The organism is Streptomyces sp. NPDC088246 (genome assembly GCF_044741025.1).
Lineage (GTDB): Bacteria > Actinomycetota > Actinomycetes > Streptomycetales > Streptomycetaceae > Streptomyces.
The window spans coordinates 84,502-133,315 of the sequence record NZ_JBIURV010000020.1; the positions used below are offsets into that span (position 1 = coordinate 84,502).

Genomic DNA, 48,814 nt, shown 5'->3' on the forward strand with positions numbered 1-48,814 from the left:
GGGCGGTCCGGGTGCGCCGCAGCCTCCGGGTCCGCCGGGAGTCCCTGGGGCCCCGCGGCCGCCCGGCCCTCCCGGGCCCCCGGCGCCCCCCGGTCCTCCCGCTCCTCCTGGTTCGACGCCGCCGCCCGGTGGCGGAGTGCACCACGCCGCGACGATGCTCGCGAGTCCCGGCCAGGTCGGGCCGTCCGCGCCGCAGCCTCCCGGTCCGCCCGGTCCGCCGGGAATACCGCAGGGCGGCGCCCCCGGCCCCGTACCGCCGAATTCGCACACCCCGCCGCCCCCGGCGTACGGATATCCGCAGGCGCCGACCGGTCAGCCGACCGTCGGCCCCGGCTACCAGGCCGTGCTGCGCTACCGCGCGCCCGACGGCAGTGAGCAGCAGCTGATCCGCCGCTCGGCGCCGGGCACCCCGCACCCCGAGTGGCAGATGCTGCACGAGCTGCGGGCCATGAACGTGCCGCCGCAGCAGGTCATCGAGCTGCACACCGAGCTGGAGTCGTGCGAGCTGCCCGGTGGCTACTGCGCGCGGATGATCCGTGAGACCTGGCCGCAGGTGCGGATCACCAGCGTCGCCCCGTACGGCACCGATCACGCCAGCCGTCAGCAGGGCATGCAGCATCTGCTCACCCATCAGGGGGAGCTGCACCAGGTCGCGGACGGGCCGGCTCGTCCCGCACCGGTCCGGGCTCCGCTGCCGCAGATGCCGCCCGCGCCGCCGGTGCCGCCGGAGGCCATCGCCCAGGAGATGGTGCAGACCTTCGGGCCGCAGGGCATCCTCCGCTTCGATCAGCGCGCGGTGTCCCGCCAGGGTGTGCCCGAGGCCGTGGCGCAGACGCTGGTGTGGGCGGGGCTGCCCGCCGACTTCGGGCCGTTCTTCTGGGCGCAGCCGGGCCTGCCGGTGGTGCCGACGCTGGCCGAGCTGGCCGCACAGCGACAGGTGCAGGCAGCCCCCGACGCGGGGTCGTACCTCGTCATGGGGTCCGACTTCGGGCGGGCGATCTGTGTCCAGTACGGCACCGCGAACATCGTGGCGGTGCCGGTCGAGGCAGGTTCCTCCGCGGGCGGGCACGGTCAGTCGGTGGCGCCGCAGTTCGTGAACACCGGGCTGCCGGAGTTCCAGCGCTCGATGGCGCTGCTCGGCCGGATGTGGCGGCTGCGTTTCGGGCTCAACCCGGAGCAGGCGGGCCGCTGGACGGTCGACTTCCAGGCCCAGCTGGTGGCGCTGGACGCGGCGGCACTGGCGTCGCCGGAGAGCTGGTGGTCGGTACTCCTTGAGCAGATGTGGGACGGGCTGATCTGACCCGGCAGGCTCTGCGGACGGCGCCCGGCTCCCCGAGAGGGAGGCCGGGCGCCGCGCCATGTGCGGCCTGTGATGCCGGTCGCTTCCGTCCGAAAAGTCGCGACACGATTCCGACTTCTGTGTCAATTGCCGCATCCTTAGACGTACTGCAGGTGGTCGGAGAGTCGGAAAGAGGCTTCAGGGATGAGTTCTGCACCGGTGTCCGCGCATGGCTTCGTCGGCGTACGAGGACGTGGCTACCGTCCGGAGCAGGTGGACCGCGCCGTGGCCGGGCTGTCGGCCGAGCGGGACGAGGCGTGGGAGCAGGTGTCCCGGCTGACCGCGCTGGTGGAGGAGCTTTCGGCCGAGTCGGTCCGGCTGAGCGAGGTCGTCGCCAGGCTCGCCCCGCAGAACTACGAATCGCTCGGTGAGCGCGCCCGGCAGATCCTGGCGCTCGCCGAGAGCGAGGCCCGGGACGTACGGGGCGCCGCCCAGGAGGAGGCGCAGGCGCTGCGGGACGCGGCGGACGAGGCGGGCCGCGGGCTCCGCGAGTCGGCGCGCGCGGACTCCGAGGCGATGCGGGCAGCGGCCGAGAAGTACGCCGACGGGACGCTGATCACGGCCGGGGGCACCGCCGAGGAGACCGCCGCCGAGGCCCGCAAGGAGGCCGCGGAGGTGCGGGAGCAGGCGGAGTCCGCGATGGCCGAGACGCGCCGCCGTACCGCGAGCGTCCTCGCGCACCAGGAGCAGGAGCACTCCGAGCGGTGGAAGACGGCCGAACGCGAGCTGGCGGAGGCCGAGGCCGCGCAGGCCGCGCACCACGACGAGCTGACCGAGCAGGCGGAGGCCCGCCTGGCCGAGGCACGGCGGGCGCTGGCTCGGACCGAGGAGGCCGCACGGCACGGCCGGGAGGATGCGGAGGCGCAGGGTGCGGAGCTGATCGCGGCGGCCAGGGTCCGTGAGGAGCGGGTGGTCCGGGAGACGGAGCGGATCCTGCGGGAGCACGAGGAGGGCCGCGAGGAGGTCCAGGCGCACATGGCGCACGTGCGGAACTCACTCGCGGCGCTCACCGGGCGGGTGGCCCCGGCGGAGGACTGAGAGCCTGTCGGGTGACGTCCGACCGGGCGGCCACGTCCTGGCAGGCACGCTTCCCGTGTTGTCGTCAGTCACCGACTCCCCCATAGCTGAAGGTATGGGGGGACCCCCTTCGCGTCGACTCCCTCCTCCGCCTTGGAATCGCACGCACCAGACCGCGTCCGCCACCCGATCGGAGGTCACCCGACAGGCTCTGAGACCGACCGCCGGGACCTTCGCCTTCCGGCACGGGGTTCCTCAGGGGCGGGCCGCCGTATTTTGCGGTGTGCCCGCCAGGATTCGTGGTTCCTCGGCCTCGTACCGTCGGAGTTCTTCGGCCGCTGTGCGCCGTTCGAGCACCGTTCCCAGCCATCCCGCCAGGAAACCGGCCGGGATGGAGACGAGCCCGGTCGTGGTGAATGGGAACCAGTTGAAGTCGTACTCGGGGAAGACCGAAGACGGTGAGCCCGAGACGAGATTGGTGCCGGTGATCAGCACCATGACGGTGACGGTGCCGACGATCAGGGTGCTGAGCAGTCCGGTACGGGTGAAGCGCCGCCAGAACACGCTGTAGACGAGCGCCGGGGCCAGCGCCGACGCGCCGACACAGAACGAGAGCGTCGCCAGCGCCTGTACGTTCCAGTGCCTGGCCACGACGGCGAGTGTGGTGGCGAGCAGCCCGACGACGATCGCTGCGGCCTGTGCCGTACGCATTTCGGACAGGCCCGGCAGCGGCTTCCTGTCCGGGTCGCGCACCCCGTGCAGGCCGTGGGCGAAGAGGTCGTGCGCGAGGGAGTTCGCGCAGGCCAGGATCATTCCGGCGACCGAGGCGAGCAGAGTCAGGAAGATCGCCGTCGTCATCGTCGTGACGACCAGCGCGCCCAGCCGGCCACCGCCCGCCACCACACCGCTGATCTGGAGGATCGAGCTGTTTCCGGACGCCCCGGCTGCGGTGATGCGGTCGTGGCCGACGAGCGCCCCCGCGCCGAAACCGATGACGACGAGCAGGAGACAGAGCCCGGCGACCACGGCGACCGCCCAGGACAGCGAGCGGCGGACGGCCTGCGTGGAGCGAGCGCTCGCCATGCGCATGGTGACGTGTGGCAGACAGGCGGCGCCGAGCACCACGGTCAGTTCGGAGCTGACCATGTCGAGTCCGCTGCCGTCGAACTGGAGCCCCGAGCGCAGATACGCGGCCCCCTCGCCGCTGCCTGCCCGGGCGGCCGAGAGCAGGGCGCCGGTGTCCCAGTCGAAGCGGTTCATGATCAGTACGGAGATGGTGAACGCGGCGACGAAAAGGACCACGGTCTTCACGATCTGGATCAGCGCGGTGCCCTTCATGCCGCCGATCGCCGCGTAACCGATCATCAGGATGCCGAGCCCGATGATGGCGCCGGTGCGGAACCCGGAGCTGTCGAACCCCAGGATGAAGGAGAGCAGATCGCCGCTGCTCGCGAGCTGGACGACCATCATCGGAACGAGCGCGGCGATGGTGGCCGCGCAGGCGGTGATACGGACCGCGCGGCCGGGGGCGCGGCGCACGAGCAGGTCGCCCATGGTGAACCCGCCCGCGTTGCGCAGCGGTTCGGCCAGCAGGAACATCAGCAGGACCAGCGAGAGGGTGATGCTCAGGGCGAGGATCATCCCGTCGTATCCGGTGAGGGCGATGATGCCGGTGGTGCCGAGAACCGTGGCCGCGGAGAGATAGTCGCCCGCGAGTGCGAGGCCGTTCTGCAGGGGCGAGAGCGAGCGGGGGCCGGTGTAGAACTCGTCGAGGTCGTCGCGGTCCGGGCCGGTCATCACGCAGAGCAGCAGCGCCACGGTGGCCACGGCGAGGAAGGCCACCAGGGACATCGACTGCGCGGAATTGTCGAATCCGTTCACTGGGCCGCTCCTGTCCTTCGGAGCCGTGCGGCGAGCGGATCGACCGTGCTCCGGGCGGTCCGTTCGTAGAGGACGATGGCGAGCAGTGTCACGGGGAGCTGGCAGAGCCCCAGCGCCAGGCCGATGTTGAGACCGCCGAACAGGGGGCGGTCCATCAGGTCCTTGGCGAATCCGGAGAGCAGCAGGAAGACGACGAAGTAGCCGAGTGCGGTCAGGGTCGTGATGCGCCGCAGCAGCCGGTACGCGGTGCGCAGCCGGCGCAGATCGCCGTGACGGCCCGGAACGGGCACGGGCGCGGTGGGTGCGCTCGGACGTTCCGGGGGCGGTGAGGGCTCCGGACTCTGCCAGGGCAGCAGGTGTTCGGGGTCATGCGCAGGCGGGGGCTGATGCCGCCGGGACGGCTTCGGCAGCCGTCCGGGCCAGGAGGAGTACGGGGACGGGGGCGGGCTTCCGTACGACATCTGGGTGCTGCTCCTTGCATGGCTCGGGTCCTGGGCTGGACGGCAAGGCAGGAGTGCGGTTGTGCTGTCGGAAGCGCGAACATTACTCGCGGGTATGGCGGTTGGGGAGAGGTTGGCCTGAACTACCCACGGTAATGGCTCAGTTGCATGAGGTCTGCCGAATGGAGTCTCCTTGTCCCGCAACGCGATGCGGACGTCTACGGCGCCGGGGCGTCGTTCCCGGACTCCTCGGTGAGGACCGGGAAACGGCGCGGGGCCACGAAGACCAGCACCAGCAGGGCGAGCGCCGCGGCCCCGGCGGCACCCAGGTAGACGTGGTCGACGGCGGCGTCGACGGCCCGCCGCAGATAGTCCGTCGCCGCGGCCGAGAGTCTGCCCGGGTCGTCCAGGGCGTGCGAGATCGCGTCCAGGTCGCCCGGCAGTCCGGGAACCGGGGCGGCGGCCAGCCGGGAGGCGAGGACCCCGTTGGCGACGGCCCCGAAGAGCGCGGCGCCGACGCTCTGGCCGACCTGGCGGCAGAAGAGCACGGAGGCGGTCGTCGTGCCGCGCTCGGCCCAGCCGACCGTCGACTGGACCCCGACGATCAGCGGCAGCTGGAACAGCCCGAGCGCCGCACCGAGCAGCAGCATGATCAGGGCGGGCTGCCAGGGCTCGCCCGGATACGGCAGCAACGGGAAGGCGAGCAGTATCAGCAGGGCGCAGCTCATGCCGGTGATCGCGGTGCGGCGGAAGCCGATGCGGTTGTAGACGCGGTTGGAGAAGGCCGCCGACACCGGCCAGCTCAGGGTCATCACGGACAGCACGAAACCTGCGGCGATCGGACCGAGACCCAGCACGGACTGGGCGTACGTCGGCAGGAAGACCGTGGGGGCGACCATCAGCAGCCCCATCGCGCCCAGCGCCAGATTGACCGAGGCGATGGTCCGCCGCCGCCAGACCCAGCCGGGAATGATCGGCTCGGCGGCCCGCCGCTCGATGACGACGGTCAGCGCGCCGAGCACGACGCTGCCGGCCAGCAGCCCGAGGGACGGGACGGAGAACCAGGGCCAGGCGACTCCGCCCTGGACGAGCGCGGTCAGCAGCAGGGTGCCGGTGGCGAAGACGGCGAGGGCGCCCGCCCAGTCGATGCGGGGGCGGGGCGTGCCGGCCGCCCGGCTGGTGCGGGACGGCTCGTGGAGGTGGCGTACGACGAGCCAGAGCGCGAGGGCCCCGACCGGCAGATTGATCAGGAAGATCCAGCGCCAGTCGGCGTACACCGCGAACAGCCCGCCGATCACCGGCCCCGCGACCGCCGACGTGGCCCATACGGTCGACAGCTTGGCCTGGATCTTCGGGCGTTCCTTGAGCGGGTACAGGTCCGCGGCGATGGTCTGCACGGTGCCTTGCAGGGCGCCGCCGCCCAGGCCCTGGACGACCCGGAAGGCGATCAGCGCGGCCATGTTCCAGGCGGCGGCGCAGAGCACCGAGCCGAACAGGAAGAGGGCGATGCCGACGATCAGGACCGGCTTGCGGCCGAAGGTGTCGGAGAGCTTCCCGTACACCGGCAGGGAGACCGTCACTGCCAGCAGGTAGCCGGAGAACAGCCACGAGAAGACGGAGAAGCCGCCGAGGTCGCCGACGATCTGCGGAACGGCGGTCGAGACGATGGTGCCGTCGATGGCCGACAGGGCCATCCCGAGCATCAGGGCGGCGACCACCGGGCCGCGTCCGCGCGGCGTCCCGGGAGAGGAGGCCGGGCCGATCCCGGCCCCGGACATCGCTTCGGTATCGCCGCCCGCATTGCCGCCCGCGCCGCTCACCAAGATTCCTTCCCCCTGCACGTATTTTCTCGGGACACTGTCTCACCCGCGGATCCCGGCGGGGAGGGTGCCGCTGTCGGGGATGTGTCCGAAGACCTCTGCGGACCCCGGTGAGTGCACCCAAGGGTCCAGTCCCTGAGGCCGGTCTCCGCCCGGGGGCCGAGACCCCTAGGGGACGCTCCTCAGTTTTGTCCAGGGGTGGTTCCTCCCGGCGGAGGACGTGACGGCGGGGGCCCGTTCCTTAGCGTGTTCCTACACCGCAGAAAGCGGCTGATTCCCACCGCGGATGCGGCTGACCGCAGGGGGGGGGGCGGGGTGGGGAAAACCCCACCCGAAGACTGCGCTGTGCACCAGGGCGCCGCACCCCCTCGGAACACCAGACTTCACAGGTACACCCGCGACATCCCGAAGCTGACTGAAAAATGCTGATCGACATAGGAGAAAAACCGTGACAACGGCTGTAACCATTCCCAGGCACGGGGGCACTGGAGGGCGTACGGCCGTCGCTGCGCGAGCACGGCAGGTCGTCAAGGCGTACGGGGCGGGGGAGACCCGGGTCGTCGCGCTCGATCATGTCGATGTGGACATCGCCCGCGGGCAGTTCACGGCGATCATGGGACCGTCCGGCTCCGGCAAGTCGACCCTGATGCACTGCCTGGCCGGCCTGGACACCGTGACCTCGGGTCAGATCCACCTCGACGAGACCGAGATCACCGGGCTCAAGGACAAGAAGCTCACCCAGCTCCGCCGGGACCGGATCGGCTTCATCTTCCAGGCGTTCAACCTGCTCCCGACGCTGAACGCCCTGGAGAACATCACGCTGCCGATGGACATCGCGGGCCGCAAGCCCGACGAGGCCTGGCTGCGGCAGGTCGTGGAGACGGTCGGTCTCGCCGAGCGGCTGAAGCACCGGCCCACCGAGCTCTCCGGCGGCCAGCAGCAGCGCGTCGCGGTGGCCAGGGCGCTGGCCGCCCGGCCGGAGATCATCTTCGGTGACGAGCCCACCGGAAACCTGGACTCGCGGGCCGGCGCCGAGGTGCTGAGCTTCCTGCGCAGGTCGGTCGACGAGCTGGGCCAGACCATCGTCATGGTCACCCACGACCCCGTCGCCGCCTCCTACGCGGACCGGGTGCTGTACCTCGCCGACGGACGCATCGTCGACGAGATGCACAACCCGACGGCCGACCAGGTACTCGACCGGATGAAGGACTTCGACTCGCGCGGGCGGACGTCATGACCGTCTGGAAGACATCGAGGCGCAACTTCTTCGCGCACAAGGGACGAATGGCGCTCTCCGCCGTCGCGGTCCTGCTGTCGGTGGCGTTCGTGTGCGGCACGCTCGTCTTCACCGACACCATGAACACCACGTTCGACAAGCTCTTCGCCGCGACGTCGGCCGATGTCACCGTCAGCCCCAGGAGTCCCGAGGACAGCGACCGGCTCCCGGGGAACGGCAAGCCCGTCACGCTCCCCGCTTCCGCCGTCGAGCAGGTAGGCAAGGCCACCGGTGTGAAGGACGCCGAGGGCGCGGTCAGCAGCATGTCCGTCACCGTCGTCGACAGCCACGACAAGAACGTGGGCCCGACGACGGGACCCCCGACGATCGCGGGCAACTGGACGAAGAACGACCTGCGTTCCATGGAGATCACCTCCGGCCACGCACCGCGTGGGCCGACCGAGGTGATGGTCGACGCCGACACCGCGGACAAGCACGACCTGAAGATCGGTGACGAGCTGCGCACCATCGCCGCCACCGGCGACATCAACGCGAAGATCAGCGGCATCGCGACCTTCAAGGTCACCAACCCCGGTGCGGCGGTCCTCTACTTCGACACCGTCACCGCGCAGACGAAGCTGCTCGGCCGGCCCGGCGTCTTCAGCCACATCTCCGTCACCGCCGAATCCGGCGTCACCGGCACACAGCTGAAGCGGAACATCGCCACGGCGCTCGGCGACACCTCCGCGTACGAGCTCAAGACACAGAAGGAGGCCGCGGACGCCAACAAGGACTCGATGGCCTCCGGCCTCGACGTGATGAAGTACGCGATGCTCGGCTTCGCCGGGATCGCCTTCCTCGTCGGTATCTTCCTGATCGTCAACACCTTCTCGATGCTGGTCGCCCAGCGCACCCGCGAGATCGGCCTGATGCGGGCCATCGGCTCCAGCCGCAAGCAGGTCAACCGGTCCGTGCTGATCGAGGCAGTGTTCCTGGGCATCGTCGGTTCCGTCCTCGGGGTCGGAGCCGGAATCGGTCTCGCCGTCGGCCTGATGAAGCTCATGGACGCCACGGGGATGAAGCTGTCCACCGGAGATCTCACCGTTGCCTGGACGACCCCGGTGGCCGGCCTCGCCCTCGGCATCATCGTCACCGTCGTCGCCGCGTACATTCCGGCCCGCCGCGCCGGGAAGATCTCCCCGATGGCCGCCCTGCGCGACGCCGGCACCCCGGCGGACGGCCGCGCGGGCCGGGTCCGGGCCGCGATCGGGCTGGCCCTCACCCTCGCCGGTGGCGCCGCGCTTCTCGCCGCGACCCGGGCCGACAAGTCGAGCGAAGGTTCACTCTTCCTCGGTGTGGGCGTGGTTCTCACCCTGATCGGCTTCATCGTGATCGGCCCGCTGCTGGCCGGCTTCGTGGTCCGGGTGCTGAGCGCGGTCATGCTGCGGATGTTCGGCCCCGTCGGACGGCTCGCGGAGCGCAACGCCCTGCGCAACCCGCGCCGCACCGGAGCGACCGGCGCCGCCCTGATGATCGGCCTCGCCCTGGTCGCCTGCCTCTCGGTCGTCGGCTCCTCCATGGTCGCCTCGGCCACCGAGGAACTCGACAAGTCGGTCGGCGCCGACTTCATCGTCCAGCCGTCCGGCGGCAACCCGACGCCCCTCGTGGACCAGGCGGTGAAGTCCCTGGAGTCCGTGCCGGACATCGAGCACCTCACCGGCTACAAGGTCGTCGGCGCCGGGATCACGGCCCCCGACGGCACCACCGAGAACAAGGCCCTGGCCGCCGTCGATCCCACGTACCGGCAGGACGTCCGGCGCGAGACGGTCGCCGGGAAGCTGGCCGACGCGTACGGCAAGGACGCCATGTCCGTCGGCGACACGTACGCCACCAAGCACCACCTCAAGGTCGGCGACCGGCTCACCGTCGCGTTCAAGGGCGGCGAGACCGCGAAGCTGAGGCTTGCCGCGATCACCTCGGACGACGTGAACATCGACAAGAACGCGATGTACACGAACGTCGCGACCGCCGCGCGGTACGTCCCCGCCGACAGCCTGCCGAAGAACATGATGATGTTCGCGAAGGCCGAGGACGGCAAGGAGAAGGAGGCGTACGCCGCGCTCAAGGCCGCCCTCGCCAAGTACCCGCAGTACGAGGTGAAGAACCAGGCCGACTTCAAGCAGCAGCTGAAGGACCAGATCGGCCAGCTGCTGAACATCGTCTACGGCCTGCTGGCGCTCGCGATCATCGTCGCGGTGCTCGGTGTGGTGAACACCCTGGCCCTGTCGGTGGTCGAGCGGACCCGTGAGATCGGCCTGATGCGCGCCATCGGCCTCTCCCGCCGCCAGCTGCGCCGGATGATCCGCCTGGAGTCGGTGGTCATCGCGGTCTTCGGTGCCCTGCTCGGGCTCGGCCTCGGCATGGGCTGGGGCACGGCGGCCCAGAAGCTGCTGGCTCTGGAGGGCCTCGGCGTCCTGGAGATCCCGTGGCCGACGATCCTCATGGTCTTCGTCGCCTCGGCCTTCGTCGGCCTGTTCGCGGCCCTGGTCCCGGCGTTCCGGGCGGGCAGGATGAACGTCCTGAACGCGATCGCCACGGAATAGCGAGGGTGACGACCGACGTAGGATGACTGATCCGGCCCCGGGGTGTTCCTCCAAACACTCCGGGGCCGATCCGTGTCCGTACGGCCCGGGGCGCGGACCGTGGGCGCGCGGGGCAGGGCTGCGGTCCCGGCGTGTGCCCGGCGCACGGACCGGGCCGGATCCGACCCGCGGAGCCGGATTGCGGGCGCGGCTGTCACAGCGGAGTCGTACGCTGGGAACCCCCGGCCCGTGAGACGTGTCGGGTCCTTCGTGTTGCCCTTCGCGTTGCCCCCTGGCAGCAGCCGGCTGCCAGACCTCGCCCTCGTTACCCGGACGGAAGCCCTTCATGAGCCTGCACGGCCTGCTGGATGTCGTCGTACGTGATCCGGCACTCTCCGAAGCGGTGAAGGCCGCCACCGACGGCCACCGGATGCACGTCGACCTCGTCGGTCCGCCCGCCGCCCGCCCCTTCGCCGTGGCCGCGCTGGCCCGTGAGGCCGGACGGACCGTGCTCGCCGTCACCGCGACCGGCCGGGAGGCCGAGGACCTGGCGGCCGCGCTGCGCACCCTGCTGCCGCCGGACACGATCGCCGAGTTCCCGTCCTGGGAGACCCTGCCGCACGAGCGGCTCTCGCCCCGCTCCGACACCGTGGGCCGCCGCCTCGCCGTGCTGCGGCGCCTGGCGCACCCGCGCAAGGACGACCCGGAGACCGGCCCGGTCAAGGTCGTCGTCGCGCCGGTCCGCTCCGTGCTCCAGCCGCAGGTCAAGGGGCTCGGCGACCTGGAACCCGTAGCGCTGCGCATCGGACAGAGCGCCGACCTCGGCAAGACGGTCGACGCGCTCGCGGCGGCCGCGTACTCCAGGGTCGAACTGGTCGAGAAGCGCGGCGAGTTCGCCGTGCGCGGTGGCATCCTGGACGTCTTCCCGCCGACCGAGGAGCACCCCCTTCGAGTGGAGTTCTGGGGTGACGACGTCGAGGAGATCCGCTACTTCAAGATCGCCGACCAGCGGTCGCTGGAGATCGCCCAGCACGGGCTGTGGGCGCCGCCCTGCCGCGAGCTGCTGCTGACCGACGAGGTGCGCGAGCGGGCCGCCGCCCTCGCCGAACTCCATCCGGAGCTGAGTGAACTGCTCGGCAAGATCGCCGAGGGGATCGCGGTGGAGGGCATGGAGTCCCTCGCCCCGGTTCTCGTCGACGACATGGAGCTGCTGCTCGACGTGCTGCCCAAGGGCTCCATGGCGCTGGTCTGCGACCCGGAGCGGGTCCGGACCAGGGCGGCAGACCTGGTCGCCACCAGCCAGGAGTTCCTCCAGGCGTCCTGGGCGGCCACCGCGGGCGGCGGCGAGGCCCCGATCGACGTCGGCGCGGCATCGTTGTGGGGCATCGCGGATGTCCGTGACCGGGCCCGCGAGCTGGAGATGATGTGGTGGTCGGTCTCCCCGTTCGCCGCGGACGACGAGCTCGACGAGGACACCCTCAAGCTCACGATGCACGCCCCGGAGTCGTACCGTGGCGACACCGCCCGCGCGCTCGCCGACACCAAGGGCTGGATCGCCGACGGCTGGCGCACGGTGTACGTCACCGAGGGCCAGGGGCTCGCCTCCCGTACCGTCGAGGTGCTGAGCGGCGAGGGCATCGCGGCCCGCCTGGACCCCGACCTGGCGGAGATCTCCCCGTCGCTGGTCCACGTCTCCTGCGGCGCGATCGACCAAGGCTTCGTCGACCCGGCGCTCAGACTCGCCGTCCTCACCGAGACGGATCTGACCGGCCAGCGCACCGCCACCAAGGACCTGGGCCGGATGCCGGCCCGCCGCCGCAAGACGATCGATCCGCTGACGCTGGAGACCGGCGACTACATCGTCCACGAACAGCACGGTGTGGGCCGCTACATCGAAATGGTGCAGCGCACCGTGCAGGGCGCCACCCGCGAGTACCTCCTCGTCGAGTACGCCCCCGCCAAGCGCGGCCAGCCCGGCGACCGCCTCTACATCCCGACCGATCAGCTGGAGCAGGTCACCAAGTACGTCGGCGGCGAGGCGCCCACCCTGCACCGGCTCGGCGGCGCCGACTGGACCAAGACCAAGGCGCGCGCCAAGAAGGCCGTCAAGGAGATCGCCGCCGACCTGATCAAGCTCTACTCGGCGCGGATGGCGGCCCCCGGCCATGTCTTCGGCCCCGACACCCCGTGGCAGCGCGAACTGGAGGACGCCTTCCCGTACGCGGAGACGCCCGACCAGCTCACCACCATTGCCGAGGTCAAGGAGGACATGGAGAAGTCCGTCCCGATGGACCGGCTGATCTGCGGCGACGTCGGCTACGGCAAGACGGAGATCGCGGTACGGGCGGCCTTCAAGGCGGTCCAGGACGGCAAGCAGGTCGCCGTCCTCGTACCCACGACCCTCCTGGTCCAGCAGCACCACGGAACGTTCACCGAGCGCTACTCCCAATTCCCGGTCAATGTAAGGGCGCTGAGCCGCTTCCAGTCCGAATCCGAGTCCAAGTCGACCCTGGAAGGGCTCCGCGAGGGCTCCGTCGACCTGGTCATCGGCACCCACCGCCTCTTCTCCTCCGAGACGAAGTTCAAGGACCTGGGCCTGGTCATCGTCGACGAGGAGCAGCGCTTCGGCGTCGAGCACAAGGAGCAGCTGAAGAAGCTCCGCGCCAACGTGGACGTCCTCACCATGTCCGCGACGCCCATCCCCCGTACGCTCGAAATGGCCGTGACGGGCATCCGCGAGATGTCGACGATCACCACGCCCCCGGAGGAGCGCCACCCGGTCCTCACCTTCGTCGGCCCGTACGAGGAGAAGCAGATCGGTGCGGCGATCCGCCGTGAACTGCTCCGCGAGGGCCAGGCGTTCTACATCCACAACCGCGTCGAGTCGATCGACCGCGCCGCCGCGCGCCTGCGCGAGATCGTCCCCGAGGCGAGGATCGCGACCGCCCACGGCCAGATGTCCGAACAGTCTCTGGAGCAGGTGGTGGTGGACTTCTGGGAGAAGAAGTTCGACGTCCTGGTCTCCACGACGATTGTCGAGTCCGGCATCGACATCTCCAACGCCAACACCCTGATCGTGGAGCGCGGCGACAACTTCGGCCTCTCCCAGCTCCACCAGCTGCGCGGCCGCGTGGGCCGTGGCAGGGAACGCGGCTACGCCTACTTCCTCTACCCCCCGGAGAAGCCGCTCACCGAAACGGCCCACGAGCGCCTGGCCACGATCGCCCAGCACACCGAGATGGGCGCGGGCATGTACGTCGCGATGAAGGACCTCGAAATCCGGGGCGCCGGCAACCTCCTGGGCGGCGAACAGTCCGGCCACATCGCGGGCGTCGGCTTCGACCTGTACGTACGCATGGTCGGCGAGGCGGTGGCCGACTACCGCGCCTCCCTCGAAGGCGGTGTGGAGGAGGAGCCGCCCCTGGAGGTCAAGATCGAGCTCCCGGTCGACGCACACGTCCCCCACGACTACGCCCCCGGAGAGCGGCTGCGCCTCCAGGCGTACCGCGCCATCGCCTCCGCCAACACGGAGGACGACATCAGGGCGGTCCGCGAGGAACTCACCGACCGCTACGGCAAGCTCCCCGAGCCGGTCGAGAACCTGCTCCTGGTCGCGGGCCTGCGCATGCTGGCCCGCGCCTGCGGTGTCGGCGAGATCGTGCTCCAGGGCTCGAACATCCGGTTCGCCCCGGTCGAGCTGCGCGAATCGCAGGAGCTGCGCCTGAAGCGCCTCTACCCGAAGACGATCATCAAGCCGGCCGTCCACCAGATCCTGGTCCCGCGCCCCACCACCGGCAGGATCGGGGGCAAGCCGGTCGTCGGCCGTGAACTGCTGGCGTGGACGGGGGAGTTCCTCACTACGATTCTGGGGTCTTGAGGGGCGCCGGATCCGGCGCGGATGAGATCTTGAAGACCAGCCACACGGTTTTGCCGACGACGTGATCATCGACCCCGAAGTCGTCGGCAAGCTCGCTCACCAGGTGTAATCCGCGCCCCGAACAGGCCTCGTCGTCGGGGCGCTGGACCGCCGGCTGACCGGGGCCGCTGTCACGGACCTCCAGCCGCACCAACTCTCTGGGAATCTAGTCAGTGACAAGATGCGTGACGCTGCGGAGGGCGGAGACATGTCCGAGGAGCTGGGCCGTGTACGGCAGATGTGGCACCTGCTGGAACCCCTGCACGCTGTTCTGTACTACGCGCCGGAGTCCTTCGAGGAGGCCGCAGCGCTCGGCTACCGCACCGATGAGCGCTGGCCGAGCTACTTCGCCTGGCGCGCCGCGCCGCTCGGGGAAGTCGGTACCGGCCGGGTGGTCGACACCTTCTACAGCTTCAGCCCGGCCATGGTGCGTGAGTACGTCCCCGCCGCCTGGTCCGTCGCCTCTTCCGGCGCGGTGCTCGCCGCCCGGACGCGGGCGGTCGACCGTGCGTACCGGGGGTTGCTGGGGGAGCAGGTCGCCGGTCCGGAGCTTGCCGAGGCCGCCGCGCTCGTACGACGCGTCGCGGAGGCTGCCGACACGGTCGGCCGTCCGCTCGCCGCGGCCAACGCCGCCCTGTTCTGGCCGGAAGAACCGCATCTGATGCTCTGGCAGGCGGCGACGATCCTGCGGGAGCATCGCGGGGACGGGCATGTTGCCGCGCTTGCCGGGGCCGGGCTCGATCCGGTCGAGTCGCTGGTCTCCTTCGCCGCCATCGGTGCGGCGCGCCCGGAGGTGTTCGCAAGCCGGGGGTGGGGTGACGAGGAGTGGCAGGCGGCTCGTCAACGACTTGTGAAGCGCGGACTGTTGACACAGGACGGCACGGCGACCGACGCGGGGCGGGCGTTGCGTACCGAGGTCGAGCGGCGTACGGACGAAGCGGCTGCCGCCCCGTGGCGGGGGCTCGGTGAGGAGGAGCGGGAGCGGCTGGTCGAGTTGCTGGGGCCGCTGTGGGTGGCGGCGATCGGCTCCGGGCTGCTGCCGTCCGGAACAACGCTGGGCATCGGGAAGGTGTGAGAGGGCAGGCGGTGTGATTCCGGCCGCATCCTGACGGGGGCACGCTCATGAATGCCCGTCAGCGGGGAAGGCATCCGTAGGATTCCCGGGTTCGGCTTTCTCCCCGTCAGGACGGCTCCGAGTGATATCTCCCCGCACGTACCGAGTGATGCTGCCCGCCCTCAGCGCGGCGGCGGTGCTGGCCCTGGGCGGCTGTGACCCCGAGCAGACGTCCTCCGGGGCCGGGCAGCAGGGCGGTGGACAGGATGCCGTCACCGGGTTCGGGGCGAGTCCGCTCGACAATGCCGACGGTACGAAGCCGGGGCTCGCACCGCTCACCTCCGAGGCGGACCGGGCAGCCGGCCGCAAGATCATCGAGAAGGTGGCGACGAAGGGGCGGGGGCCGAAGACCGGGTACGCGCGCGACAAGTTCGGCTACGCGTGGAAGGACTCGGTCGACGGGATACCGCTTGCCAGGAACGGCTGCGACACCCGGAACGACCTCCTCGCCAGGGACGGCAAGGACGTGAAGTTCCGTTCCGGTTCGGACTGTGTGGTCGTGTCGATGACCCTCAAGGACCCGTACACCGGCTCGACCATCGACTGGCGCAAGCAGCAGGCCACCAAGGTCCAGATCGACCACGTCATGCCCCTCTCGTACGACTGGCAGATGGGTGCCGCCCGCTGGAACGAGACCAAGCGGCAGCAGATCGCCAATGACCCGCTCAACCTCCTTCCGGTGGACGGCCCGGCCAACAACGCCAAGCGCGACTCGGGGCCGGCGTCCTGGCTGCCGCCGTACAAGCCGGTCCGCTGCTCGTACGCGGTGCGGTTCGCGCAGGTGTCGCTGAAGTACGAACTGCCGGTCACCGCCGCCGACAAGCAGGCCATGCTGGAGCAGTGCGGGGGATGACCAGCGGGCGGCCCGCTCCGAGGCCGCTCTCGTCCAAGGCTGTGACCTGCTGAAAAACAGTTTGGCGCCGGGAGCGCCGCTGCCTATCGTGGGGCGGGTGAAGCTGACAATTACCACTCTTGCCGCCCGCCCAGAGCTCGGCGGGGCGATAGGACAGATGCCGGACAGCTGGCCGGAGTTCGTCCTTGAGGACCTGGTGGGCTGGGCGAACTATCCCAGGATCGCCGTCGATTTCCCGGAGTACGTGCTCGTCGCGACGGACCCGGACGGTGCCGTTGCCGCACGGGCGTACAGCGTGCCGTTCGCGCTGCATGCCCCGGGGCGGGCGGAGCTGCCCGAGGGCGGCTGGGACCAGGTGCTGCTGTGGGCGTTCTCGGACCTGCGGCACGGGCGTACGCCGGACACCGTCAGTGCGATCGAGATCGCGGTCGCCAACGGGCACCAGGGCAAGGGAATTTCGGCGCAGATGGTCGCGGCGATGCGGGAGAACGCCGGAAGGCTGGGGTTCGCGGATCTTGTCGCCCCGGTGCGGCCGAGTGCCAAACACCTGGACGCCTCGGCCCCGATGGAGGAGTACGCCCGCCGGACCCGGGTGGAAGACGGACTTCCCTACGATCCGTGGCTGCGCGTCCATGTGCGGGCCGGTGGGGTGATCGAGGCGGTGGCGCCGGTGTCGATGGTGGTGTCCGGTTCCCTCGCACGGTGGCGGGCCTGGACCGGGCTGCCGTTCGACGAGGAGGGCCCGGTGGAGGTGCCGGGAGCGTTGGTGCCGGTGCAGTGCTCGGCGGCTCATGGGTACGCGGTGTATGTGGAGCCCAACGTATGGGTGCGACACCGCGTGTAGACGCCGGGTTGTGGATGCCGGTTGTGGACGCCAGGCCCGGACGCCAGGCGGGCGACCGCCCATGACGGAGCGCAGCCCTCCTGGCGTCCGGACGTGCGGGTGGGGGTCAGCCGGCCGGCTTGTCCGGGTCGACGATGTCCTTGGCGGCCGGCTCCTTCACCACGACGGGCTTGTTGAAGTCGGAGAGCGTCATCGTCATCGGCTCCTTGCCGCCCTTGGAGTCGACCTTGAGCATGTACGGGTCGCCTTCGGTGGCCACCAGCATCGTGTAGGTGCCTTCGCTGTCCTTCTCGGTGAGGCGCAGGGCGCGCTGACCGTCGACGGTGGTCTCACCGTCCTTGCGGGCCGCGTTGTCGTTCGTCTCGAAGTCCTTCAGCAGGGAGCCCAGGTCGCAGAATCCGAGCATGTCCTTGGTGTCGGGGTCCGACGCCTTCGACTTCATCCAGTGGCCGACGAGCAGGTCGACCGCGGCGTCGACGTCCGCGGCGGGCTCGCCCTTGGACTGCTCGCGCAGCATCGCCTCGTCGAACTTCGTGTAGATGGTGTCGCCGGTCCTGAGTATCTCCATGGTGCCTGCCGGGCCGATGGAGACGGTCCCGGTGCAGTTGCCGGAGGTGCTCATGGCGATATGGGCGGAGACCGGTCCGTCGGTCGTCTTCATGTCGACGGCGATCTTCATGGACTTCGCCTTCTTCGTGGTCTTGAGGGCCTTGTTGGCGACTTCGGGGCCCGACATGTCCGCGAAGGGGCCGACGGACTTGGAGGGGCCGGTGGTCTTGGTGGGCGATGTGTCGGTGCCGCAGGCGGCCAGGCCGAGCACGGTGAGTGCGCAGAGGGTGTTGGCGGCGGTACGGGCGAGCAGGCGCATGGGAGGGCTCCGGGAGGAAGGCGGGGCGGGAGACGGGGAAAGCGGTGTGCGGGCCAGGGCGGGTGTGGTGGGTGTGGCGGTGTGTCAGTGGAGGGCGGGGCGCGGATCGGCGGGGCGGTACGAAGCAGTGGCGGGTGGCGCCGCGGCGTCGTTCGCGGTCTTGCTCACGAGCACCGCGCCGACCACCGACAGGGTCAGCGAGACCAGGCCCAGCACGGCTCCGAAGGTGGTCGCGCCGCGGTTGGTGGCCTCGCCGCGGGCGGCCCGGCCCCGGCCGGCCAGGCCCAGGGCGAGAGCGAGCAGACCCAGTGCCCCCGCGAGCCAGAAGAGCGTCCAGACCAGGCCGACGACGCTGCCGGTGATCCCGAGGACGAGTGCCGTGGTGCCCAGTCCGTTGTGCGCCGGACGCTCACCCGGCGGGCGCGCGGGGGTGTACGCCCGCTGCGGCGGCGGTTCGGAGTACCCGGACATGGCTGGGCCTTTCGGTGTTCGATGAAATCGAGGACAGGCGTGAGGAGTTGCACGCATCCGTGGGGATGTGGCGACGGGCCAATAACAGCAGAGCTTGTGAACCGAGTCAACATCGTTCACGCTTGAGGGGATCGGATGTGCTGTGAACCGATGCGGTCGACCGGGGACCGGTATGCTCGCCGCCACAGCACGGACGGACCAGGGAGACAGTCAGTGCCGGAGAACTCGACAGAGGTGACCGCGGCCGGGATCGCCCGGCTCGCGGGCGTGGGGCGGGCCGCCGTCAGCAACTGGCGCCGCCGCCACGCCGACTTCCCCAAGCCCGTCGGCGGCACCGAGACGAGCCCGTCCTTCGCCCTGCCCGAGGTTGAGCAGTGGCTGCGTGACCAGGGGAAACTCGCCGAGGTCCCCCTCCGTGAACGGGTCTGGCAGCAGCTCGCCGGACACCCGGCCGGCGCGGTCTGCGCCCTGGTCCACACGGGCTGCGCCCTGCTGCTCCGGCGGAACAGCCCCACCGCCTGGCGGGAGATCACCGCTGTGTCGGACGAGGCGATGGCCGGTGTGCTGTCCCTCGCCCTCAACGACATGCTCGCCGACCGCTTCGGGCCCGCCACGGTAGCCGGACGGGCTGTTCACACTCCCGGCCGCGCCGAACTGCTTCCGTCCGTTCCGCTGCTCCGCGGCGCCGCGGAGCTCGCCGCGGAGACCGGGGCCCGGGAGACCTTCGAGTTCCTGCTCGGCCGCCAACTGGACGCCAACCCACGCCAGTACACACTCACGCCGCCCGGACTCGCCGAACTCATGGCCGCACTGGTGGAGACCGGGAAGCAGCCCGCCCGCACCGTCCTCGACCCCGCCGCGGGCACCGGCGCCCTGCTGCGCGCCGTCGGCCGCCCGACCGCCCTGTACGCGCAGGAGGCCGACCCCGACCTCGCCGCGCTCACCGTACTGCGGCTCGCCCTGCACACCGACCCCGACAACAGCTGCGCCCTCGGGGCGCGGGCCGGCGACACCCTGCGCGCCGACGCCTTCCCGCAGCTCGCCGCCGACGCCGTGCTCTGCCACCCGCCGTTCAACGAACGCAACTGGGGCCACGACGAGCTCGCCTACGACCCGCGCTGGGAGTACGGCTTCCCGGCCCGTACGGAGTCCGAACTCGCCTGGGTCCAGCACGCCCTGGCCCATCTGCGCGAGGGCGGCACCGCCGTGCTCCTGATGCCCCCGGCCGCCGCTTCGCGCCGCTCCGGCCGCCGGATCCGCGCGGATCTGCTGCGCCGCGGCGCCCTGCGCGCCGTCATCGCGCTCCCCGCCGGTGCCGCACCCCCGTATGGCATCCCGCTCCACCTCTGGGTGCTGCGCAAGCCGGGCAGCGGCCTGCATCCCTCGCCCGAACTGCTGCTCGTCGACACCGCCGGGCCCGCCGAATCCCCCTCGGCCGGCCCGGCGGCCGCCGCTCCGTCCGCTGGGCGCGACCGGCTCGACTGGCAGGCGGTGCGCAGCGCCGTGCTCGACGCCTGGCGGTGGTTCGAGGGCGAGCGCGAGGACGTGGCCAAGGGTGTAGGCGCGAGCGCCGTCCCCGTCATCGAACTCCTCGACGACGACGTGGACCTGGCCCCCGCCCGCCATCTGCCGCCCCCGGCAGCCGCGGGCGGACCGGCCGAACTGATCCGCGTACGGGAACGGCTCACCGAGACGCTCGGACTCACCGGCACTCTCACCCCGCCGGCCGTGACCCCCTCCGAGCCGGCCCGCTGGCCGCTCACCACCGTCGGCGAACTCGCCCGCGCCGGCGCACTCCAGCTCCGCACCGGCGGCTCCGGCACCGGCCCGGTCCCCGTCCTCACGGAACACGACGTCCTCGGCTCCACCGCCCCTTCGGGAAGCCTCCCCGTCGACGGGCCCCCCGAGGAGCCCGTCCTCGTCGAACCGGGCGATGTCGTCGTCCCCGTGCTCGGCGGCGGCTCCGTCACCCGCGTCATCGACGAGTCCACCGCGGGTGCCGCGCTGGGCCGCAACCTCCAGCTGCTGCGCCCCGATCCGGCCGCCCTCGACCCCTGGTTCCTCGCCGGCTTCCTGCGCGGCACCGCCAACAACCGCCAGGCCAGCAGCTACGCCTCCACCGCCACCCGGCTGGACGCCCGCCGCCTCCAACTGCCCCGGTTGCCGCTCGCGGAACAGCGGAGGTACGGGGAACGGTTCCGCGCCCTGGCCGCGTTCGAGGACGCGCTCCGGCTGGCCGGCCGGCTCGGCGGACAGCTGGTCCAGGGGATGTACGACGGGCTGACGGACGGCACGGTCCCGCCGAAGTGACCTGAACCACAACGGTTCCGTACAACCCGGGGCCCGTTGTCGGTGTCGGCCTTTACGCTCGGATCTGCGTGCACGGAGCGTGTGCGCCGACGTTCCGCGACCAGGTCTCCAGGAGCAGCCATGTACGCCCCGGGTCATCCGCCGACGCCGCCGCGCCGGGTTCCCAGCCGGGCCTGGACCGTCTCGATGCGCGTGCTGTTCGTCGTGCTCGCGGTGTGCTCGTTCGGACTGCTGCTGTGGAGCCCGCTGCTCCGCCTCGCGATCGTGCGCCGCCGGACGTCCGACTGGTGGCTGACCGGGGCCGGGTTCGTGTTCGTCTGTGTGCTCCTGCCGATCCTCGGCAGGGAAGGCAATGACGAGCCCACAGGCATCGACAACATCCTCATACCGCTGCTGTTGCTGGCGATGGCGGCCGCTTCCGCCTACTACCTGGTCGGGGACATCCGCCACTACGAACAGCTCACGAGGCGGGACCTCATGGGCGGTTACGCGCCCTCGGCGCCGGGGTACGGATACGCGCCCACGGTGCCGATGCGTGTGCCCGCCCCCGCGCCCGTGCCCGTACAACAGCCGCCGCTGCGTCAACCGATGCAGGCAAGGCAGCCGATGCAGCCGCCCGCCGCACCACCGCAGCAGTACCAGCCGCCCCAGCCGCCCCAGCCACGCCCTTCGGCCCACCCTCGACCGAACCCCCGGCCGAACCCTCAACCGCACCCCCAGCCGCATGCCCAGCCCCAGCGCATCGACCAGGTCCGCGCCGAGCTCGACGAGTTGAGCGACTACCTCCGCAAGGAGGAGGGACGGTGAGCGGACGCCTCATCGGCGGGCGGTACCAGCTGGCGACCGTCCTCGGCCAGGGCGGCATGGGCCAGGTCTGGACGGCGTACGACCAGCGTCTGGACCGCCGGGTCGCGGTGAAGCTGCTCCGCCCCGACCGGGTCACCGGCCCCATCGGCAGCGAGGCCGGGGGCGAGCTGCGCCGCCGCTTCGTCCGCGAGTGCCGGGTCACCGCCCAGGTCGACCACCCGGGCCTGGTCACCGTCCACGACGCGGGCAGCGACGACGACGACCTGTACCTCGTCATGCAGTACGTGGAGGGCGCCGACCTCGCCGACCATCTTGCCGAGCACGACCCGTACCCCTGGCAGTGGTCCGTCGCGGTCGCCGCACAGCTCTGCGCCGTCCTCTGTGCCGTGCACGCGGTGCCGATCGTCCACCGCGACCTCAAGCCCCGCAATGTGATGGTGCGTCCGGACGGCACCGTCACCGTGCTCGACCTGGGCGTCGCCTCCGTCCTGGACGCCGACACCACCCGTCTCACCCACACCGGTTCACCGATCGGCTCCCCGGCATACATGGCTCCCGAGCAGGCGATGGGCGGTGCTGTCGGCCCGTACACCGATCTGTACGCACTCGGTGTGCTCCTTCATGAACTGCTCAGCGGCGACGTGCCGTTCGCGGGGTCGACCGCCCTCGGCGTGCTGCACCGCCACCTCTACGAGCCACCGCTCCCGGTCCGCCGGATCCGGCCCGACATCCCCGAACCGCTCGAAGCGCTGGTGCTGCGGCTGCTGGCCAAGGACCCGCAGCACCGCCCGTCCGGCGCCCAGGAGGTGTACGAACACCTCGCCCCGCTGCTCCCCACCCGGGGCACCGGGCTCCCGACAGGACCGCTCGACCCGACCCGCCCCTTCCTGCGCCCGCACGCCCCGTGGCCCGACCGCACGACCACCCCGCCCCCGCCTCCGGCCCCGCCCGCCCCGGCCGGGGCCCGGCCCGATGTCGCCGCCGCCGTCGACGACGTCAAGAAGCTGCTCGGCGAGGGCCGCATCACCCAGGCCGTGGACATCCTCGGCTCCATCCTCCCGGTCGCGGCCGAACAGCACGGTGAGGACTCCGCCGTGGTCCGCATCCTGCGCAAGCAGTACGCGGCGACACTGATGGACGACGGCCAGTACCGCCGCGCCCTGCCCGAACTGCGCCGCCTCGCCGACGACCGCGCGGCGGAGGCCGGCCCGGCCGACGCCCAGACCCTCGAGTTCCGCTACGACGCGGCCCAGTGCCTGGAGCAGCTCGGCGAACCGGCCGCCGCTCTCGCGGAGTACCGCGCGGTTCTCCCGTACTACGAGAACCACCGCGCCACGGGCAACGACCCGGCCCGCTCCTTCGAGATCCGCAACCGCATCGGGCACCTGCTGCTCGCGGTCGGCGACCATGTGGCGGCGCGCGTACAGCTGCAGGGGCTGCTGTACGACACGGAGCGGGCGTACGGACCGCACCATCCGCTGCCGGTGGAGCTGCGCCGCCGTCTCGACCGCCAGGTGGAGGTGCGCGGCGGCTGACGGGGGCGGCGGAGCCGGCGACGGTTGCGACGAGGGCGAGTAATGGACACGCCAAGCTTCCGCAATGGATTGTCACGGAGACCGCCGCAGGGGGCGAAGGCCGACTCCGGCGTGAGACCGTGATCTGCCGCCGGGGCGGCTGACGACTCGCCTGCCCCGTCGGCCTCTCACTTCTTTCGAGCACTGTTGAGGTCTCTGTGCCTTCTCACGGCATATCCAAGAAGCGTCGCCGCATTTCCATGGCCGTGGCAGGCGTGGCCGTTCTCGCCGGTGGCGCGTTCGCCGCCGAGGCCGCCACCGCCACCACGGTCTCCAGGCCCGCGCCGAAGATCTACACCGGGCATGTCTTCGACACCTGCACCGCACCGTCGCTGACCACCATGAAGGGCTGGTACAGCTCCTCCGTCTACCACGGTGCCGCCGTGTACGTCGGCGGGAAGAACCGCGGCTGCGCTCAACCCAACCTCACCGCCTCCTGGGTGAAGTCCGTCAGTGCCACCGGATGGAAACTGGTCCCGCTGTACGTCGGTGCGCAGCCGCCGTGCCAGACGAGCGCCAACCCCGAGAAGATGACCGCCGCCAACGCCACCTCGCTGGCCGTCACCGACGCCAACGACGCCGTGGCGAAGGAGGCCGCCCTCGGCATGAAGCCGGGCAGCCCGGTCTACCTCGACATGGAGTACTTCGACCCGAAGAACACTTCCTGTGTGAACACGGTGCTCGCCTACATCCGGTCGTTCGACAAGACGGTCAAGGCCAAGGGGTACTGGTCCGGCTTCTACGGCTTCAGCAACTCCAGCGCCGCCGTCGTGGCCAACGCCACGAACCGCACCGACCTGCCGGAGATCCTCTGGTACGCCCGTTACGACGATGTGTACTCCACCACCAAGGGCTTCCCGTACGCCTCGACGCTGTACACGGGGCACCGTCGCGGTCACCAGTACGCCGTCAACAAGAAGGTGACGCACGCCGGAGGCACGCTCACGATCGACCGGAACGCCTGGGACGCCCCGGTCGCGATCGTGGGCTAGTTCCCGGAGGCCGGATCCCGTCGTCGCTGTCGTGCTCCCCACACCCCGGCCACCAGCAGGGCGAGCACCGCGCCCACCGTCGCACCCGCCCGCCGTTCCCAGGCGCTCCATCGGGGCGCGGCGGGCCGGGAGCTGCCCCTTGAGTTCGACCTCCGGGCCCGTGCCTGGCTGGAAGGCAGGCGGATCCGCCTCCATGGGATCGAAGGCGCCGCCGTCCCGCTGCGGCGTGCAGTCTGGACAGCGCTGCGGGTTCATATAGATTTCTGTATAGTCGTTTCCGTGAGCGGTCCCTGGCAGATCGAGATCGAGCCGGAAGTCCGGCGTTGGCTGGAACTCCTTTCGGACGCCCAGTACGACAAGGCCGAACGGGCGGCCGACATGCTCGCCGCCCAGCCAACCAATCTGGGGGAGCCGTACTCGCGCCACCTCGGCGGCAAAGTACGCGAGCTGCGTTTCACCATGGACGGCAACGCCGTGCGCATCACGTACTGGCTGGCTCCTGACCGGCACATCGTGCTGCTGACGGTGTTCCGTAAGACCAGGCAGCGCGAGACGACCGAGGTCGAGCGTGCGCAGCAGGCACAGAAGTTGTGCGAGGCGGACCACGGTCCTGCGGAGCACGGCTACGACCGGATCAAGGAGGAGAATCCGTGAACCACTCCCAGTGGAAGACCCGCCGGACGAGGAAGCTCCTGGGAGAGTCGGTCGAGGAGTCCCCGGCCTACCGGGAAGCCGGGTATGCGTTCGCACTCGGCCAGGCCGTCTACGACCGCCGTATCGAACTCGGTCTGTCGCAGACCGAACTGGCGCGGCGCGCAGGCATGACCCAGCCGCAGATCTCTCACATCGAGGGCGGCGACTCCGTGCCGACCCTGCAACTGCTCACTCGCCTCGCCAAGGCCCTGGACGCATCGCTGACCATCGACCTTGACGGCGATACCTCGGCTTTCGTATTCACCCCGCACGACGGCCGCGAGCCTGACGAAACGCCCCCGGGCAACCGCTCCACAGCGGCTTGACGTGTGACCAACCAGCGCCCGTAAAAGACGCTGCCGCCCCGCGTGATCCTCTGGTACGCCCGTTACGACGACGTGTACTCCACCACCAAGGGCTTCCCGTACGCCTCGACGCTGTACACGGGGCACCGTCGCGGTCACCAGTACGCCGTCAACAAGAAGGTGACGCACACCGGAGGCACGCTCACGATCGACCGGAACGCCTGGGACGCCCCGGTCGCGATCGTGGGCTAGTTCCCGGAGGCCGGACCCCGTCGTCGCTGTCGTGCTCCCCACACCCCGGCCACCAGCAGGGCGAGCACCGCGCCCGCGCCCACCGTCGCACCCGCCCGCAGGCCTGGGGGCCGGAACGTGCAGTCGACGGCGGTGCCGCGGGCGGGGACCGGGGTGGAGAGCAGGCCCAGGTAGTTGTCGGCGGGGCGGTCCTGGCAGCTCCAGCCGGCGATGCGGGGCGCGGCGATCACGACCGTTCCGGTGCTGCCGGGCGGCAGTTCGGCCCTTATGCCGTCGGCGGTTACGTGGACGGCGGTCGCGCCCGTGCGCTTCAGAGCGGCGACCGCCGAGGCCAGCCGGGACCGGTCCAGGCAGCCGATCGCCTCGTGCGGCACGGTCCCTTCGCGTACGGCGGTCAGCGTGACCACCACCGGCGCGCTCCCACCCGCCGACCCCAGGCGCTCCATCGGGGCGCGGCGGGCCGGGAGCTGTCCCTTCAGTTCGACCTCCGGGCCCGCGCCGAGGCGCGCCGAGCCGAACAGGCCGGGCGTCCACAGATACGCCTCCGAGGCGGCCGGACAGTGGGCGGTCAGCGTGTACGTACCGCGCCCCACCCGGTAGTCGTACGCACCCCGGTCCGCGACCGTGCCACCCCCCGCCGCGCGCAGCACCGTCGTCGGCACCGTATAGACCCGCGAACCCAGCAGTTCCTCCTGGTTGCGGTACGGCGACCGGCCGTACGGCACGGGGCCGCCCGGCGGCCGTACCGTCACCAGCGGCGGCGCCTCCTCGCGGCTCACCGTCACCGGCCGGTCGTCCGGGGCGTTCCACACCTGATGCGGATCGCGCGGCCCGCGCACCCGCGCACCGACCGAGAAGATCGCGTCCGTGACGGGGTTGTCGAGGCTCTGCACGGCCCGGCCGTTCGATGTCCACCCGCCGCCCAGCGCACGCAGCATGCGGGTCAGCACAGCCGGCGTATGGCTGCTGTAGTACGCGGCGCCCTGCCCGCCCACCAGCAGGGGATCGTTCGCCGTGGTCTGCTCCCGGCCGGGGTCGGTGCGATAGCGCGGCCAGCCGTCGGCGCCCGCGACCGCCGCCGCCTGTATCCGCTGCCGTTCGCCCCAGGGCGCGTAGTGGTCGAGCCGCTTCAGCTTCTGCCGGTCGGCGAACGCGGTCGTCGCGGCGGCCTGCCCGGCCTGTGCGCCGATCAGCAGCAGGGCGGCGAGCACCGCGAACCTCCGGCCACGCCCGACCAGCAGGAGCGCACCCACCGCCGCCACCAGACCGGCCGCGAACAGCGGATACGTCCAACGCGTGACCAGAGCGCTGATGCCGGCTCCGGCCGCGATCAGCACCAGCACCGTGCCGCCGCCGAGCAGCGCCCGCCACTGCGGCCAGTCGTACGAGACCGAGATCCAGGCGGCGATCACCACCAGTCCGGCCAGCACGAACGTCTGCCGGTACGGACTGCCGTTGGGTGTGGCGAACGCGTGCCAGAGCAGATGCGTCGGCCCCCACTGCAACGACAGCGCGACCCCTGCCACCAGCCCCGTCCACGCCCACCGCTCGCGCCGCGGCACGGACCGCTGGAAGGCCAGCGCACAGGCCAGGAGCAGAGTGCCCGTGCCGAGGAAGAGCGCCGGGGTGAAGAAGCTGTACGTGGCGGGCAGCAGCCGGGCGAGCACGTCGGGCCAGGCGGCGGGCGCGAACGTCCGGTCCCAGCCCGGGTAGGCGTGCTTCGTCCCCAGATAGACGGGAATCAGGACGGGCGCCGCGAGACCGACACCCACCCCGACCGTGCAGAGAGCCCGCACCAGCCCCCGGCCCACCGCCCGCCGCTCCTCCCGCTCCGTGAAGAACCGGACCGCAAGGACCAGAGCGGCCCCGAGCGTCGCCATGTAGGCCGTGTAGAAGTTGGCCGCCCACACCACCGCGACGAGCAACGGCGCGGCGATGCGGTGCCGTCCCGTCCGGGCCCACTCGGCGGCCAGGCAGAGCAGCGGCAGGGCGACCAGACCGTCCAGCCACATCGGGTTGTACGACGCCTCGACGACCGACCAGCCGCACAGCGCGTACGAACCACCGAGCACGCCCGCCGCCCACCAGCGACCGCCGCGCAGCGTCAGCAGCAACAGGGCCATGAGCGCCGCGGCCGACGCCATCTTCAGGATGGTCACCACATAGACCGCGAGATCCGTCCGGTCACGCGGGAAGACCCCGACGAGCAGGGCGAACGGGCTGGTCAGATAGGTGCCGAGATCCGGCAGAAAGCTCGTCCCGTACCCGGACGACCAGTTGAGCAGCGCTCCGCCGTCGGCGCTCCCGTGCAGCAGGTCCCACAGCCGGGTGTGGAACGGCACGAACTGATTGCCCAGGTCGTTGACGCTCCGGGTGCGCGACCCGAACGGAAAGCTGCGCGCCCAGGCATCACCCGCGCAGACGGCGGCGACGGTGAGCAGCGCGGCGAGCGAGCCCGCACGCAGGCGGGGACGTAAAGTCGGCATACGCGGGAATATGCCAGCGTCGAACGCATAAACCCCCGCTGAAACAGTTCAGTTCACTTGTTGGACGCCCATCGGTCATATGAAGCATTGGATTCCGACATGTGGACGGGTTCGTGGTCACCGCCCTTGCCGGGGTCCAGATGGTGATGGCCGGGGTGGTCGGTGAGTACGTCGGCGGTATCTACTACGAGGTGAAGCGGCGCCCGCACCTCCTGGTGAAGGCCACGAACACCCGAGCGGCGCCGCAGTCGATACGGGAGCCCCAGGAGTTCGTACGCCGATGACGGTCAAGGCACAGATGGTCCGCTTCGCCCTCGTGGGAGTCGTGAACACCGGTACGTACTACGGCTGTTACCTCGTCCTGCTGACCTGGCTGCCGTACATCGCCGCCCATGTGGTCGCCTTCGCGCTGAGCATGACCGGCTCCTTCTTCCTGAACTCCTGCTTCACCTACCGGACCCGGCCCACCTGGCGGAAGTTCCTGCTCTTCCCGCTCACCAACGCCGCCAACTTCGTCATCACGACCGGCGGTGTCTATCTGCTGGTCGACCTCGCCGGGTTCAGCAGCCGGTACGCGCCGCTGGTCGCGGCCGCGGCGGCCATCCCGGTCACCTTCGTCGTCTCGCGCACGATCATGCTACGCCCGGACAGCAAGGTACCGGCGGCCGAACGCGTGTCCTGAGCGCCGCCGGGCACCCCTGAGAGCCTGTCGGGTGACCTCCGACCGGGCGGCCACGCCCTGGCAGGCACGCTTCCCGCGTTGTCGTCAGTCACCAACTCCCCCATAGCTGAAGGCATGGGGGGACCCCCTTCGCGTCGACTCCCTCCTCCGCCTTGGAATCGCACGCACCGGACCGCGTCCGCTATCCGATCGGAGGTCACCCGACAGGCTCTGAGCGGGCCCACATCCCCAACTCCTTCCGAATCGTTGGTCGAACCAGTGGCCCCAACCACATCCACTGCCTAACATCGATCACCGCAAGGTCTTGTGCACTGATGCACAAACTCTCCCCGGGAGGTTCCTTTGCACCGCCGCCGTCGCACCGCGCTCACCGTCTCCGCCGCACTGCTCGGCGGAGCCCCACTCCTGACCGCCTGCGGCGGCCAGGCCCACCCGGGCGCCGCGGCCCTCGTAGGCGGGGACCGGATCGAGGTGTCCACGCTGCAGGGCCAGGTGGCGGCCGTACGCGAGGCCCAGCTCGATTCGAAGGACGCATCCCAGCTCATCGACAAGTCCGGGCAGCTCAGCCGGGCCAAGCTGCACGGCATGATCTTCGACCGGGTCCTGGACCGGGCCGCGCAGGACGCGGGCGTGACCGTCAGCCGCAACGAGATCCAGCAGATGCGGAAGGCGGCGGCCGTCCAGTCCGGCGGGGAGGCGCAGCTGCGGACGGCGATGCTCCAGCAGAGCTGGGTCGCCCCCGGCCAGATCGATGCCGTCCTGCGCGAGCAGGTCCAGCTGACGAAGCTGGCCCAGGCACTCGGCGCCGACCTGCAGCAGCCCGAGGGGCAGAAGGCCGTCGGCGATGCGCTCAGCAAGGCGTCGAAGGCACTGAAGGTCGACGTCAATCCGCGCTACGGCGCCTGGGACGACAAGCAGACCCAGCTCGCCAACTACAAGGCTCCCTGGATCACCCAGGTCACCAAGCCCGCAGAGACGGGCGACGGGTCCGGCGCCTAGAAGACCGTGGGAAACGGCGCCCGGACCGACCGAGGTAGATTCGAACGGTGAACGCTGAAGACCCCGGCCGTATCGTCCTGCTCACCGCCAGCCACCGCGTCGCGCCCGGACTTCTGTCCTGGCCCGCCTGGCAGACGCTGCACGCCGCCGACCGGGTGCTCTGCGCCGAGCAGGACCACCCACAGCTGCCGTATCTGCGCGAGGCGGGCGTCACCGTCGAGCATTCCGCGCCCACCGCGCAGGAGCTCGTCGACACCTGTGCGGGCGGCCGGAGCATCGTCGTCCTCACGGGCGGCGAGGGCCGCCGGCCGCTGACCGACGGGCTGGCCCGACTCGCCGGTTCGGGCCGGGTGCAGATGCCGGACCTGGAGCTGCTGCCCGGTTCGTACGATCTTCCGGGCGCCCGGCTCCTCGATCTGGTCCAGGTCATGGACCGGATCCGGATCGAATGCCCCTGGACCTCGCAGAAGACCCACAAGGGCCTCGCCAAGTACGCCATCGAGGAGGCGTACGAACTCGTCGAGGCGATCGAGGACGGCGACCGCGACGAGCTGCGCGAGGAACTCGGGGACGTACTCCTGCAGGTCGTCTTCCACGCCCGGATCGCCGAGGAGGCCGAAGACGAGCCGTTCTCCGTCGACGACGTGGCCGCGACCCTCGTCGAGAAGCTGATCCACCGCCACCCGCACGTCTTCGGCGACGAGAGTGCCGAGACCCCGGAGGACGTGCACGCCCACTGGCTGCGGACCAAGGCCATCGAGAAGCAGCGCGACTCGGTCACCGACGGAGTGCCGCTCGGCCAGCCCGGGCTGGCGCTGGCGGCGAAGCTGGCCGGCCGGGTCCGTACCGCAGGGCTCGATGTGGCGCTCCCCACGGGTGACGGCATCGGTTACGAGCTCCTCGCCCTCGCCGTACGCGCCGAACAGGACGGCGTCGACCCCGAAGCCGCACTGCGGGCCGCAGGCCGCGCCTACCGGGACGCCATCCGGGCGGCGGAGGGCAACGGATAACGTCGGAGGGTGAACCACAGCCCCGCCGACCGCCCAGCCGATCATCCCGCCGCCTGCCCCGCCGGCGCCCCCGAACTCTTCACCTGGGAGTTCGCCACCGACCCGTACCCGGCCTACGCCTGGCTGCGCGAGCACAGTCCCGTACACCGGACCGCGCTGCCCAGCGGTGTCGAGGCCTGGCTCGTGACCCGGTACGCCGACGCCCGGCAGGCGCTGGCCGACACCCGGCTCTCCAAGAACCCGGCGCACCACGCCGAGCCGGCGCACGCCAAGGGGAAGACAGGCATCCCGGGCGAGCGCAAGGCGGAGCTGATGACGCATCTGCTGAACATCGACCCGCCCGACCACACCCGGCTGCGCCGCCTCGTCTCCAAGGCGTTCACTCCGCGCCGGGTCGCCGAGTTCGCGCCGCGGGTGCAGGAACTGACGGACCGCCTCATCGACCGCTTCATCGCGGAGGGGAAGGCGGACCTCATCCACGACTTCGCGTTCCCGCTGCCCATCTACGCGATCTGCGATCTGCTCGGCGTCCCGCGCGAGGACCAGGACGACTTCCGGGACTGGGCGGGCATGATGATCCGCCACGGCGGCGGCCCGCGCGGCGGGGTGGCCAGGTCGGTGAAGAAGATGCGCGGCTATCTCGCCGAACTGATCCACCGCAAGCGGGAGAACCCGGGGGACGACCTGATCTCGGGGCTGATCCGGGCCAGCGACCACGGCGAGCACCTCACCGAGAACGAGGCCGCGGCCATGGCCTTCATCCTGCTCTTCGCCGGGTTCGAGACGACGGTCAACCTCATCGGCAACGGGGTGTACGCACTGCTGCGCAACCCCGCACAGCGCGAGCGGCTGCAGCACTCCCTCGACGCGGGGGAGAGCCATCTGCTGGAGACCGGGATCGAGGAACTGCTGCGGTACGACGGTCCGGTGGAGCTGGCGACCTGGCGGTTCGCCACCGAGCCGCTGACGCTCGGCGGACAGGACATCGCGGCCGGCGACCCCGTGCTCGTCGTACTCGCCGCAGCCGACCGCGACCCGGAGCGCTTCGAGGACCCCGACACGCTCGACCTCGCACGGCGTGACAATCAGCACCTCGGATACGGGCACGGCATTCACTACTGCCTGGGAGCACCGCTCGCCCGACTGGAGGGACAGGCCGCGCTCGCGACGCTTCTGAGGCGCCTTCCGGATCTGCGGCTTGCGGTGGAACCTACCGATTTGCGGTGGCGTGGCGGGCTCATCATGCGTGGATTGCGCACTCTGCCGGTGGAGTTCACACCCGGGTCCGCCCCGGCACAAAGTGACGCTCCGTCAACTCTGTGACTTTCACGTGATCTGTGCTGCATCGACTTGTGACACACGTTCGAGTCCCGCTAGGTTCACCGTTCGACTCACCAGTCACTCGTCAGTCACACGGAAGGCAACCCCATGGGCTCCGCGAACGGCAGACACCGTCGCCCTCGTCAGGCACCCGCCATCGTCGTCGCCGCGGGCGTGACCGGATCGGCCATCGCCATCCCGCTGCTCGGCGCGGCCGGTGCGCACGCGGCCGACGCCACGACCTGGGACCGGGTGGCCGAGTGCGAGAGCGGCGGCATGTGGAGCGCCGACCTCGGCAACGGCTTCTACGGCGGTCTGCAGTTCTCGCAGGAGACCTGGAAGGCGTACGGCGGCGAGTCGTACGCCCCGCGTGCCGACCTCGCCAGCCGCGCGCAGCAGATAGCCGTGGCCCAGAAGGTCCTGGATGACAAGGGCCCGCATGCGTGGCCCAGCTGTGCGGTCATCTCCGGCCTCGCGGTGGACGGGACGCTGCCGGGTGTCGACCCGGGGTCCGCGTCCTCGGCCGAGCCGACGCAGGGCGCGGAGCCGGCTGACGGTGCGCCGGCGGCCCCGTCCGATGGCGCCACGCCGTCGGACAGGGCCTCGGGCGGTAAGGGCGGCTCGAAGGACTCGAAGGGCTCGAAGGGCTCGAACGGCGCCGGCAAGTCGGCCGGCAAGGCCAAGGCGTCCGCGAAGCCTTCGGCCACCGCGTCGGCCACTCCGTCCTCCCGGGTGCCCGATTCATCTGACTCGTCCGGATCATCCGATTCGCCCGGCGGTGTCGGTGGCAAGCACCGTGGCGCACCGGCCCCTGAAGGGAGCCGGGACGCGAACGGCGGTGACCGCGAGTCGGGCCGCCATGCCTCCCGCGGCGACGCCGACGCGCGCGACGCGGGCGCTTCGGCCGTCGACGGTACGTACACCGTGCACCCCGGCGACAACCTCTGGGCGATTGCTGACGCACAGAAGGTTCCTGGTGGCTGGCCCGCGCTCTATGAGGCCAACAAGGATGCCGTCGGCTCCGATCCGGACCTCATCCTCCCTGGCCAGAGCCTCGACCTCGACGTGAAGGCCGAGTGAGGGCAGTCTGAAAATCGGCTAAAAGAGCCCCAAAAACAGGGGTAGTTCAGAGACCTATGTCCGCTTATGTGTAAGTGAGACATGGGTCTCTTTGCGTCAACTGGCGTGTCGCGCCCGGGTGACCCTTCCGCACCGCTCCCACCTGCGGAAACGACGGTTCCTCAGATGCAAGTAGGGGAAGATTGTCGGATGTGTCCGTCTTTGAATGTGAGGGTTGCGTATGTTTACGGTCGGAACCGCTCGCACCGCGGGCCCCGTCGACCGTCACGCCGAATCCTGCCGTCGGTCGAAGGGAACAGACGCGTAAAGCGCCGTAGGCAGGAGCGGGGGACCCAGGTAAGCGCCGGGCCCGATCGTCGAAAGACGCATCAGGACCGGCTTGGGGTGAAGTCGCGTGCTAGGACGTGCGACCGGGCAACTCACTTGGCCCGAACCCGACAGCTCACCTCGTAGGCGTCGGTGAGGAGAAGTTCCATGCTGCTTTCCAGCAAGGGCAAGCACCGCCGCCCGTCCAAGGCCGTCCGTATCGCCACGCTCGCCGGTGTCGCCGGTACCGCTGTCGCCGTACCGCTGATGGGCGCGACCGGCGCCTCCGCCGCCTCCGTCGCCACCTGGGACGCCGTCGCCCAGTGCGAGTCCGGTGGCAACTGGTCCATCAACACCGGTAACGGCTACTACGGCGGTCTGCAGTTCTCGCAGTCCAGCTGGGCCGCCGCCGGTGGTACGCAGTACGCCCCCCGTGCCGACCTGGCCACCAAGGCTCAGCAGATCGCCACCGCCGAGAAGCTCCTCGACATGCAGGGTCCGGGTGCCTGGGGCTGCGCCGGTGCCGGCAACCTGACCAACGACGGCGTCGACCCGGGCGTCGACACCGGCTCCTCCTCGAACTCCACCTCCAGCTCCAACGCCACCGCGCAGAAGAGCACTCCGGCCGCGCCGAAGCAGCAGGCCCAGCCGGAGAAGACCGAGCGCACCGAGGCTCCGGCCGCCTCCCGCTCGGACCGCTCCGCCGCCCCGCAGGCCGAGTCGAAGAAGACCGTCACCACCCCGACCGGCGAGAAGGTCAAGAAGGGCGACGGCGAGTACAAGGTCGCCTCCGGCGACTCCCTGAGCAAGATCGCCGCCGACCACAAGGTCAAGGGCGGCTGGCAGCAGCTGTTCGAGCTGAACAAGGACATCGTCAAGGACGCCGACCTGATCTACCCGGGTCAGCAGCTCCACCTGACGAAGTAGTTCAGGCTCACCCCCCCCGAGCACCCCGGCCCGGCGCGCAATCCCCCGTATGCGCCGGGCCGGGGTTTCTGCGTGACGCGTCACCTCTGTCCGACGCGTCACCTCATGTGTGGCGTGTCACTCCTCTATAGAGGGCGCCGTCTGTCGCGTATAGAGGGCGCCCTCTGTCGCGCAGGGGGTGCCGATGACGGGTGATCGTTCAACTGTTGTAGTTACTGACCAGTAAAATTCTGACCGTTTGCCCGGCAATGCGCGCTCTTGGGTCCTTTTTCGTCCCAGGGGACGGGCGGTCGTCCGACTGAGCGGGCCGGGCCGGTTAGGCTCTTGTCGCAAGGCCAGAGTGACCCTGCACAACCAGTGTCATATCCCAGAAGGAGATGCCTCGTGCCGTCCATCGACGTCGTCGTAGCCCGGGAAATCCTCGACTCCCGGGGGAACCCCACGGTCGAGGTCGAGGTTGGCCTCGACGACGGCAGCACGGGTCGTGCTGCCGTGCCGTCCGGCGCCTCCACCGGTGCGTTCGAGGCCATTGAGCTTCGCGACGGCGACCCCAACCGTTACCAGGGCAAGGGCGTCGAGAAGGCCGTCCTCGCCGTGATCGAGCAGATCGGCCCGGAGCTCGTCGGCTACGACGCGACCGAGCAGCGGCTGATCGACCAGGCGATGTTCGACCTGGACGCCACCGAGAACAAGGGCTCGCTCGGCGCCAACGCCATCCTCGGCGTCTCGCTGGCCGTCGCCCACGCCGCCTCCGAGGCCTCGGACCTGCCGCTGTTCCGCTACCTCGGTGGCCCGAACGCGCACCTGCTGCCCGTCCCGATGATGAACATCCTCAACGGTGGGTCGCACGCCGACTCCAACGTGGACATCCAGGAGTTCATGATCGCCCCGATCGGCGCGGAGTCCTTCTCCGAGGCCCTGCGCTGGGGCGCCGAGGTCTACCACACGCTGAAGAAGGTCCTGAAGACCAAGGGTCTTTCGACCGGTCTCGGCGACGAGGGCGGCTTCGCGCCGAACCTGGAGTCGAACCGTGCTGCCCTCGACCTCATCCTCGAGGCCATCAAGGAAGCCGGCTACGCCCCGGGCAAGGACATCGCGCTCGCGCTCGACGTCGCCGCGTCCGAGTTCTACAAGGACGGCAAGTACGAGTTCGAGGGCAAGTCCCGCTCGGCCGCCGAGATGACCGAGTACTACGAGGAGCTCGTCTCCGCGTACCCGCTGGTCTCCATCGAGGACCCGCTGTACGAGGACGACTGGGCCGGCTGGAACGTCATCACCGAGAAGCTCGGCGCCAAGGTGCAGATCGTCGGCGACGACCTGTTCGTCACCAACCCGGAGCGTCTGGCCCGCGGCATCGAGGAGGGCTCGGCCAACGCCCTGCTCGTCAAGGTCAACCAGATCGGTTCGCTGACCGAGACCCTGGACGCCGTCGAGCTGGCCCAGCGCAACGGCTTCAAGTGCATGATGTCCCACCGCTCCGGCGAGACCGAGGACGTCACCATCGCCGACCTCGCCGTCGCGGTGAACTGCGGTCAGATCAAGACCGGCGCCCCGGCCCGCTCGGACCGCGTCGCCAAGTACAACCAGCTGCTGCGCATCGAGGAGATCCTCGACGACGCCGCGGTGTACGCGGGCCGCTCGGCGTTCCCGCGTTTCAAGGGCTGAGCACCGGCCCTTCGAGGGCCGAGGGCCCCGGCCTCCGTCCGTCCCCGCACTCGGTCCCGTACCGTGTGCGGGGACGGACGTGCGTAATGGGGAGGCGGACACATGGCCGCGAAGGACCGGGACCGGTTCTCCACCGCGACCCGGCTGCGGCTGCTCGGCGAGCAGACCGCCGCCCGCGTCTACCGGTCGCAGAGCCGCCGTCAGGCCCGCCGCTCCCGGCTCACCGGCCGGGCGGCCTTCCTCGCCCTCGTCGTCTGCTCCCTGGTGGTCGCGCTCGCGTACCCGATGCGGCAGTACGTGTCGCAGCGGGACGAGATCGCCGACCAGGAGCGTATGGCGCAGGAGGCCGCGGCCCGCACCGAGGAGCTGCGCGACGAGAAGGCGCGCCTCCGGGACGATGCGTACATCAGGCAGCTGGCCCGCAAGCACCTGCACTACCTTTTCCCCGGGGAGACCGGTTACACGGTGATCGACCCCGACGCGGTCAAGGAGCGCAACGGCAGGACGGACGAGTCCGGCCGGCCGTGGCACTCCAATCTCTGGGACGGCGTCGACAGCGCCGACCGCGACTGACTCTCTTCATCCATCTGCAGAACCGCAGTTCGAGCAGCCCGATCAGAACCTAGGCAGGCATGGAAACCCCCCCTCCGCAGACCGAGTCCACCGCGCCCACCGAGGCGGACATCGCCGCGTTCCAGCAGCAGCTGGGCCGACCGCCGCGCGGGCTGCGCGCGATCGCGCACCGCTGCCCGTGCGGCAACCCGGACGTGGTCGAGACGCAGCCCCGGCTGGAGGACGGTACGCCGTTCCCGACGACGTACTACCTGACGTGCCCGCGTGCCGCGTCCGCGATCGGCACGCTGGAGGCGAACGGCGTCATGAAGGAGATGACCGAGCGCCTCGGTACGGACCCCGAGCTGGCCGCCGCGTACCGGGCCGCGCACGAGGACTACATCGCCCGGCGCGATGCCATCGAGGTCCTTGAGGGCTTCCCGAGTGCGGGGGGCATGCCGGACCGGGTGAAGTGCCTGCACGTGCTGGTCGGGCACTCGCTGGCCGCGGGGCCCGGGGTGAACCCGCTCGGCGACGAGGCGATCGCGATGCTGCCGGAGTGGTGGCGCAAGGGGCCGTGCGTGACGCCCTGCCGGTCCGCGGACGCGGGCGACGAGGCCTGACCGTTCCCGGGGGCTCCGCCCCCGGACCCCGCTCCTCGATCGCCGGAGGGGCTTGATCCCACAGGAGCATTCATGACTTGCGTGGCCGCCATCGACTGCGGTACCAACTCCATCCGTCTGCTCGTCGCCGACGCGGACCCGTCCACCGGTGAGCTCGTCGAGCTCGACCGCCGGATGGAGATCGTCCGTCTCGGCCAAGGCGTCGACCGCACCGGCCGGCTCGCGCCCGAGGCCCTGGAGCGGACGTTCTCCGCATGCCGCCGGTACGCGGAGGTGATCAAGGAGCACGGGGCGCAGAAGATACGCTTCGTCGCCACCTCCGCCTCCCGCGACGCGGAGAACAGGGACGAGTTCGTCCGCGGCGTGCTGGACATCCTGGGCGTCGAGCCCGAGGTGATCAGCGGCGACCAGGAGGCGGAGTTCTCCTTCACCGGCGCCACCAAGGAGCTCGCGGGCCGAGATCACCTCGCGAAGCCGTATCTCGTTGTCGACATCGGCGGCGGCTCCACCGAGTTCGTCGTCGGCGACGACCATGTGCGGGCCGCGCGATCCGTGGACATCGGCTGCGTACGGATGACCGAGCGGCACCTCGTGCACGACGGTGTCGTGAGCGATCCGCCGACTCCCGGTCAGATCACCGCGATCCGCGCCGACATCGACGCCGCCCTCGATCTCGCCGAGGAGAGTGTCCCGCTCACCGGGGCCGCCACCCTCGTCGGCCTCGCCGGGACGGTCACCACGGTCGCCGCGATCGCCCTGGGGCTCGACGTGTACGACTCCGAGGCGATCCACCACTCCCGGATCTCCCTCGACCAGGTCCAGGAGATCACCGGACGGCTCGTCACCTCCACCCACGCCGAACGTGCGGCGATCGGTGCGATGCATCCGGGACGGGTCGATGTGATCACCTCGGGAGCGCTGATCCTGCTCGCCGTGATGAAGCGGACCGGGGCCCAGGAGATCGTCGTCAGCGAGCACGACATCCTCGACGGAATCGGCTGGTCGATCGCGTAGGTCTGCTCGTGCGGGGGAGGCGTGCGGCGGGCCTTCCGCAGGGCGGGAGGACGACGCTCATGCGCACTTTGGCCTGCACTTTTGAGCCTTCGTGGGCCACCCGGGGGGTGCCTCGCGAGACACGCCGCAATGAAGTTCGTGAACTTCTTCACAAGGAATTCGGCCCCGTGGGGGGCAGTTCTGGTCCGTATGGGCATCCGGGGCCGCTCGCGGGGTCGTTCCGTGTCGATACGGGACTGTTCCGGACGCGTTGCCGACGTGTGAATCGGGGCGGTGGTTCACCCGGCTCGGAGGCTCAAGGGCCAGCTCACAGGCGGTGAACAACGTTCGCCACCACACCGTGGTTCCCCTCCGGTGCCATGACCTCGGTCACGCGGGCGGCGAAGTGTAGCAGAGGGTGGGCCATACCTTGTGAAGGGGCTCACGAGCATGCCCTCCGAGGGGGGTGGATACTCGATGCCATGAGCACCACGGAGCGTCCCAGGATCCTCGTAGTAGGCGGTGGGTACGTAGGCCTGTACGCAGCTCGGCGCATTCTGAAGAAGATGCGCTACGGCGAGGCGACCGTCACGGTCGTCGACCCCCGGTCGTACATGACCTACCAGCCCTTCCTCCCCGAAGCCGCCGCCGGCAGCATCTCGCCTCGGCATGTCGTCGTCCCGCTGCGACGCGTACTGCCGAAGGCCGAGGTTCTCACCGGCCGTGTCACGACCATCGATCAGGACCGCAAGGTCGCCACGGTCGCGCCGCTCGTCGGCGAGGCCTACGAGCTGCCCTTCGACTACCTGGTCATCGCGATGGGCGCGGTCTCCCGCACCTTCCCGATCCCCGGCCTCGCCGAACAGGGCATCGGCATGAAGGGCATCGAGGAGGCCATCGGCCTGCGCAACCACGTCCTCGAGCAGTTGGACAAGGCCGACTCGACGACCGATGAGGACGTCCGCCGCAAGGCGTTGACGTTCGTCTTCGTGGGCGGCGGGTTCGCCGGTGCGGAGACCATCGGCGAGGTCGAGGACATGGCCCGCGACGCGGCGAAGTACTACACGAACGTGAAGCGCGAGGACATGCGCTTCATCCTCGTCGACGCCGCCGACAAGATCCTTCCCGAGGTCGGCCCGAAGCTGGGCACCTGGGGCCGGGAGCACCTGGAGTCCCGTGGCGTCGAGGTCTTCCTCTCGACCTCCATGGACTCCTGCGTCGACGGTCATGTCGTGCTGAAGAACGGCCTCGAGGTCGACTCCAACACGATCGTGTGGACGGCCGGCGTGAAGCCGAACCCGGCGCTGGCCCGCTTCGGTCTGCCGCTCGGTCCGCGCGGCCACGTGGACACCTCCGAGAAGCTCCAGGTGCAGGGCACCGACTACATCTGGGCCGCGGGCGACAACGCCCAGGTTCCGGACATGGTCGGCCGCAGGGCCGGCAACCCGAACGCCTGGTGCCCGCCGAACGCCCAGCACGCGCTGCGTCAGGCCAAGGTCCTCGGTGACAACGTCATCTCCGGGATGCGCGGCTTCCCGCAGAAGGAATACAGCCACGCCAACAAGGGTGCGGTCGCCGGTCTGGGGCTGCACAAGGGCGTTGCGATGATCGTCATGGGCAAGATGAAGATCAAGCTCAAGGGCCGTCTCGCCTGGTACATGCACCGTGGCTACCACGGTCTGGCGATGCCGACCTGGAACCGTAAGATCCGGATCTTCGCCGACTGGACCCTTGCGATGTTCCTCAAGCGCGAGGTCGTCTCGCTCGGCGCCATGGAGACACCGCGCGAGGAGTTCTACGAGGCCGCCAAGCCGGCCCCGGCACCGGCCGCCGCCAAGGCCGAGGGCGAGAAGGCCAAGGCCTCCTAGTCCGCCCGCGGGTCCACTCGCCCGCGCAGTACGTGCACAACGCCCGAAGGGGCCGTCCGCCATCCGTGGTGCGGGCGGCCCCTTCGGCGCGTCCGGCCGCCGCGTGGCGGGGCACGGTACGGGGCCCGGTGGCGGCACGCCAGTGAATACATGTGTCATGCAGGTATTTTGCCGTTCTGTTGCGCTGTAGCGGGATGGTGCGCGCTCCGCGGACTGTTGACGGTGTAGTACCTCGTCGTGGCGCCGCGGGTGCTCGGCGTGGTTGCAGGCATGTTTGGACATGTTTGGGCACATTGGGAACACCATCACGGAGGTGTGCGCCATGGCAGACGCCGCATTGCGGCTGACCGCTCTCGCCGAGGAGTTGCTGGGAGAAAGACTGCCGGTCCGTATCCGGGCCTGGGACGGCAGCGAATCCGGACCGCCCGGTGCCCCCGTCCTCGTCATCCACAGCCGCCGCGCGCTGCGCCGGCTGCTCTGGAAGCCGGGTGAACTGGGCCTGGCCCGCGCCTGGGTGGCGGGCGAACTCGACATCGAAGGTGATCTGTACGCGGCCCTGGATCTGATGGCCTCGCTGATCTGGGACCGGGGTGGGGAGGCCAAGGACAGCGTCCACCCGGTCCGCGACCCGAAGGTGCGGGCCTTCGCCAAAGGGCTGCTGCAGCTCGCCGGGCCCTGGCTCCCGCCGCCCCCGCCGCCCGAGGAGGTACGCCGCCGAACCGGCACCCTCCACACCAAGCGCCGCGACAAGGAGGCCATCAGTCACCACTACGACGTGGGCAATGACTTCTACGAACTGGTCCTCGGCCCGTCCATGGTCTACTCCTGCGCCTACTGGGAGGACGACGGGAATCTTGAGGGCGCCCAGCGCGACAAGCTCGACCTGGTCTGTCGCAAGCTCGCGCTGAAGGAGGGCGACCGCCTCCTCGACGTCGGCTGCGGCTGGGGCTCCATGGCCATCCACGCGGCCCGCGAGTACGGTGCCCGGGTCACCGGAGTGACCCTCTCCGTCGAACAGGCCGCCTACGCCAGGAAGCGCATCGCGGAAGAGGGCCTGACCGACCGGATCGAGATTCGGGTCCAGGACTACCGGGACGTCAGGGACGGTCCGTACGACGCCATCTCGTCCATCGGCATGGCGGAACACGTCGGCTCGGTCCGCTTCCGCGAATACGCCGACGACCTCTACGCACTCCTCAAGCCCGGCGGCCGGCTGCTCAACCACCAGATCGCCCGCCGCCCCGAGAAGGACGAGTCCGCGTACCACGTGGACGAGTTCATCGACGCCTATGTCTTCCCGGACGGCGAACTGGCCCCGGTGGGACGGACCGTGGCCACCCTCGAGGAAGCCGGCTTCGAGGCACGTGACGTCGAGTCGATCCGCGAACACTACGCACTGACCCTGCGCAGCTGGGTCGCCAACCTGGAGAAGAACTGGGACCGCGCGGTCCGGATGACCTCGCCGGGACGGGCCAGGGTCTGGCGCCTCTACATGGCCGCGTCCGCCCTCTCCTTCGAACACAACAAGATCGGCGTCAATCAGATCCTCGTGGTGCGCCCGGCGGAGGGCGGGGCCGCCCGCATGCCGCTGCGGGCCCGCGACTGGACGGCCTCGGCGACCGGCTGACACCGGCACAGGCGCCGGGAGACCCCGGCACCGGGCGGAACGCACCGAGGGCCGGTACCCGCAGCTCCGTGCTGCGGGTACCGGCCCTCGGGCGCGTCCGGCGAAATGCCGCCCGGTTCGCTACTCGGTCTTGATCGCCGTCAGCATGTTCAGCTTCGCGGCGCTGCGGGCCGGCCAGAGCGCGGCCAGCACACCCACGACCCCTGCCAGCACCAGGAAGACCGCAATCCGGTCCCACGGGATGACCAGCGCGTACTCGGGGATGTCCGACGACAGGGTCTGTCCGATCGCCCAGCCGAGGAACATGCCGAGCGCGATACCGACCACCGCGCCGAAGAGCGAGATGACCACGGCCTCCAGCCGGATCATGCGCTTCACCCTGCGCCGGTCCAGGCCGATCGCCCGCAGCATGCCGATCTCCTGCTGGCGCTCGAAGACCGACATCGCCAGGGTGTTGACGACCCCGAGCACCGCGATGATCAGGGCCATCGCCAGCAGCCCGTACATGATGTTCATCGCGAGGTTGACCGAGCCGCCGAACATGTCACGGATGTCCTGGCGGTCCATGATGCTCATCCCCGGGTTGTCACCCAGAGCCTTCACCAGGGCCTGCTCGTTGGCCTCGGACGCGCCGCCGTCCATCTTCAGCCAGATCTCCCGGATGTCCGCCCGGCTCCCGTGCGCATCGGCGACGCTCTTCGGCATCAGGACCGGGGAGAGCATCTCGTTCCCCTTGAAGACCGCCCCGACCTTCAGTTCGCCCTTCTTGTCGTCGTCGAACGTCACCCGCAGGGTGTCGCCGGTCTTCCAGCCGTTCGACTTGGCCGTCTTCTCGTCGACGGCGATCTCGCCCTTGTCCAGCGCGTCGATCGAGCCGGAGACGGTCGGCAGCGCGAAGAGCCTCTGCACATCGTCGGGGGCGACGCCGGATGCGGCGTGGTAGTCCTCCTTGACCCGCAGCGAGGTGGCCTGCTGCGGCGAGATCGCCGAGACGCCGTCGGCCTTCTGCAAGGCGGTGAGCGCCGACTCGTCGAGCGGACCGCCGCTCGCCATCGTCACCATGTAGTCGGCCTTGATGTTGTCCGTGGTCATCCGGTCGACCGCCTGGCCGAGGGTGACGCCGAGGACCGAGATGCCGGTGACCAGGGTGAGGCCGATCGCCAGCGCGGAGGCGGTGGCACCGGTACGGCGCGGGTTGCGGACCGCGTTCTGGGCGGCCAGCTTGCCGGAGACCCCGAACAGCCGCTTGAGCAGCGGGCGGACCAGCGCGATCACCGGCCGCGACAGCAGCGGGATCAGCACGATGACACCGACCAGCGCGAGGAAGGCACCCACAGCGATGACGGTCCGGCCGGACGATCCGCCCCGGGACGCGCCCGCCACGATCGCCGCCCCGCCCAGCAGGGTGAGCACCGTGCCGATCGAGTTGCGCAGCACCAGGGACTTGACGGTGGCCGTCGCGTGCACGCTGTTCATCGCCGCGACCGGCGGGATCTTGGCGGCCCGGCGGGCGGGCAGCCAGGCGGCCAGCACGGTGACCAGGACACCGACCGCGAACGCGGCGAGGACCGCGGTGGGCGAGACGATCAGCGGTCCGGCCGGGATCTTCCCGCCGAACAGGCCCATCGCGGAGCGCAGCCCGATGGCGAGGCCGAGACCGATGCCGAAGCCGACGACCGAGGCGATCACACCGACGACGGCCGCTTCGAGGAGCACCGAGCGCTTGACCTGGCGGCGGGAGGCGCCGACGGCGCGCATCAGCGCCAGCTCCTTGGTGCGCTGGGCCACCAGCATGGTGAAGGTGTTGGCGATCAGGAAGACGCCGACGAACAGGGCGATGCCGGCGAAGGCGAGCAGCACCCCGTTGAGACCGCTCAGACCCTTCTCGATCTGCTTGGCCTGATCGTCCGCGAGCGCCTGGCCGGTCTTGGCATCGGCGTCCTTGGGCAGCAGCGGCTTCACCTCGGCCAGCAGCTTCTCGGCGGAGACACCGGGCGCGGCGGACACATTGGCCTCCCGGAACACACCGGGCCTGAGGTAGAGCTTCTGGGCGACCTCGGTGTCGAAGAGGACCAGGCTTCCACCCGCGTTGACCGCGCCGTCCTCGGTGGTGAAGACACCGGAGAGCGTGTACTCCTTCACCGGCCCGTTCGTGGCGACCCGGACCCGGTCACCGACGTGGTACTCGCCCCGCTTCGCGGTCTCCTTGTCGAGCGCGATCCGGTCGGCCGCGACCGGGCCCGTACCGTCGACGAAGGTGTACGCGGAGTCCTTGCCGTTCTTGCCGGGGGAGTAGTTCCCGCCGGTGTTCGACCAGCCGTTGCCGATCAGCTTGCCGTCGGGGTCGGCGACCCCGGCGAAGCCGGAGATCCGGCCGGTGGCGGTGTCGACGCCGTCCAGGCCCTGGATCTTCTTCAGGGTGGCGGCGGTGATGCCGGGCGTCTTCTCGTTGCGCTGGTCGGCGTAGGTGGTGACGGCGACGGCGACGTTGTCGTAGCTCTTCGCCGACTGGTTACGGAGGGCGTTGCCGAGGGTGTCGGTGAAGACCAGGGTGCCGGATACGAAGGCCACGCCGAGCATCACGGCGAGGACGGTCATCAGCAGCCTGGCCTTGTGCGCGAGCACATTGCGCAGGGCGGTACGGAACATGTCTGTCAGTCCTGGGATGGGGAGGGGTTCCGGAGGAGGGCGCGGGGCGGGGCGGGCGTCAGCTGGTGCGGCCCTTGGCGTCGAACGCCTTCATCCGGTCGAGGACCCCGTCCGCGGTGGGGTGCATCATCTGGTCGACGATCCGGCCGTCCGCGAGGAAGATGACCCGGTCCGCGTAGGAGGCGGCCGCCGGGTCGTGGGTCACCATCACCACGGTCTGCCCCAGCTCGCGCACCGAGTTGCGCAGGAAGCCGAGGACCTCGGCGCTGGAGCGGGAGTCCAGGTTTCCGGTCGGCTCGTCGCCGAAGATGATCTCCGGCTGCGAGGCCAGGGCACGGGCCACGGCGACGCGCTGCTGCTGGCCGCCGGAGAGTTCGGTCGGCCGGTGGGTCAGCCGGTCGGAGAGTCCCACCATGTCGATGACCTTGCGGACCCACTCGGCGTCGGGCTTGCGGCCCGCGATGTCCATGGGGAGCGTGATGTTCTCCTGGGCCGTCAGCGTCGGCAGCAGGTTGAACGCCTGGAAGATGAAGCCGATCTTGTCCCGGCGGAGCTGGGTGAGCTGCTTGTCCTTGAGGGAACCCAGCTCCGTCTCACCGATCCGTACCGAACCGCTGCTGAAGCTGTCGAGGCCGGCCACGCAGTGCATCAGCGTGGACTTGCCGGAGCCGGACGGGCCCATGATCGCGGTGAACTCGCCCCGCGGGAAGTCCACGGAGACCCGGTCCAGGGCCGTGACCCTGGTCTCGCCCTCTCCGTAGACCTTCGACAGATCCGTGGCGCGGGCAGCCACCGTGGTGACGCGGTGTTCGGTGGAAGTGGTGGTCACGGGAATCTCCTGATTCGGGGCTCCGGCCGAGGGCTTCGTCCGGGGTTGCGATCGGTTGCCTTTGGAACCCCTCCATCGTCACCGCCGTTTCGCCACAGGTCGTCAGACCCCGTGCCCGTTCCAGAGGCCGTCTTGAGTCGCACCGGGGGACCCCTGTGTCCTCCTGCGGTATGACACCGACCCTGAGGGCATCGGCACGGCTCCCGTTGCCCGGCCGGGGGTGGCGTGCCCATGGCGATCACTGGCGCGCGCCCGGCGAATGCGCCGTCCGGGTGCGGCGACTTTACGTCAATCCGGATTACCGGTCGCCGCGCCCGCTACCCCGCCCAGGCATGTGGCGATGCCCTCTCGCGAGTGCTGACGCACCCTCAAACGGTCAATAAAATAAGACAACATCGCGCCACTGATCCGCTGATCAGAGGAAGCCCCCGGATAGGGTCATGTGCCAACGCGGAGCCGCGCGCCAGGCCCGGATGGTGGAATGCAGACACGGCGAGCTTAAACCTCGCTGCCCCTCGGGGGCGTACCGGTTCGAGTCCGGTTCCGGGCACCACTTCGCGCATGAGGCCGAGCGGGCGGGAAGGCGTGACGGTCGCGTGCCGGATGCGGTCCTCGAGGTCACGTGCGGGCAGGCGTTTGACGCCCTCTTCGTGCAGCCGCTCCGGTTCGTGCAGCCGCTCCGGGACCGGGCACCCGCACCCGGCCGGTCCGCGGCTCCGGGCAGGCCGTGTGTCACCGGCTCCGGTGACGATCTTGCAGGGCGGTTCGTTCGGGTCGCCCGGACCGTCCTGTCCGGGGTCCTCGCCGGCCGCCGGCTTCCATAAAGATCCTCCCCAAGCACTAGCCTGATTCTTTTGCCTACCCATTACTCTGATGGGAAGGCCACGCAGGGTGGCCATGGAGGAGTGAGATGAGGAGCAGCAACCCGGTCTTCTCGCGACGGGGCTTCAGCCGCGACAACGGATACGCGGGCTTCAACGCGGCGCCGCAGGCCGGGGCCCCCGCAGCGGGTGCCAACCCGTACGCGCAGGGCACCGCCGCCAACCCGTACGCCACCAACCCCTACGCCCAGCAGGACACCCAGTACGGCGTCCCGCAGGCACCGGCGCGTTCCGGTGCGATGACGATCGACGATGTCGTCACGCGCACGGCGCTCACGCTCGGCACCGTGGTGCTCGGCGCCGTGCTCGCCTGGGCCCTGCTGCCGGTCGACGAGGCCAACCTCGGCAAGTCCTACGGCATCGCGATCGGCGCCGCCCTGGTGGCGTTCGTCCTGTCGCTCGTCCAGTCCTTCAAGCGCAAGCCGGTCCCGGCGCTGATCGTCGCGTACGCGGCCTTCGAGGGTGTCTTCCTCGGGGTGATCTCCAGCGCGGTCAGCACGTACATCGGGCCGGGCGTCGTGATGCAGGCGGTGATGGGCACCATGTGTGTCTTCGCCGGTGTGCTTCTCGCGTACAAGATGCGCTGGATCCGCGTCACCCGCCGCTTCTACGGCTTCGTGATGGCCGCCGCCATGGGCTTCATGCTCCTGATGGTGGTCAACCTGCTGTTCGCCGTCTTCGGCGGCGGTGACGGCCTGGGCTTCCGCAGCGGCGGCCTCGGCATCCTCTTCGGAGTCATCGGGATCGTCCTCGGCGCGTGCTTCCTGGCCCTGGACTTCAAGCAGGTCGAGGACGGCATCGCGTTCGGCGCCCCGCGCGAGGAGTCCTGGCTGGCGGCCTTCGGCCTCACCATGACCCTGGTGTGGATCTACCTGGAGATGCTGCGTCTGCTCTCCATCCTCAGCGGCGACGACTGACGCACCGCCCCGCAACGGGAACGGAACGGCCCGCAGGCACTCAAGCTGTGCCTGCGGGCCGTTCCCCTTTCCCACGTGTGCCTAGAGCAGCTTGCGCGCGGCCCTTCTGAGGTCGTACTCGTGGATGAGGGCCTTCGCGTGTCCGTAGGCGAGGTCGTGTTCGCTCCGCAGCCAGCTGACCTTCTCCTCGAAGCGGAGAGCGGGGCCTTCCTCCACGGTGCGGAGCCAGTCGGAGACTTCACGACCGGTGCAGCGGGGGATTCGGGAGAGCAGATTGCGATGGGTCTCTTCGGAGAAGACTTGGGACATCGGCGCCTCCGACGCATTGCGCGTTGCTGGTCCTTCCCGACACCGTGCCCGAGCATCGGCCCGTTGGCAACCATCCCGGGAGGACGCGTAAGGTCGCGGAGTGCTCGATACGACCCCGCTGATCACCGCCGTGGACCGATTCGCCGACCGGCTGCGCGCCGCGCCGCAGAGCCGGCTGCAGCGCGGCGCGGCTGCCGAAGGGCTGGCCACGGCCAGGGAATTGGCTCTGCGGGCCCAGCGCATCGAGGCGCCGGACCGGGAGCCGCGGATCATGCCGGACGCCGGGATCTTCGCGATCGGCGACCAACTTGCCGTAGCGGGGCGCGACTTGGCGGTGGCACTGGAAGCGGCCCCGTCGGCTGAGCTGGACGAGGCCGTGCAATTCGTGGCGGAGGCCGCTGCGCGGGCGTTCGCGTAGCGGCGGGCGGGCGGTGGCCCGGGGCAGGGGCCGACGAGAGCCGCTCTGCCCGGATGTGCCGGGGGCTAGAACGAGGCGATGACGCGGTCGGCGAGGATGTAGACGTTCTCCTTGCCGCAGGAGAAGGTCAAGGCGTACGCGCCGGAGACGCCGGAGCCGCCCAGCAGTACCGGGTGCTCACCCGCGAGCAGCGACTCGGCGAGGCGCTCGGCCGTCTCGCGGTGGCCGGGGGTCATACAGAGTGTGGTGCCGTCGGCGAAGACGTAGACGTCGAGGGTGCCGAGCGGGCCGGGGCGCACATCGGCGAGTTCCGTACGGCTGTCGGCGAGCTCTTCGAGGCGGTTCACGGTGCGCTCGTGGTCGGTGACGACCGGGGTCTGCACCGGAACGAAGTCGGGGTGTGAGGGGTGGCGGCGACGGGCCGCGGCCAGCTCGGGGGAGTCCTCGGTGAACTCCGCCGTCTCGGGCAGCTCGGTCATGTCCGCCAGCTCGGCCAGCTCCGTCAGCTCCGTCAGCTCTTCGAGCGCCTCGGTGGCGTCGAGGTCCATCGCCTCAAGGCCCGAGAAGTCGGCCTGGCGCGGCATGAAGAACGGCGCTTCCTCGCCGATCCCAGTCAGTCCGCCCAGCAGGGAGGGGGCGTCGGCGGCATCGCGCGCTTCCTGGGTGGCCCAGAAGGCGCGGGCCTCGGCGAGCTCGCGCTCCCGCTCCTCGGCGAGTGCTTCGGCCACGGCCGCGCGTATCTCGGCGGCTGAGGTCACGTCGCTGCGGCTCTGCGCGGGCACGGCGGCACCGTGGACGCGGGCCGCGGTCAGCTCCGTACGAAGGGCCGCGATCTGCTTGCGCAGCCCGTGAGCGGCGTGCAGAGCGGCAGCGCCGACGGCTGTGGCAGCGGCGGTGGTCAGCAACAGGGCAAGAGACATGGCGCTCACTGACATACTCCCGGTTTCAATCGATCCCCCGACTTCCTACCTCAGCTTGTCCTCTACCTGCGCCCGGTGTCAGTGCATTACGTCACGAATTGGACAGGTCTTTGGGTCTGGGGTTTAACCCTGTTGCGGGTGTGACCTGCGGGAATGACTCTCCCCCAGGAGATAGGTCACATCCTGGGGGAGATTCGGTCACGGTCGGGGCTCGGAACCGGCCACGCCGTCGGCCGGGAACCGGCTGACGGCTACGCGGGGGTCCGCTGCAGCTCAGCTCAGCCGCTCGGTTTTGTGGTCGCGTTCGCTTCGCTTGCGCTGCGGGCAGGTGCCGCCTTCGTACCTCAGGCACCCCCTACCCTCCGCTGCAGCTCAGCTCAGCCGCTCGGTTTTGTGGTCGCGTTCGCTTCGCTTGCGCTGCGGGCAGGTGCCGCCTTCGTACCTCAGGCACCCCCTACC

General features: G+C 70.2%; 40 protein-coding genes, 1 tRNA gene, 1 pseudogene and 1 riboswitch. Of the genes and pseudogenes, 31 read left to right on the forward strand and 11 right to left on the reverse strand.

From position 1 onward, the window contains the following. Both ACIPEK_RS26210 and ACIPEK_RS26215 read left to right on the forward strand, forming a co-directional pair. The coding region (locus tag ACIPEK_RS26210; protein WP_402000523.1) for an SUKH-4 family immunity protein at positions 1-1,300 on the forward strand (1,300 nt) is incomplete at its 5' end. A gap of 183 nt (positions 1,301-1,483) precedes the next feature. Beyond that, on the forward strand, positions 1,484-2,377 hold the full coding sequence (locus ACIPEK_RS26215) for a cellulose-binding protein (protein ID WP_402000526.1): 894 nt from the start codon (positions 1,484-1,486) through the stop codon (positions 2,375-2,377). A 234-nt stretch (positions 2,378-2,611) separates the two neighbouring features. Here ACIPEK_RS26215 and ACIPEK_RS26220 read toward each other — a convergent pair whose 3' ends face one another. From ACIPEK_RS26220 to ACIPEK_RS26230, 3 genes are all read right to left on the reverse strand, one after another. Further along, positions 2,612-4,207, reverse strand: coding sequence for a cation acetate symporter (locus tag ACIPEK_RS26220; RefSeq protein ID WP_402000722.1), 1,596 nt, complete (start codon positions 4,205-4,207; stop codon positions 2,612-2,614). Between the two features lie 26 nt (positions 4,208-4,233). Continuing rightward, positions 4,234-4,698: a DUF485 domain-containing protein gene (locus tag ACIPEK_RS26225; protein ID WP_383068177.1), complete on the reverse strand. Its 465-nt coding sequence runs from the start codon at positions 4,696-4,698 to the stop codon at positions 4,234-4,236. A gap of 197 nt (positions 4,699-4,895) precedes the next feature. Beyond that, a complete protein-coding gene (locus ACIPEK_RS26230) occupies positions 4,896-6,455 on the reverse strand; it encodes an MFS transporter (RefSeq protein ID WP_402000725.1) in 1,560 nt (519 codons plus the stop codon). Between the two features lie 490 nt (positions 6,456-6,945). On the opposite strand from ACIPEK_RS26230, the gene ACIPEK_RS26235 reads away from it, so the two are divergent. From ACIPEK_RS26235 to mfd, 3 genes are all read left to right on the forward strand, one after another. After that, entirely contained in the window at positions 6,946-7,734 is a 789-nt protein-coding gene (locus ACIPEK_RS26235; RefSeq protein WP_383068175.1) for an ABC transporter ATP-binding protein, read from the forward strand. Next, entirely contained in the window at positions 7,731-10,316 is a 2,586-nt protein-coding gene (locus tag ACIPEK_RS26240; RefSeq protein WP_402000531.1) for an ABC transporter permease, read from the forward strand. The genes ACIPEK_RS26235 and ACIPEK_RS26240 overlap by 4 nt, the downstream gene beginning before the upstream one ends. Before the next feature lie 325 nt (positions 10,317-10,641). Continuing rightward, a complete protein-coding gene (mfd, locus tag ACIPEK_RS26245; protein WP_402000534.1) occupies positions 10,642-14,172 on the forward strand; it encodes a transcription-repair coupling factor in 3,531 nt (1,176 codons plus the stop codon). Here mfd and ACIPEK_RS26250 read toward each other — a convergent pair. Continuing rightward, positions 14,153-14,362, reverse strand: a complete 210-nt coding sequence (locus ACIPEK_RS26250) for an ATP-binding protein (protein WP_402000728.1) — start codon at positions 14,360-14,362, stop codon at positions 14,153-14,155. The two genes, mfd and ACIPEK_RS26250, sit on opposite strands and share 20 nt — an antisense overlap. A 57-nt stretch (positions 14,363-14,419) precedes the next feature. On the opposite strand from ACIPEK_RS26250, the gene ACIPEK_RS26255 reads away from it, so the two are divergent. From ACIPEK_RS26255 to ACIPEK_RS26265, 3 genes are all read left to right on the forward strand, one after another. Continuing rightward, the gene (locus ACIPEK_RS26255; protein ID WP_402000730.1) at positions 14,420-15,286 is read left to right on the forward strand and encodes a hypothetical protein; all 867 of its coding nucleotides are present in this window, start codon (positions 14,420-14,422) and stop codon (positions 15,284-15,286) included. A 121-nt stretch (positions 15,287-15,407) separates the two neighbouring features. Further along, positions 15,408-16,178 (forward strand): HNH endonuclease family protein, encoded by a 771-nt coding sequence (locus tag ACIPEK_RS26260; RefSeq protein ID WP_402000537.1) that lies wholly within the window; start codon positions 15,408-15,410, stop codon positions 16,176-16,178. Positions 16,179-16,275: 97 nt separating this feature from the next. After that, positions 16,276-17,022 (forward strand): N-acetyltransferase, encoded by a 747-nt coding sequence (locus ACIPEK_RS26265; RefSeq protein ID WP_402000540.1) that lies wholly within the window; start codon positions 16,276-16,278, stop codon positions 17,020-17,022. Positions 17,023-17,128: 106 nt separating this feature from the next. Here the strand turns inward: ACIPEK_RS26265 and ACIPEK_RS26270 are convergent, their stop codons facing one another. Continuing rightward, positions 17,129-17,890, reverse strand: a complete 762-nt coding sequence (locus ACIPEK_RS26270) for a hypothetical protein (RefSeq protein WP_402000543.1) — start codon at positions 17,888-17,890, stop codon at positions 17,129-17,131. A gap of 84 nt (positions 17,891-17,974) precedes the next feature. After that, a complete protein-coding gene (locus ACIPEK_RS26275; protein WP_402000546.1) occupies positions 17,975-18,361 on the reverse strand; it encodes a hypothetical protein in 387 nt (128 codons plus the stop codon). Between the two features lie 213 nt (positions 18,362-18,574). Between ACIPEK_RS26275 and ACIPEK_RS26280 the strand changes: the two genes are divergently transcribed. From ACIPEK_RS26280 to ACIPEK_RS26310, 7 genes are all read left to right on the forward strand, one after another. Beyond that, positions 18,575-20,671: an N-6 DNA methylase gene (locus ACIPEK_RS26280; protein WP_402000549.1), complete on the forward strand. Its 2,097-nt coding sequence runs from the start codon at positions 18,575-18,577 to the stop codon at positions 20,669-20,671. A 120-nt stretch (positions 20,672-20,791) separates the two neighbouring features. Further along, the gene (locus tag ACIPEK_RS26285) at positions 20,792-21,478 is read left to right on the forward strand and encodes a hypothetical protein (protein ID WP_402000552.1); all 687 of its coding nucleotides are present in this window, start codon (positions 20,792-20,794) and stop codon (positions 21,476-21,478) included. Further along, the gene (locus ACIPEK_RS26290) at positions 21,475-23,013 is read left to right on the forward strand and encodes a protein kinase (RefSeq protein WP_402000555.1); all 1,539 of its coding nucleotides are present in this window, start codon (positions 21,475-21,477) and stop codon (positions 23,011-23,013) included. The genes ACIPEK_RS26285 and ACIPEK_RS26290 overlap by 4 nt, the downstream gene beginning before the upstream one ends. A 239-nt stretch (positions 23,014-23,252) precedes the next feature. Then, positions 23,253-24,044, forward strand: coding sequence for a glycoside hydrolase domain-containing protein (locus ACIPEK_RS26295; RefSeq protein ID WP_402000558.1), 792 nt, complete (start codon positions 23,253-23,255; stop codon positions 24,042-24,044). 279 nt (positions 24,045-24,323) lie between these two features. Next, positions 24,324-24,698 (forward strand): type II toxin-antitoxin system RelE/ParE family toxin, encoded by a 375-nt coding sequence (locus ACIPEK_RS26300; protein ID WP_402000561.1) that lies wholly within the window; start codon positions 24,324-24,326, stop codon positions 24,696-24,698. Continuing rightward, positions 24,695-25,063, forward strand: coding sequence for a helix-turn-helix domain-containing protein (locus ACIPEK_RS26305; RefSeq protein WP_383068115.1), 369 nt, complete (start codon positions 24,695-24,697; stop codon positions 25,061-25,063). The genes ACIPEK_RS26300 and ACIPEK_RS26305 overlap by 4 nt, the downstream gene beginning before the upstream one ends. Before the next feature lie 42 nt (positions 25,064-25,105). Beyond that, positions 25,106-25,294 (forward strand): hypothetical protein, encoded by a 189-nt coding sequence (locus ACIPEK_RS26310; RefSeq protein ID WP_402000565.1) that lies wholly within the window; start codon positions 25,106-25,108, stop codon positions 25,292-25,294. Here the strand turns inward: ACIPEK_RS26310 and ACIPEK_RS26315 are convergent. Further along, positions 25,291-27,780, reverse strand: coding sequence for a YfhO family protein (locus ACIPEK_RS26315; RefSeq protein WP_402000568.1), 2,490 nt, complete (start codon positions 27,778-27,780; stop codon positions 25,291-25,293). The two genes, ACIPEK_RS26310 and ACIPEK_RS26315, sit on opposite strands and share 4 nt — an antisense overlap. Positions 27,781-27,893: 113 nt before the next feature. Between ACIPEK_RS26315 and ACIPEK_RS26320 the strand changes: the two are divergent. The 13 genes and pseudogenes from ACIPEK_RS26320 to ACIPEK_RS26380 form a co-directional block, all read left to right on the forward strand. Further along, positions 27,894-28,064, forward strand: a pseudogene (locus ACIPEK_RS26320) (glycosyltransferase); the annotation flags it as partial. Next, complete coding sequence (locus ACIPEK_RS26325; protein WP_402000571.1) at positions 28,061-28,462, forward strand: GtrA family protein; 402 nt, start codon at positions 28,061-28,063, stop codon at positions 28,460-28,462. The pseudogene ACIPEK_RS26320 and the gene ACIPEK_RS26325, both read left to right, overlap by 4 nt. A 342-nt stretch (positions 28,463-28,804) precedes the next feature. Continuing rightward, complete coding sequence (locus ACIPEK_RS26330) at positions 28,805-29,461, forward strand: SurA N-terminal domain-containing protein (RefSeq protein WP_402000574.1); 657 nt, start codon at positions 28,805-28,807, stop codon at positions 29,459-29,461. A gap of 47 nt (positions 29,462-29,508) precedes the next feature. After that, the gene (locus ACIPEK_RS26335) at positions 29,509-30,471 is read left to right on the forward strand and encodes a nucleoside triphosphate pyrophosphohydrolase (protein WP_402000577.1); all 963 of its coding nucleotides are present in this window, start codon (positions 29,509-29,511) and stop codon (positions 30,469-30,471) included. Between the two features lie 9 nt (positions 30,472-30,480). Beyond that, positions 30,481-31,794: a cytochrome P450 gene (locus tag ACIPEK_RS26340; RefSeq protein ID WP_402000579.1), complete on the forward strand. Its 1,314-nt coding sequence runs from the start codon at positions 30,481-30,483 to the stop codon at positions 31,792-31,794. A 105-nt stretch (positions 31,795-31,899) separates the two neighbouring features. Next, complete coding sequence (locus tag ACIPEK_RS26345) at positions 31,900-32,871, forward strand: transglycosylase family protein (RefSeq protein ID WP_402000582.1); 972 nt, start codon at positions 31,900-31,902, stop codon at positions 32,869-32,871. A gap of 299 nt (positions 32,872-33,170) precedes the next feature. Then, a riboswitch (cyclic di-AMP (ydaO/yuaA leader) is annotated at positions 33,171-33,342 on the forward strand. Between the two features lie 3 nt (positions 33,343-33,345). Next, on the forward strand, positions 33,346-34,104 hold the full coding sequence (locus ACIPEK_RS26350; protein ID WP_402000585.1) for a transglycosylase family protein: 759 nt from the start codon (positions 33,346-33,348) through the stop codon (positions 34,102-34,104). Between the two features lie 384 nt (positions 34,105-34,488). Beyond that, positions 34,489-35,769 (forward strand): phosphopyruvate hydratase, encoded by a 1,281-nt coding sequence (gene eno / locus ACIPEK_RS26355; RefSeq protein WP_327274801.1) that lies wholly within the window; start codon positions 34,489-34,491, stop codon positions 35,767-35,769. 102 nt (positions 35,770-35,871) lie between these two features. Beyond that, the gene (locus tag ACIPEK_RS26360) at positions 35,872-36,342 is read left to right on the forward strand and encodes a septum formation initiator family protein (RefSeq protein WP_402000589.1); all 471 of its coding nucleotides are present in this window, start codon (positions 35,872-35,874) and stop codon (positions 36,340-36,342) included. A gap of 59 nt (positions 36,343-36,401) precedes the next feature. Next, on the forward strand, positions 36,402-36,944 hold the full coding sequence (locus ACIPEK_RS26365; protein ID WP_402000592.1) for a DUF501 domain-containing protein: 543 nt from the start codon (positions 36,402-36,404) through the stop codon (positions 36,942-36,944). A 72-nt stretch (positions 36,945-37,016) separates the two neighbouring features. Further along, on the forward strand, positions 37,017-37,958 hold the full coding sequence (locus ACIPEK_RS26370; protein WP_402000595.1) for an exopolyphosphatase: 942 nt from the start codon (positions 37,017-37,019) through the stop codon (positions 37,956-37,958). Positions 37,959-38,419: 461 nt separating this feature from the next. Then, on the forward strand, positions 38,420-39,805 hold the full coding sequence (locus tag ACIPEK_RS26375; RefSeq protein ID WP_402000597.1) for an NAD(P)/FAD-dependent oxidoreductase: 1,386 nt from the start codon (positions 38,420-38,422) through the stop codon (positions 39,803-39,805). A 322-nt stretch (positions 39,806-40,127) separates the two neighbouring features. Then, complete coding sequence (locus ACIPEK_RS26380; RefSeq protein ID WP_402000600.1) at positions 40,128-41,432, forward strand: class I SAM-dependent methyltransferase; 1,305 nt, start codon at positions 40,128-40,130, stop codon at positions 41,430-41,432. A gap of 120 nt (positions 41,433-41,552) precedes the next feature. Here ACIPEK_RS26380 and ACIPEK_RS26385 read toward each other — a convergent pair whose 3' ends face one another. Both ACIPEK_RS26385 and ACIPEK_RS26390 read right to left on the reverse strand, forming a co-directional pair. After that, positions 41,553-44,081: an ABC transporter permease gene (locus ACIPEK_RS26385; protein ID WP_402000603.1), complete on the reverse strand. Its 2,529-nt coding sequence runs from the start codon at positions 44,079-44,081 to the stop codon at positions 41,553-41,555. A 58-nt stretch (positions 44,082-44,139) separates the two neighbouring features. Continuing rightward, positions 44,140-44,910 (reverse strand): ABC transporter ATP-binding protein, encoded by a 771-nt coding sequence (locus tag ACIPEK_RS26390; RefSeq protein WP_402000606.1) that lies wholly within the window; start codon positions 44,908-44,910, stop codon positions 44,140-44,142. A 467-nt stretch (positions 44,911-45,377) separates the two neighbouring features. Between ACIPEK_RS26390 and ACIPEK_RS26395 the strand changes: the two genes are divergently transcribed. Together ACIPEK_RS26395 and ACIPEK_RS26400 are read left to right on the forward strand one after the other, a co-directional pair. Beyond that, positions 45,378-45,463 (forward strand) — tRNA-Leu (locus ACIPEK_RS26395). A gap of 357 nt (positions 45,464-45,820) precedes the next feature. After that, positions 45,821-46,708, forward strand: coding sequence for a Bax inhibitor-1/YccA family protein (locus ACIPEK_RS26400; protein WP_383068083.1), 888 nt, complete (start codon positions 45,821-45,823; stop codon positions 46,706-46,708). 81 nt (positions 46,709-46,789) lie between these two features. Here the strand turns inward: ACIPEK_RS26400 and ACIPEK_RS26405 are convergent, their stop codons facing one another. Further along, a complete protein-coding gene (locus ACIPEK_RS26405; RefSeq protein WP_266361054.1) occupies positions 46,790-47,017 on the reverse strand; it encodes a DUF4287 domain-containing protein in 228 nt (75 codons plus the stop codon). A gap of 100 nt (positions 47,018-47,117) precedes the next feature. On the opposite strand from ACIPEK_RS26405, the gene ACIPEK_RS26410 reads away from it, so the two are divergent. Next, positions 47,118-47,435, forward strand: coding sequence for a hypothetical protein (locus ACIPEK_RS26410; protein ID WP_402000610.1), 318 nt, complete (start codon positions 47,118-47,120; stop codon positions 47,433-47,435). A 65-nt stretch (positions 47,436-47,500) separates the two neighbouring features. Here the strand turns inward: ACIPEK_RS26410 and ACIPEK_RS26415 are convergent, their stop codons facing one another. After that, on the reverse strand, positions 47,501-48,340 hold the full coding sequence (locus ACIPEK_RS26415; RefSeq protein WP_402000733.1) for a hypothetical protein: 840 nt from the start codon (positions 48,338-48,340) through the stop codon (positions 47,501-47,503). Positions 48,341-48,814 lie beyond the last annotated feature (474 nt).

Bases quoted from the DNA above. Each gene is read 5' to 3' on its own strand.
- ACIPEK_RS26380 (WP_402000600.1), top strand. From the start codon at position 40,128: ATGGCAGACGCCGCATTGCGGCTGACCGCTCTCGCCGAGGAGTTGCTG.
- ACIPEK_RS26405 (WP_266361054.1), bottom strand. From the start codon at position 47,017: ATGTCCCAAGTCTTCTCCGAAGAGACCCATCGCAATCTGCTCTCCCGA.
- ACIPEK_RS26400 (WP_383068083.1), top strand. From the start codon at position 45,821: ATGAGGAGCAGCAACCCGGTCTTCTCGCGACGGGGCTTCAGCCGCGAC.
- ACIPEK_RS26315 (WP_402000568.1), bottom strand. From the start codon at position 27,780: ATGCCGACTTTACGTCCCCGCCTGCGTGCGGGCTCGCTCGCCGCGCTG.
- ACIPEK_RS26360 (WP_402000589.1), top strand. From the start codon at position 35,872: ATGGCCGCGAAGGACCGGGACCGGTTCTCCACCGCGACCCGGCTGCGG.
- ACIPEK_RS26325 (WP_402000571.1), top strand. From the start codon at position 28,061: ATGACGGTCAAGGCACAGATGGTCCGCTTCGCCCTCGTGGGAGTCGTG.
- ACIPEK_RS26345 (WP_402000582.1), top strand. From the start codon at position 31,900: ATGGGCTCCGCGAACGGCAGACACCGTCGCCCTCGTCAGGCACCCGCC.
- ACIPEK_RS26255 (WP_402000730.1), top strand. From the start codon at position 14,420: ATGTCCGAGGAGCTGGGCCGTGTACGGCAGATGTGGCACCTGCTGGAA.
- ACIPEK_RS26375 (WP_402000597.1), top strand. From the start codon at position 38,420: ATGAGCACCACGGAGCGTCCCAGGATCCTCGTAGTAGGCGGTGGGTAC.
- mfd (WP_402000534.1), top strand. From the start codon at position 10,642: ATGAGCCTGCACGGCCTGCTGGATGTCGTCGTACGTGATCCGGCACTC.
- ACIPEK_RS26215 (WP_402000526.1), top strand. From the start codon at position 1,484: ATGAGTTCTGCACCGGTGTCCGCGCATGGCTTCGTCGGCGTACGAGGA.
- ACIPEK_RS26230 (WP_402000725.1), bottom strand. From the start codon at position 6,455: ATGTCCGGGGCCGGGATCGGCCCGGCCTCCTCTCCCGGGACGCCGCGC.
- ACIPEK_RS26270 (WP_402000543.1), bottom strand. From the start codon at position 17,890: ATGCGCCTGCTCGCCCGTACCGCCGCCAACACCCTCTGCGCACTCACC.
- ACIPEK_RS26295 (WP_402000558.1), top strand. From the start codon at position 23,253: ATGGCCGTGGCAGGCGTGGCCGTTCTCGCCGGTGGCGCGTTCGCCGCC.
- ACIPEK_RS26240 (WP_402000531.1), top strand. From the start codon at position 7,731: ATGACCGTCTGGAAGACATCGAGGCGCAACTTCTTCGCGCACAAGGGA.
- ACIPEK_RS26370 (WP_402000595.1), top strand. From the start codon at position 37,017: ATGACTTGCGTGGCCGCCATCGACTGCGGTACCAACTCCATCCGTCTG.
- ACIPEK_RS26365 (WP_402000592.1), top strand. From the start codon at position 36,402: ATGGAAACCCCCCCTCCGCAGACCGAGTCCACCGCGCCCACCGAGGCG.
- ACIPEK_RS26385 (WP_402000603.1), bottom strand. From the start codon at position 44,081: ATGTTCCGTACCGCCCTGCGCAATGTGCTCGCGCACAAGGCCAGGCTG.
- ACIPEK_RS26225 (WP_383068177.1), bottom strand. From the start codon at position 4,698: ATGTCGTACGGAAGCCCGCCCCCGTCCCCGTACTCCTCCTGGCCCGGA.
- ACIPEK_RS26220 (WP_402000722.1), bottom strand. From the start codon at position 4,207: ATGTCCCTGGTGGCCTTCCTCGCCGTGGCCACCGTGGCGCTGCTGCTC.
- ACIPEK_RS26275 (WP_402000546.1), bottom strand. From the start codon at position 18,361: ATGTCCGGGTACTCCGAACCGCCGCCGCAGCGGGCGTACACCCCCGCG.
- ACIPEK_RS26285 (WP_402000552.1), top strand. From the start codon at position 20,792: ATGTACGCCCCGGGTCATCCGCCGACGCCGCCGCGCCGGGTTCCCAGC.
- ACIPEK_RS26350 (WP_402000585.1), top strand. From the start codon at position 33,346: ATGCTGCTTTCCAGCAAGGGCAAGCACCGCCGCCCGTCCAAGGCCGTC.